The organism is Halodesulfovibrio spirochaetisodalis, from assembly GCF_001672295.1.
GTDB classification, from domain to species: domain Bacteria; phylum Desulfobacterota; class Desulfovibrionia; order Desulfovibrionales; family Desulfovibrionaceae; genus Halodesulfovibrio; species Halodesulfovibrio spirochaetisodalis.
In genome coordinates this window covers 1-57,671 of sequence record NZ_JXMS01000011.1, presented here as the reverse complement: position 1 = coordinate 57,671, position 57,671 = coordinate 1, and the positions used below count along the sequence as shown (strand labels likewise).

The following is a 57,671-nucleotide window of genomic DNA, read 5'->3' as shown; positions in this document are numbered from 1 at the left end:
TTTTCTACTATTGGGGTGAAACTGGATTCTGGCAATTGCAGGCATTGCTGTTTGCTGAAGGCGGCAGCTTTATGGATTCTGGTGAAAAAAACGTTCTGCTCACCTCACCCAAAGGCAAACAGGCATTCGCTCGACTGCGTGAAATGGTAACCAAAGGTAATATGCGCAAGGACTATGACTGGAGTTCTGCAAAGATGGACTTCTACTCCGGCAAGCTTGGCCTTCTCATCGCTTCTTCATCTATCCTTAACAATGCCCAAGATGCAATTGGCGACCGGTTTACTATCAAAACAAGCTTTTTCCCGCAGCTCCACAAAGGCAGCAAACTTCCTGTAGGGGGCAACGCTGCTGTTATGCTGACCAAAGACCCTGAAAAGCAAAAAGCAGTCTGGAAGTTCTTGAAATTCTGGTGCGGCATTGAAGGAGCAAAAGTAGTTGCCACAAACACGGGCTATATGGCTCCAAACAAATTGGCTGTTGCTGCCCTCCGCGACCAGTTTGAGAAAAACCCCAATGCTCTTACAGTTTACAAACATCAGCCTTACATGACTGGCTGGTATGCGTTCCCGGGGAAAAACGGTCTCAAAATTACTGAAGTATTATACAGCGGCATGGAAAAGATTGTTACAACCAATGCCAACGTTGATGCAACTATTGAAGAGCTGAACAAGCGTGTCCAGCGCCTTGCTAATTAACGCGTTACACAACACGTTGCTTTCCTCTTTCAATTCATAAAAAGGGTCAACATGAATGCAACAGTAGAACAAAGCTCTTCCGCTCCGCTCATCCATCCGGAAGCCTCCATAGTAGACTGTACTCTTGGAAAGTGGACAGATATTGCAGCACGGACAAAGCTGATGGAATGTATCATTGATGACTATTCCTATGTGATGAATGACTGTGACCTCATCTACACCCGAGTAGGAAAATTCTGTTCCATAGCATCACACGTTCGAGTCAACCCCAGCAACCATCCATATTGGCGTGCTTCCCAACATCACTTCACCTATCGGGCATCGTTCTATCATATGGGAAAAAATGATGAACAACTCTTCGAATGGCGACGTGAAAATGCAGTCACCATAGGACACGATGTATGGCTAGGACACGGTGCCGTCATACTTCCAGGGAATACTGTTGGAACCGGTGCTATCGTCGGTGCAGGTGCAATCGTTACAAAAGATATACAACCGTACTCAATTGTTGTCGGCAACCCTGCAACACATCTCCGCTACCGCTTTTCACACTCAGTACAAGAAAAACTGTTTGAAATAGCATGGTGGGATTGGGATCACTTGAGACTTCAGGCTGCGTTACGAGATTTCCAGCAATTATCAGTTGAGGAATTTATTGAAAAACATTCATAGCACATACTCTATTACCATTAACGGACTTCAGGGCTGCATAGCTGCTACTGTAGTCCGTTTTTTTATAACAACACCATGAAAAAGCGTTATCCTATTAGGACATCACATATATAAACAAAAAGTAAACGTATACAAACTTAACCTTTTCTCAACCTTTTTAACTGTATATCTCGACATATCTCTCCTTAAAACTGCTTATGCAATAGGATTGGTTCAGGTGTTTTTCTTTTTATACACTATTACGGAGGTTCTATGTCTAGATTAAAAATAGTATTGTTAATTATGGTTACATTTATTTTTGCCTGCAATGCCTACGCCTCAGACGAAGAGATGTATAGGCCTCCTACTTTTTCAATTGAACCATGCATAATTGGTGAGTTTCCTTTTTTTGATCGTCAGGTAGAAGTATTCGGCATTCCCATTTTTGCAGACCCACAAGTTCCAGATGATAAATTACTCCATGCCGCAAACGTAATGGCACAATATCTGGACAACAACGAAGATGGAAAAATAGATAATCCTTTTGTTATTGAAGCAATGCATGAATCAAAAGCATTTTTATTCATGTGGAGTAATGAAGACATCATTAAAAAAACCACAACCGCTTTAGAAAAGTCGTCGGTAAAACTAAAGGCACAAGACTTAGGAAGTAACGAAACAAAGCCAGAATGGCACACAAGTGGTCATTTAGGTGAATTTGATGCTGCACTTGAAGAAATATGGCATCTAATTACAGGTGCAGGTTACTCAATAGCGTACCCTGAAGCATTTAGTGAAGGATCTGGAAGTACACTGACGAAAGCAATGGACAGAGCACGAGGCGGACATTTCACTGAAATTCCTTCTGGCTACCCAGCCAGTGCATGGTATACATATGATGATACAACATGTGACTACAATTGCATGGCTATTGAATACATATACTGGGGTATGTCATCAATTCTGGGTGCGCAAGCAAAGCGCGCTGGCGAAATTACTGCTGAATGGAAGCTTTACAAAAAAACGGATGTTCAAAAGCAAGATCCAACGCTCTTCGACCTGCTCACAACAGAGAAGTACGTGTTTCCAAAAAAATTGCCTGACGGAAATTACCGTGGATTCATTCACAAAAAATAAGTTTCCACAATCAAGCTAACCTTATCAGACATTGCATCCTAATAAGGCACCGCTTGCTCTCAGTGGCTGCAGGATAAAATCTTGCAGCCACATTTTATGTGCACTCTTTTTTTAGCACTTATGCAGGGCAACGACTTCTTATCCTATAAATATTTTATTAAATTAAAATGTTAGCACGCTAGAACTTAACCCTCCCTCTACCCAACAAGACATATCTTACGACATATATCCTCAATAGAGATACGTAAGACCAAGCTTACATATCGTTTGGCCTTATACGAATCGTTACTTTTCATAAGGGAGCTTATATGTCTCGAATCAAGATATCCATTCTACTCATCTTTTCCTTGATCGTCATCGGCAAGGCACATGCCTCAGCAGACGTCGCAAGCACGCCACCAACATTTGAGATTACACAACCTGCAGCTGATCTGTTGCCACTTTTTGATCGCCAGATAGAGGTGTTCGGCATCCCGATCTACGCTGATTCAGGCATTTCAAAAAGAAGATTGCTGCATGCAGCAAATATCTTCGCACAATACCTCGACAACGACGAAGACGGAAACGTTGACAATCCACTTATTCTCGAAGCCATGCACAAAAACGACGCGTTTCTAGTTATGTGGAGCAGTGAAGAACGGTTAGAGCAAATGATGGAAGCCCATGAACAGTCGCTACTGAAGGGGTACGGGCAAGATCTTGGGAATGATGAAACACGACCAGAATGGCACGCCCAACAACACACAGGCCGTTTTGATGCTTCCATTGAAGAAATTTGGCACCTTATTACAAGTGCCGGCTATGCAGAAGCCTATCCTGAAATATTTGGAATAGAAGATGAGAGCGCATTAACACGCGCAATGGATAAGGCACGCGGAGGTCATTTTACGTCAGTTCCTTCACGCTACCCAGACACAGCATGGTTCACGTACTACGATGACACATGTAATTATGAAGGAATGGCTGTTGAATATATTTATTGGGGTATGACCTCAATCCTTGGCGCCCAGTCCAAGCGTGCTCATGAAATTGATGATGAATGGAGACTCTACAAAAAAGAATATATAGAAAGACATGATCCCGCACTGTACAAACTGTTAACCACAAAAAAATATTCGTTACCCCAAAAATTACCTGATGGTAATTACCGAGGCTTCTTTTACAAAAAATAAATGTAGCAATTCATTCTCTACACCATAAAAAAGGAAGCTGTTTTTTCAGCTTCCTTTTCACATGTACTACTCTACTTCTGCAATTCTCGTTCTATTTCTTCAACATAACTTTTTGCAAATTGCTTTGTAACTATAAGTACATCTTTCGTTTCATCATCATCGTTCATATGCTGTATGAGATACCCAAGCATATTTTCCATCTGATGAATACAAGTTATAGCTTTGAACAGAATATTAGGTGTTGCTGCTTCTGTGTTCATATGTACCTCTTCAAGTATCATAATATAATAACTATAGAAGGACGCATTCTACTTGAATACACTACATTCACAATACATTTTTTGTACAAAGCGCAACTCGTGCACATTCTGTTCAGACTGTTTTATCCGTTCACACCACAAACTCCGCTTCAATGGCTGTAATACCCCCACTGGAGTTTATTGTATGTGTGGCTCTGGTAACGCCCCATTCGCCATCAATTCCTGATCGAAAATCTTTTAAGATAATGCGGGATTCCGCCACTAAGTCCGGAGCAAAGGGGATTGATAATGAAAGAGTTCTCTTCCCTCGTTCAAACACCTTAAGTTGTTTTTGCGCAGCTGATGACGCTTGAACGCTGTCTGAAAAAACGCCTTTAATACGGTGTACTGGTTCGCCTTTCCCAGCTGCCACCTCAACATTCATCGCTCCAGCAGTGTCCCGATATGTTGCAACAACCTGCTTAAATGCCCTGCACTGGGATATTTTAACAGAGCCGCTTGTAACCTGCTCTTTAGTAATATGGATTTTGGGCATTGCTGCCCCCGTTGTACTCTTCCCTTCACCGCGCTTAACAAACAACAGCCTGCCACCATTAGCCTTGGCTATTGCATCGTACTGTTTGGCAATGCGTGTCAGCAGGTTCATATCAGACTCGTCACTCTGATCAATGTGCGATAGCTGAACCTTTGCCAGTCCTGCATCCAATGCCGGCGCAAGGTTATGATCATTAGCAATAGTCATCACAAGGTCATATATCGTTCCTGCTGGAAAGGATCGGGACTTTTGAGATTGTAACGGCGTCATCCCGTTTTTACTTTGCTTAAATGGTGCTGCATTTGCTGAAATAGCCATGCTGTCCGGCGGGAAATTTAATGTTACTGTATCAACAATGTACTTCCCCATGAGCCGCAACTCATTCCTGTAGCCAACGTACGCCGTCAATTCTGCACCCGGCTCCGGCAAAGCAATGCCTGAATCTGCAAGAGTGAGGCTTAATTTATCAGACTTGTATCCAGCCTCATCCGTAATAGTCAGCTGAGAAACTTGTCCACGCAGCAACTCTGTAATGTCTTTCCCATTGGCTTCAATCCGGTAATCAAGTGCATACGCTACCATAAGTGTACACTCTCAACAGCTTGCGGTTTCGGCAAATCAGGAAGAGTGACAAGAACACCCATAGGCAAAACAGCACCTTGGGCTGCAAGCCCCTTATTTGCCTCAAGCACCTGTTCCAGAGCGCCGGATTGACCGTTATACTGCTTACACACAATCGCATCCAGCACATCACCTTGCTTTGTTCTGTATACTACGCTCATATCTTCTCACCGGCATATTTGAGCTCTAATGTGAATTCAATTTTCTGCGGAAATCCGCCCGGCAAAAAGTCACTGCCCTTTTCGGTAATTGCAGTAATGCACCAGAAACCGTGCAAGTCCCCGTAGCTATCAGTCAACGCTAGCGGCTTTCCGTTCCCTGCGTCCGCCCGCATGGTTACAACTTGTTCAAGCCCCCCTCTATAAGTTGGCAGCACAACTCCCTGCAGACTTAATGTGTCTGCGCCTACTCCCGTAAATTGCAGATGCGGATTACTACCAATACGCGCCTGCTCTGCCCATTTATATGAACTGGAACGACTGGAACTTGTATACGCAGCATTTTTCAACGAGAAGGTATAGTCTCCGAGCTTCATCATAGCTTTCGGTTCAGCAATAGCCGGTCTTACTTCCATGTGCCCTCCATAACATTATGCGCAATCATATAATGCTCCGCTTTCACCAGTAAAACAATCGTGCACAGCCTCTGCAACAGCCTTAGGAGCTTGCCCTTCTGCTGCATAGACATTGATCGTCACAGTGCGGTTGTCTGTTACCTGATTACTTGAGGCTTGAGACTGGGTTACCGACACAGGCAGTAGTTCTTTTCTTGGCGTACCACCTGCAATTGAAGCATTTGCCTGTAATGAGGGAGTGTACTCGCCTGGAACTGCACCAATGACTGGCTTTTTACTTTCTTCAGCTTTTTTTTCTTCTTCAGAGTCCCCTCCCATGCCAAAGAAGGTTGCTATCGCACTGCCAATGCCACCTGCGTTAAATGCTGCCTTCAACTTATCCCAGGTAGAGATTAGTCTGCCGACTGCCAATACAGCTACACTAATCGCCAACCCGATAGGGTTCGACATAAAAGCCAGCCCGACGGCTTTAATGCCGCCAATCAACGCAGGGAACACACCGGAAAGGAGCGGAGCAACAGCTTGTCCCACACCAAACAGTGTTTTCACCATCTGGTAGCCGGAATACACAAATTTCATGCCCAACACGCTTCCTACCACGGCAGCAACATTTCCAAATCCACCGAGCGCATCTGAAACACTAACCACGGTATCCAGCAATGAAAAAGCAACATCAACTACCTTCGGTAATACCTCGCCAATCATTGCTCCAAATGCTTTAATAGAATCTCTGTGTTCATTAAATAATGCACCAATTTTCGGACCAATCTCCTCTATAAACGGAGCCAGCGCGCCACCGATGAGCCCAAAGAATTCCGCAGAAGCAGAAGACACCACGCTCCCGACATTTCCCATTGCCGAAGCATACTTCACAGCTCCAGAGCGTCCTTCTTCAGACAGCACATTATATTTAGCCTGTTCGGCATAGATATCCTTCAAACCACCTTTCATCGTTCTTAAGTGCCCAAAGAAAACTGTTGCATCACCACCAAACAATTTTTTTGCTGCAGACTGGGCAACCTGCGCATCGCCAGCACCTTTAATGGCAGTTGCTATAGTTTCAAACTGCTGTTCAGGAGATAGCTTTTCCAGATCCTTAAATGATAATCCAAGCATCTTTAATGATTCAGTCATCGGCTTTACATCACCAGACTTCTTTGCTTCACCGAACTTGGTGTTCATATTCTGAATCATTTTGCTTGCAGAGTCAGACTTCAATCCAGCGTCTGCCGCCAAAGCACTCCATGCACCAAATGCCTTACCAGAAACACCCAGCGATTGAGCCAGCTTTTCCTGCTGTGCTGTCTGCGCATTCACCGCTGACATTTTTTTAGTGAAATCTACAGCCTTACCAATCCCAATGCCTAGGTAGCCTGCAAACCTTGCTGTTGTCTCAAATGCCTTGCCAATCTTTACAATGCCACCTTTGCCAGCTCGCATTTTACTCATACGAACTTCTGTTTTACCAATGGCTTTGGACAGTCTGTCCTGTTCAAGGCTACATCTTTTTGTATCGACGCCTGCTGCACGCAACGAATCCCCAAGCTCTTTTAATCTGCTGCGTTGCTGCACATATGACGATTTTGCTTCGTTTGCTGCCTTGCGGGCAGCGTGCATAGACTGCGTCATTTCCTTTGAAGGCTTAGGTACACGAGCGACAGCACGCTCCAGCTTATCCGCCTCACGTTTCAGGGTACGATACTCACGCCCCGCTTTACGCACCTGCTGAGGATCAAACTTCTCAAGCATATTTTGCTTATTTTTCAAATCTCGAAGAGAGTCGCCAATCTTAATGTACTCTTTTTCCACAGCCTGCGTTACGGCATTGAGTGCCGGGGCAATTGCCCCACCAACCTCAACCATTACTGTTTCTTTATTCTCTGCCATTCAGCCTCCCTAGCTCCTGCACCCACATGGCAAGCTCCTCACATGACATCTCCATCAACTCGCTGTATCCCCAACCTGTATGACTGGACAGATACAACACGTAGTTACGCGCCAGTTCTGGCGTTAGGATAAAAAATCGTGGTACGCACTGTGAAGCTGGCTGTAATCCGCTAACTCAAGCTCCTCGAGCACATCCGGTGTAATTTCACACAGGTTAGCAAACAGAGTCAGTTCCATCTCCTCCTTACCGGATGCCTTTTGCGCCACGATCTGATCACGCACTTTAGGGGCACGCATGGAAAGTTTTTTGTATTCATGTCCATCCACGGTAACCGGGTATTTCAATTCAATATCAACAGTACGCATTGGTAATTCCTTTTTTCTTTCTTGCTGAGCAATTCTACTCATGAAAAAAGTCAGGGCAGCACATGTATGCGTCTGCACCTGACTTTCATAGTGTGTATCCGGTTCCCGCCAACCTTGACCCAACGGGAACCGATACTTTTACCCTGCTACCGAATACATAAACTCCGGCAGCATCTATGCCGACATGCTACAGACCAAGGTTAGCGCGGTGCTGTGCAAGCTGATCTTTGCCGTTGATGATGCGCTTCATATTCAGCACATCAATCTCGTGCACAACAATGCCGTCCTGAGTGTATTTGTAGTATTCAAGATTAACTGTGTACGCTGTGGAAGATTCACCACCAGCTGTCCATGCAGTAGGTGCAATCTTGGTAATGCGACCGAACATAGTCACAACAACCGGAGTCACAGTTCCATTGTAACTTTCAAGACTAGCCTTAATTGTAAGCTGAACCCCACCTGCTTTATTCACACCGAACAAGCTCAGTGTTTCAGTACAATTTTTTGTTGTAGTGAACGTGGCCACAAGCTCTTCCATGCCCTTATCAATAGAAATAGGAGCATCCATACCGCCAACGCGGAACTGTTCAAGCTTAAGGCTCAGATCAGGAAGTTTTACTTCTTTAAGATTACCCGCAAAGCCATGACCATCCACAAACAGGTTAGCACTTTTTAAAACGTTTTCTGCAACTAACATTATTTAAAAACCTCCTGCACGTAGCCATTTGTCATACGGCTGCGGAATGTTACTCGTTCTGCGGTGTATGCCGGTGTAAAATCGAAATCAAAGTAGGTATGCCCCTGCTCAATCTCGCTGGAACTGTTGATTTCTTCATCAACCCAGCACTTACCGCCCAGAATCGCACCTTTCTGTTCCAATGTGCGCAGGAACTGATTTACTGATTCCTGCACAGCTTCAAAGTAGATACGACCAACAGGTCTATCCACTGCCCACAGGTGCGCCTGCTGGATGGATTCGTTAATCATGTCCGCGATACGACGTACAACAAGGAACGCCCAACGGGCATCACCGGAAGTTGTACGGTTACCCCAAAGTCTGTAACCATCTTCGCAAATAATGGTTGCAATCTTGTTCTCGTTCAGCACATTCGCTTCGCTTGCAGTATCGCCCATTTCAAACGGAATTGGACGCGCAACACCGGAGATGCCGAGAATCTGTTTGTTAGAAGGAGACCACCAGAATCCTTTTTCCGCATCTGTGCGGGCAATAACACCAGCAACGCGGGCAGAAGCAGGCTCGTCCACGTACGCACCCTTTCGGAACACAGTGACAAACGGATCAACAATGTAGGTTCGGGCAGAGCCGAACAGTTTTGCATCCTGCATTGCAGCTTCAGAGTTGGTGTTGCAACCGTCCTTAATGGCAATCGCGTTCAGCTTTTCAGCAATAGTTTCCAGTTCAGCAGCAACAGCATTTTTCAAGAACTGACCAGAATTATCCGGATCTTCAACACGCTGATGCGTAAAGCCCGGAGCAATCAGAATTTTAGGTTTAACAGCGCACTTGGATTTCGCACCAAGCAGAGCGTGCACACCCTTCAGGCCATCATTAGAAGTGCCGCCGACAACATTGGTCATAGTTGCAGCTTCGTTATCCCCCTCTGCAACACGCACAACCACAACCAGACCGTGGTGCTGGTCGAAAATAGCATCCATAGCATTCGGCAGTGTACCAACAGCATTACCTTTGGTATCCAGCAACGCAGCTTTACGCGGACTGCCATAGATCAATACCGGTGTATCGAGCGGAAACGCTGTCTCATCCGCGTCCGGAGCAGTACCCACAATACCGATCACTGAAGAACGCACCACCTTGACCGGACGACCGCCCTCATCAATCTCTACAAATTCCACACCATGCAAAAAATCTGTACTCATCATTTACCCTTTTTAGTATGTCTCCGACGGCTCTCCGAGGGGCAAGGGCTTTGCCCTGCACCCACAAGGGGCTTGCCCCTTGACCCGTTTAGGAGATTGGTTACTTCGTTACCTACCCTGCATTTTCAGCTACAAAGTATTCTTCCCCACCATAGTGAACGGCTAAAAAGTAGTGGACTGCCATTAATGCCCGCGCAGGCAAAAGCAGCCTGCTCTTTTTCGTGCACAGATAGATCATATTAGCGAGGAAATAGAGGTCTGCCCTCAATTTGTCCTCCCCTTCCTGATACATCCAATCATGGATATTGCAGGCTTCCGAAATATCTGCCCCTACCAAATTGTCCGGCACAATTTTGCCAATCAACCCTTCAGGCCCACAGCCATTGCAGACTCGATTCTTTAATTCCTGCGAGGCCTCAAGGTATGTTTTTGATGCAAGAAGCTTCATGTCTGTAAATACTTCCTGATATAATTTTATCGTACTATCCTGATAGTCAATTACGGCATTTTTTTACTGCCGATTATCTCTGTCGGGTATGACGCGGTTCGGGAAATATCGACCGCAAAGAACTATCAAGGTAAGACGTGTTACGTAATCTCTATAGCGTCAGCTGCAACAAGCTGTGCCTTTTAATCAAACAACAGTTAAGTTATTAGCACTCAAAACTAGCGAACCAGAACTCCGAAGCTACACCAATCAGACAGAATTCACACAACTAGCCCCACAAATCTATCCAGTTGGCATTAGTAGCTGCTCGTAAGCCACAACATTTGGTCGCTGTTTCACCAACATCGATAACTTCCGCCGATTCCAAACGCTGCACCTTGGTGGGTATTTGCGGCCTTGTTTTTCGTGCCCAAGTTCACTTGATCGTGATGTGTTGGAGTTCGGGAACGATATACCGCAAATAGCTGCCAAGGGATGACGCATGGTTTCACGCGCAAGGCGCAGGGGGAATGGAAAGGGGTATCTGCGCTAGCATATCCCGTCCCCCCGCGGGAGCGTGGCAAAATCATGCTTGGGACTTTGTACGCCCTAACAGAACAGTAAACGTTACCGGCTAACTTGCTTCCGTCTTTTCTGCAGCTTCAACAGCTTCTGGAACAGCAAAAACAACCTTAATGGCAACTACCTCTTCCGGTGTTTTGGCTGCTGTTACTCTGTCCTGCAGGGCTAGGCGCTGCCCTGTCACATTGCCTGCAATTGCAGTCCAATTCTTTGCATTGGCATCAATACGTTTTGCAAGCTCAAGCACATCCATGCCGCGTGTGGCAGCAATGGCGCGCACAAGCCGCGCGGATGCTTTTGCATCTGCAATGAGTGCCTCTGCTTCTACTCGCTGCATATCCCATGTCTGGCGTTCCATGTCGGAATATTCAGCACTACGCTCTTTTAAAAAGGCATCATGCGCTGTTGTGATCTCGCTTTGCTTGGCAAGTTTCACTTGCTCAAGTGACAAGTATTCAACATCCCACATAAGCTGGAAACCGTTTTCTGTATCGCCTTCTACACGTTCATTTGTAAGCTGCTGGTTCTTTGCATTGTACTGCGGCTGTTCTTCCGTAAGAGGGTAGATATCAAGCGTTGCTAAGTCGATGTCGTCATGCAGCAAGCCACGGCTAGTAAGCTGGAATGCTGTATATTGTGTTTCGGTGGCTGGTTCGTAGTATTGCATTATTTACTCCATTTCACAGAGGATCAACTCCCAAAAAAGACAGTCCCAAAGTTAAGGGATAAACATCCGGCATGGCACTACCCAATTCGGATTAGACCTAATGCCATAAACCAGACCGCCATCGATGGGAGGCTGTATCCAAGCACTTGCATCTCGATACTCTGAAGAGCTCCAAATACTATTTGTGCCAATCTCATTAAATTTACTACCACTTGTTTCGTCAGCGGCATCAATGACAGCTTTCTGCTCAATAATTCTGGCTAACTCATCTTTATTGGGCAGAAAGAAATCGTTACAGCCTTCAAAAACAAGATTGTCACAATACTCAGCAGCAGGAGCGCCAAAGGAACCGTATGCATCGTTCATACTGTTATATGGGCTTGAACACAGGATGGCGGTATTCTGAGCCCCAGTCCTAGGATCTTTTATTGATGCGGATGTAATGTCTGTTAGACTTGTATTCGTTCCTCTAAGTCCCCACTGTCTCTGAATACGCTTAGACGCTGGGGCAACGATGAGATAGCCTTGCTGACCATTAGCAAATGTATGAGAGATCGCTATCCCCCCGTCAAACCGTGCACCATTCCCAACGGTTTTAGTCCGAAACGCTCGTACCTCAGACCATGCAGACCAACCGCGTACAGCATCATGCACACGCACGCGCATGGTTAAGGCTGTATTCCGTTCCTGCGTTGGTAAATCTACAAACTTCTGTCCCACGTTTACAGTTTCTGTATGAATCACTTCACCGTTCTTGCTAATTTCTGCTTCAATTTTATCCTGCTGCAGCGTGCCGCCTTCCTCAATAACAGGCGTTGCAATCACAGCTTTCAAACCAGTCCACATAACCTCGCTACCTTCCTGCGGTGCAAGAATGGTAGGTGCTTCAATGAACTGAAACAGATCTGTGGTGAACACATCAATTGTTGTCCAGCCGCTCCATGTATCGCCCCATTTGGTGCGAGCATGAAGGTACAAGTGACTGCCAGTCTGCAATTTTTCAGCTGGTACTTTCCAACTGGTTACGGCACCAAGTTCACCAGACTCTACAACCACAGCTGTGCGTAACAGATCTGTACTGATGACAAACTCTGTATGTTCATGATGCTTGGTTGTGTCGTCAGAAGACCCTGCGGTAATAGTCAGCGTTGGAGTTTCACCAATTCCGGTCGCATGGTTAGCCGGAGAAGTGAATGCTGGTGCATCTACGGGCACATCCACCACGGTAAACTCAACTGGTGCACTCCACAGGCTAGCTAAGCCGCCGTGCTGCCAGGTCTGGAAACGAGCACTGAATACAGAATCAGCAGGAACCTGCGGTGCAGTGAGGGTAACGGATTCTTTTGTCACCTGCGGTGCAAAATCACTGGTTACATCCTCTTTTGCAGCATTGAGAATCTGCAATTTTACCTCTGTTTCCCACAGGGTATTTTCCGGCACACCGGTAACTTTAAATCCGATTGCTTCGCCCTCGTTTACACGATCTACATAGCCATTAGGTAACTTGAGAGAAGGCGCAGCCACACGCATGTCTGGATGCGGATCTGCCGCATGTTTATGCGCACTTAATTCAGTATCTAAATCTTTTTTTGACGCACTCACAAAGCGATCTTCAATCTCAACAACCACCTCTGCACCTGTGCCTGCTTTTACAATCACGCGCAGAGGCATCTCGACAGGAGCGTCGCTTGCTGGCGGCAGATAACTTGCCAGTTCCGGCGGTACAAAGTCTGCCATGTACAGCAGTTCACCATTTTCAGGATGACGGGCAGTTACACCCATTTCTGTCATCATAAAGCCTTCGGTCAGGCCGGTGTTTGAAAGCACACCGTTGAGTACTACTGCTCCGCCCTGCTTTTCGTACTCTGTAATTGCCACTGCACGTTTAGATGTTTTCAACGCCGCAGGTGGTGTGCCTGTACGCTCTTCCTCGCTCCACATGCCGTTACCCACGTGGATGCTTAACAGTTCGAGAGGCTGTCCCTCGTGCACCATGCGAAGCAGATCCACACCTGCATCCGTCAATCTCATGCGTTTGAATAAACTCATTAATTACCCTCTACTCTTGCTATTACCGGTACATACATTTGCGTAATGCCACCGGAGTGATATGTAGTCTCTGTCTCAACCTCTGCCGCACAATACGGGCGCACATAGCATGGCACGCTTATTTGGCCGACCCCGATCTCTGCAATGGTGTGGTCAGCATCGTATTTTTGAAATGTCGGCAGGAATCCGTTAACAGAGGTGCATGACATACCCATGCCCCCCACTGGGACAATGGCCGTATCCACTGCCAAATCATTCGGGAGCCCACCGGATGCGCTCAACCCAAGCTGCGCTACGGCTGCAATACCGACTTCCCCTTCAACATCCTGCGGAACTGAAATGGCGGTTAAATGCGAGCGGGTATTTTTTGCGGAGTTCACAACAGTAAGGATTTCTTGAAAAGCCTCGCTGCTCCCAAGCGCACCTTTAACTTCCAGCGAATAGGTTCCCGCCTGCTTTTTGGGTGTTTCTTCCCACCATTCGCGGGCTGTTACTTCAACCCCAAGCGCCCCTAAAGCATCCTCAACCGCACCGCGAGTACCCTTTTTTTTATGCACGGCAATGGAACGTGCCACCGTCTGCCTTTTTTGCTCTTCGCTCCACTCTTCATTCCACTCATCAACTGACCATTCGTATGCAAGCCAAGGCAACGTCTGCATAGGACATTCAGCCGGATTCCTGAGCGTGTTAATGAGCACAGGAAGTGAAAAAGAACGTGCACAGGTCTTCTCTAACGCCCGTTCATATTTTGTGGCATTTGAGGGAAGCAGCGTCATTCACTTCCCCCTTGTGTCAACGTAATATTGGTGCAGTATGCAGCTTCGCTCTGCTGTGTAAGAATGTCCTGAGCCGGAGAGGTAATCTCCACACGGGACACACCTGCAATATGCAACGCCGCGTTAATGCCTGAACGTGCGATGCAGGTTCCCAGCTTATGGCTGTCTGCAACATACTTTTCCAAATTGGTACGCGCTTCGCGCAAAACATTTTCCGATGACGGCCCCGGCAGGATATGTACAGCTGCCTCAACTTCGTACTCTTTAATAACTGCGGGCAGCACTTCCAGATAGTCCGTAAACGGTCTGGTATCCTTAGAAAACACAGCTTTTACTGCATCAAGAACAGCCTTTTCCGGAACGCCAGTACCTGCCTTGCCGAGTACGTACAGCTGCACGTGCACTGGTTCTGTTGAAGATGGGTACGCATCCTTCACTCCTACAACAGATAGTGCATGAAAAATGTACGCTCCCTCTGGCCCTGCAGTACTGAAACCTTCCGGTGCCATCACAATGCGTTTTCGAAAGTCATCGCATTCCTCATACACTGGCGGTCTTGGTGGATATGCATCCGGATCGCCTGCGTCGAGAAGCTTTCTTTCCAGCGGAATTGATGCCGCTAAGTGATCAAGATCTGCACCTGTGGCATAGGCCACAAGCACTGCTTTTACTGCTTCATTAATACGCTGTCGCAGCAACAGCTCCCTGTACGCGTTTGCTTCAAAAATCTTGTATGCTGGGTCAGAAGGAACCGGCGCTGTAAAATCCGGATCAATTTCCTTGTGATATGCAATAAGTTCCTGAAGAATTTGCTCTACGCTTAAAGATTCAATAATCTCAGGTGGCACGAGACGTGAAAGATCAATTGCATTGAACGCGCTCATGTTACCTCCACTCCTTCAAGTGTGATCTGCTTACCGTCCGGCAGGTATTCACCTGTCAGATTCAGAGCCAGCACACCGTCTGTTAATGATGCAATGCGAACATTTTTCAACGTAAACCTCGGCTCCCAACGATGCAGGGCTTCCGCTGTCGCTGCATAAAACTCCAAAGAAGTGTCTGCATTAACCGGCGCATCAATGAGACTTGGCAATCGCGAACCGTACTCTCGATTCAACACCCGTGTACCAATTCGGGTTGAAAGAATGTCAGCAATGGACTGCCGTAAATGCGCTATGCCGGAGAGTCTCTCTCCGGTGTGTTTATTAATACCGTTCATGAGTGCAAATTAGCAGTGTGCGACAAACTATTCCAATGCAGTTTGTGACTATTGCGTAAAATATGTATTTTTTTCTTTAAGCGTAGCATCCTCGTAACATACATAAACTATCAAATAAGGTATCGATACATGACATAACGATGAATGTAACGACACCTTTTCCCACAACACAAAACAAGTTACATAAAAACAAACAATACATACGATAGATCATGTGTCGGGTTCAAATCACAAACCTCACGAGGAACTGTTCGCTATGAGGGTGAACCTGTTCCGCCTTCTTTGCACGAATGGGTATGGCTGTTCAGCGAAACCCCAGCAACAACATCAGCATCAGTTGAGATGGTTTCTGACGCATGCAGGCTTCCTTTAAAGCTCGCATTCCCTCCACCGGAGCCGCCACCTTGTGTAAGTGCACCGTTTATTGAGGTCACACCATTAAGAGATATCTGAGGAGCTTCAATTGTTGCAGAGGAACCTGCTGTGATAGAAACAGCACCTGCAGCTTTGACTGTTACATCCGCCTCAGCCTGAGCAAGGATGTTGCCTCCGGCTTTGCAGGATATATTGCTACCTGCATCTACTGACACGGCACCTTCTGCCTTAACCGTAACATCGCCTTTGATATCTGCAGTCAAAACATGGCTGCTCCTGTCGTACATGATGACGGAGCCATCTTTATAGATTGTTTTTTGAATATCAGGACTATGTTCCGGTGCGGGATATGCTGTCTGGTTCAATGTCCCCACAATCACCCCCAACGCATGACCAGCTGGAGTAATCACCAGCACCTGCTCGCCCACCTCAAGGGCATCGTACGTACGATTCCCCGCTGCCCTTGCAGCAATCCACGGCAGATAGTCTGTAACCACGGTTCCAAACTCCACACGCGCACAATTTTTTTCGTAATCAACAGAATGTACTGTGCCTATGCGAACCATGGTATGAAACTGCCGTTGCAGTTCAGCCAATTGAAAATTCATTATGCACTCCTCACCCTAACAACTTGTATTTATCGATATGTGCCAACCCAACCTCCGGTGCCATGGACACGTATGCCTTCTCCGGCATTGTGAAATCATCCCCTTCTTCTGTCCCGAGATAGACCGAAAGTGTAAACTCAATCAGCCACGGACAAAGATGATGCAGCGCTGGCAATGTGGTATCAGCCTTCGCACGAACAAACTCTGCCCCACGCATTGGTAAGCCAAATCTATTTCCTTCGATGCATTGCGCTAACGCTCCAGCCAGCTGCCTTGTTTTTCGATCTGCTCCTTCACCACTATATGCGCCAACAATTCTCAACTCGAAATGCAGGTCAACAGGCAGCAAGTCAGCGCATTCACGCTTCTTGCTCTCAAACAGCGGCATAGAAACAATGCAGGCAGGAGCCGCATAAGGTAGTTTCCCCATAGCATCACCCGTATCTGTGACAAGGGGTGCATCTTCTGCAACTGTTTTAAAAAGTGGAAAAGCTTTTGCAACCGTATCAAGTACTGCTTGATGGATGTTCTCAATGGTTACTGTATGGGAACTCTCCGTCCCTGCACCTGCCGACTGTAATTCTGTATCTGCCATAGTAACTCCACACTTATTGCTGTAAGATCTGTGCATTGTATCCAGACCGCATTCCATCTACTCCTGACTCTTCACCCAACGGCTATAGACCATCTTCACTGCTGATATCCCCATGCCCAAGGCATCCGCTATTTCCTGATACCGCAGTCCCTGCTGCCGCATCCGAATTATGCGTGAATTACGCTCAAGCTTTGTAAAGCTTGAGCAGCGCGGAATTGTTAAAGGCTCACCTGCATACTCCTGTGCCAGTTCCAGTGCAGCGTCTTCTCCGATAGTTTTTACAAGCCAGTGCGATGAATGCATTCGTGCCGGACTCGGCACATAAAGGCTGCGGCTTTTTTCTTTCTGTTTACCGCGCACAAGCTGCAGTGTTTTTTCCACACCAATGACACTGGCAATTTCCTGAGCAGTGGGTGGTAGCTGTACAATTTCAGACTGCATCGCTGCTACCTCCTTTGCTTCAACTGCACAGGAGTACTTCCATCGGAAGCAACTGTTGCAAAACACACTGGATGCTTTTCAAGGGAAGCAGGTGTTCCTGACCCTCCAGAACTATTTCCTGAATCATCTGCCACTCTGTGAACCTGAGTCATTCGACGAAGAAACTCATCCAACCCGGGAACATTATGTCCGGCAGACTCAAGTCTGAGGGCAGATTCATACGCTTTAACCCCAAGTCGCAATCCTGCTGAAACCAGATCTACTGTTTCCTGAACATGCACCTTCATTCTAGCAATCTCCTTCACTCTGTGGACGCTGCTGAAGAAAATGCATAAAAGTAGTAACAATGAACGCATTAACCCTAAAAATGCATAAATGATTCTTCATACATCCTCGCACCTATATTTTAAAAACAAAAAAGCACATGCATAAAAGCATGTGCTCACAGTACGAGGTTTATAAAAAGTGTTATGTGTATACACTTGGATACACATAATTTTAATTTTTTATATTAAATCAGACAATTTTTCCTTTGTAATATACTCTAATCCATTTTGCATAGAAGATAAAAACACCTCTACTGAGACAGCTTTGTTTCCACATTGCTTGCAAACACGCTGCCGAACAACATACTCTTCATCTGCTACATTAGATCTTGGGACATGTGTTTTGCCACCGCACTTTGGACATAACATTCTATTCTCCTAGCATAATTTACTGAAATTCACTGCTACCTGAAGTAGACATCCAAACGAACAGATACCATGCGGTTACTCTTTACCGCAATAAAAAGTTGACACAAGGTAACTTTGTGACACATAGTTCCTGCATGACAACACATACCACAGAAAATGCTCAGGCATGGGCAGTAATTATGGATAGAATCCGGCAAGAATATGCCGCAGGGCAAACCCAACTCTCTATTGCCCAAAAAATGGGGGTAACTAAAGTTGCGGTAAGCCGCTGGCTCAGCGAAGAACGAGGAGGTGACCGCACAACGTTTGGCGATATGATACGCTATGCAAAAGCACTAAACATCCCGTTCGAAAAGCTTGTCAACCTGCCAGTCACGCAACCTGCCAACCCACTTACGGAATTTGACAAAGCACTAGGCCGCGTTCTTAAAGAATGCGCTCACGAAGCCGAACTTTCGATACAAAATCTTGTTGATCAAATCGGCATATCGCAAGCACACATTGAAGCAATTCTTGCTGGCACAGCACCACTCACCGGAGAGTTGCTACACCGCTTTTGCAATACAGTTGAGGTAGGAGCTACCGTGCTGTTTAAAAAAGCTGAAAAACAAGCAGCACAGCACAGATAACCTGTTGCTTTTATAAAAAGTTACTTACTAGTCAGAAAAATCTAGGATCTGAAAAACTCTTCTCAACGGCAAAGATACTCATATTTCACATATTTTTTCATGCTGGGTCCAGTAATACGTTTTTCGCAGTGCATGTATCCCTTTTCTTCCAGATAGTCTGTAACCCAAAAGTTAAACACAACCGATGACACTAATCCAACGCTGAAAAAGATGACAAACACACGGGTTATAACGTTATGAAATGCCACAGAGCACTCCTGTCGAGTGACTACATACCACAACGATCCAGCAGCTATCGGAGCACACATAAAAGCAACCACAGCCCAAAGGCACGTTGCAAGGTTATAAGTGACAACCTCCTGTTCGGTATAGATAGCGTACACATCTGCCAAAGCATTATATGAAACCAAAGTTGTAATGGGAAAAACAACAAACAAGTTTAATAAACATCCACATAGTTCAGGCTTAACTAACTTGAAACCTGCCACAGGTATCACCCCTTATTTTTTTAAAACAGCCCATCTATTAACCGCTCTAAAAAACAAGCAAAAATTGCACCACCGCAGCATAAAAAAACGTCTCTGACACCCTAAGAAATCAGAGACGCTTTACGAATTTTATTACTACATCAGGCTAACGCCCTAAGAAAATCAGCTATTCCCAACCTTCTTTTGCGCCTGCCAGAATAGCATCACCTGCCTCATGTGTAGGCACTATTTCTCTAATGTCGTTGTAAAAATAAGGCCAGAAGCGCGCGCACAATTGAATCACTTCATTTTTAGATTTTGCTTCAAGTAGCGCATACCCTTCCGTATTGCTGATCCAGCCGGTAAATTTAACAGGCCCTTCGCCCTCAACCAGCATATCAGCATCCTTAACCATACTTCTCCAAACCCTGATCTGATCCTCATGTTCTACAGGCCACATCGCGGGGTTACAGGTAAAGTGACAAATATACATAGTCATTGATAGCCCTCCTTAAGTACAATCAGGAAGCGATAAGGCTCCCAAACTGGTTCTGCTCATAGTAGCATCATCACTCAATTCTGCAATCAGCAGGTGGACTACTAACGGCCACATCAAGTATTGATCTAAAAAAAAGCCCGCAACGACAGAAGGTAATCTTTCAAAAAAATATAAAAGCAAGTTGAAAGCAGCCTTTCCCCAATTCTCCACAGCTCATTTCGAACTCTCAAATTTTAATCAGCAACGCTAAAAACACTTCAGCAAGTAAGTTAGGAATCCTGGGGTCCTCCTTATGTTTCGACCACACAAAGACGTTGACCTACTGATTACGAACAACACTCTCTCTGCCGCTTCCCTCTTAGTCATGAAAGTTTCTACAGGCTATCAAATAGACCTGAACAAATGTGACGTGGTATTCTTGCGCAACACATGTAGAGAAAGGAGCATTTCATGGCTAACCAAGATTATCCCGGCGTATGCATGTCCTGCACTACCAGCGAATGCCAAGTAGTTGCACCCGATATAGAAGCAGTTCGTGAACGCGTTAAACATGACCCGATCACAGGGTATACGCAAAATATCGTAAACAACCTGACAACTGCGATGAGTGACAAGTTTGCTGATGAATACGAAGCGTATCTTGCTTTCGATGTTGTAAAAGCAGCAATTGTTATGGGATTGAAAAACGGCCAGACAATTGATCTGGGCGGACTTGGCAAGTTTAAGGTCGATACTGTAAACGGCAAGCGTACTGTAACATTCCATGCAGCGCCAAGTTTAGAGGCAGCGATCGACGAATAATGTCCATTGCACGAAAAAGGCGGTATCAAACTGATACCGCCTTTTTACATATAGAATAGGTCACATTATTTTAATCAACGAGTTATAGCAAAGAGATGCGCGACATATGCTCTTACAATAACAACTGGGCACTCCATCATTCTTCGCCATTATGCCCACATTGTTTGCAAGAGTATAAACTAACATTACGGTTTTCCCACTTACGCCACATGGGGTTCCACATACCAAGTTACTGCACGCACAAGATGCAAACTATTCTATCAGAAATCAAACAAATCGCTGTTAAGCATTGCCTGTAGGTATTCTTCACCTTTAGAGGTGATTGTATATCGCATTGTGCCATGTTCGTCTGTTTCTGACGATACATCACACTGCTCAAAATCTGGATACTCTACGTACTCCAGCTCTCGTAGCCGCTTTAAATGCTCTAAAAACTCATGCCCCAACGTCTCAGGACGTTTGGTAGCAATAATTTCTCGGGCTGCATCTACCTGCACCCCATTCTCAGGATACGTTTTCGCACAAGCCAAAATTCGGCAATCAAGCTTGCGATCAATAAACATTCACAATTCCTTATCAGTATTTTCGATATCAACTGTATACTGACCAGCTCGGGAGTATTGCATCAGCAACCGAAACTTTCAGCGTTCCCTATAAAACACTTGCAAACAGTTCCGCTGACACAATGTTCTAGTAGCAGAAAGAGTGCCAACTCAAATACAAACGCACACACAATGAGCAGAGAATTAGATTTAAAATTGTTTTTTCAAATAGATAGCACTAAAAAAAACATCCTCATAATCTTCAACACCTCCACCCCGCCTAAAAACAAGAGAAATCCTTTACCCCAAAAGCGCCCACGTTAGGGGCACTCAAAAAGCTACTCGCCCACGTTAGAGGCATGTCACACCTTTCGTTCAGCCCTGCAGCATCAAACCATGATGAATGTAATAATAAACGAACCAACCTGAAAACCTATGTAGTATTAACCCAACACCCAACTGCCCTTGTAAAAGAGGTTCCCATGAAGAATCGAGGCTCTGTCATAAGTTATGTTGCCATTATCATTATTGCACTTGCACTTATCGTTCGCCTGATTTTTCCAGACATTAACTGGTGGGCACTCATTCTGATTATCCCGATAGCTTTGCTTATCTGGAAATCCTTTAGTGCCTGGGCTTCTCAACGCCGTACCGCACTTCTCCTCATACAAGCCACACTCATTTTAATAACCATCTTTATCGCCTTCTTTTACAAACCATTATGGGGCGTCATCTACATTCCCATCCTCCTGATTATAGGACTTACCGGACTACTTGCAGCCATTTCCAACAAGTAACGAGTTCATTCATGAAGGACTTTCATGCCTAAACGTATTGTCGTCTTTTGCGAAAACACCATTTCTCATCAAAATATTGCAAAAATTTTCCCGAATCATCTACGCCAGTTCATTCTCAACCCTCCTGCCACACAAGGAGATGTGTGGCGACATATACGGGAGGACGTGAAAGCAATCATTTTAGTGGATTGTACTGAAAATGCAGAGGAGAACCTCTGGTACAGAGAAATCACTGATGCCCTTAAAGTGCACATCAAAGTAATCGGCACAGGAAAAATTGGATCATTGCTCGCAAGAGAACTTCGACACAAGGGGATGGAAGGCGTTGGAGAATATTACAACAGTATTGCTGATACAAACGCTCAAGCTGACTCTGCAAACTCGTTACCTGCTGAAGTAGCACGGCGTGATGCGATTACAGCAATAAAATATGCAATCACAGCCTTAACGACACTTGAGCACTCCATATGCGGAACATTTGCAAGCAGTCTGGAGGAACAAGGATGGCGCAAGAATGCACTCAATTTACGGCCATGTATTATTGAACAAGAAATCGTGTATGGCGCAGAGATTCTGCATCACTTTCTCCAATTCACGTCCCCGGATGCTCTGGCTGAAATAGCCACCAAAATGCATGCAACATTCTACACTCTGGAATGGGCGCGGCAAACCCATACCATCTGTCCGCATGAAATACGCACAGCTATTTTTGAAAGGGAGAGAGAGCGGCTACATGATATACGCTGGCTCTTGAGTAACGGCCTTATGCAATGTGAATATGCTTCGCTTTTAGAACAAGAGGCACTGCTCCACTACCTGAGTAGTTCCCCGTGGCACACCTATGTAGAAGCATGGGCAAAGAAAGCTGGAATAATTAAGCCGTCATCTGCTCATTCCATGTCCATGTATGAATGGGTTATCACAAAGAATCCGGCCTTTTTGGGATATGTATGGAAATCCGAAGTGGGGTTATGGGATTGGCTGCAGCGTAACAAACGTGTTGCTGATATTACCCGAGACATTATTTCTCTTCGTTCTTAGCTTACAAGCTCAAACAACAATTTTTCCATCTCGCTGCCACAAGGGTAATAAAAAATCGAATATTCCTTTCAGAACATTCGATTCCTTATTTACTCAAGCCCTACTTCTTTTTCACATAAGGCAAGCGGGGTAATTTTTGACACTCGTTTTTCATACGCAGTCTTTGAATTGTATATATGCCTGTGGGCAAGATCATTCAACACATCCAAGTCCTTCTTTCGTAAGGCATCTATAAACTCAAGATGTTCCTTACCAGACTGAATAATGTTTTCTCTTTTATCCCATGCTGCAAAACGGGTGATGTACAACTTAATGTGCAGATCGTTAATAATTTCAAGCAACGGAATATTGTCTGCGCGCTTATAGATAATATTGTGGAATTCTGTGTTAAGCTTGCTTAATTCCTCAATACTTGCCGTATCTACACTATCAAGAAACTTATGCGCAATTCTTTCCAAGTCGGCAAAGTCTTCTTCACGCATATTGGTCAAAGCAAGGTTATATGCAAACCGTTCCAAATTAATGCGAATGTCAAACACGTCGCTAATCTCTTTAACGGAGAGGCTTACAACACGGGCACCTTTGTAACGCTTGATTTCAAGAAGCCCTTTGCCCTCAAGAATCTTAAATGCATCACGAATTACATGGCGCTTAACACAAAAACGCTCTGCCATGTCTGTTTCGCCAAGGCGTTCCCTTGGTAACAGCTGGCCGGATAAAATAAGATCTTCCAAGTGATCTGCCACCTGCTGGCAAGGTGGAAATTCCTTCATACCAAATTCCTACTATCACTGACTTATTGATAACTACCTCGAAAGGCGGTCTGGATAATACGCAAGTTTCCACAAAAGGGAAGCCGCTGAGTAAAATATCTATCCTTCTATGTCCAGTATTGAAAACATGATGGGTGACAAGTCATACAACAAAATTGTTGACAATCTTGTCAAGCGCTGACACATACTTCTTACCAATTGATGTTTAAAATTTTATTGCGACAAGGAGTGTGATCGTGCGTAGACTTTGTTCCCTCATCGTTATTGCTGCATTACTGACCATGAGCTTCCCTGCCATGGCACAAGATAACAAGCGACTTATTATTGCCACTGCTACTACAGGGGGAACATACTACCCTGTTGGCGTTGGAATCGGCACACTGGTAAGCCTGAAGCTTGCTAAAAAAGATGGTATTACAGCGACAGCCATTAACTCAGCTGGTTCCGGCGAAAACATTGAGATGCTCAAAAACAAAGAAGCGCACTTTGCGATTCTCCAGTCACTGTTCGGCCTTCAGGCATCCCGCGGGATGGGATTCTATGAAGGAAAACCTGTAGATTCCTTCCGCTCCATTACCATGCTGTGGCCTAACGTCGAGCACTTCGCCATCATGAGTAAGTATGCAAAGACTGGCACCGTAGCAGATATTGGTGCACTCTCTGACCGTTTTTCCATTGGTAAACGTGGCAGCGGTACAGAAGGCTCCGGCCGTGCTTTGCTGAAGGCGCTCAATATCAACGCAAACGATCTCAAACTCGAGTTTCTCGGATACACACCATCCACACAGGCCATGCTCGACAACAGAATTGCCGGCGCAAACATCCCTGCCGGTGTACCTGCTGCAGCCATTACACAACTGTTTGCTATGAGCCACGGCAAAGCCACTGTTCTCGACTTTTCTGATGAGCAGCTTACTACTATCCAAAAAAACTTCCCAATCTGGTACCGCTACGTAATTCCTGCGAACACCTACCCGGGACAAGCCAAAGATATCCGTACAATTGCACAGCCTAACTTTCTTGCAGTACGTGCAGACATGCCTGAGGACGTAGTCTACAAGGTTACCAAAACTATCTACGAAAATCTCAACTTCCTAGGCACAATCCACTCTGCAACAAAGAATATGAGTCTTGACTCAGCGCTTTCCGGTCTACCTGTTGCGCTGCATCCGGGCGCAGCCAAGTACTACCGCGAAGTGGGCATTGAAATCCCAGAACGCCTTATTGCAAAATAGTTAGACTCCGCCGGAGGCTCTGCCTCCGGCGAGACCATCCAATAGTAACTGCAACTTTATGAATTTTCTTAAAAAAGCAGTGCTGTCTTAACTGCCACAAACAGCCGCTTCAGGCGCAACGCTCCAGAGATGACTCTTGAGAATAGCGCGCTGAGGCTTGTTCTTTTCATTTTCCGGTGATGCTATCGGGAAATATACTAAGAAACTTTGAATAATTACATAGGGTTCACATATGGGTTTGTTCACTAAGAAACCAGTGGAAGCAACGGAAGATTCAGGCGAAGTAATGGTCAGCACACGTGAGCTTACCGGTCGCACTGCCACAGTATTCTACTGTTTATGCATTGCTGCGAGCGTATTTCACGTACTGACAAACACTGTCTGGCTTATGCCGGAAATCCAACGCAACGCTCTTCACTACGCTTTTTTTGTGCCTCTGGCATTTATGATTTATCCATTCAATGCAAAAAGTCTGGATAAAAAACCATACGTTGACTGGTTTCTTGCGACACTGAGCGTTGTATGCGGATTATATTTAGTATTTTTTGAAGATGCGCTGCATGCCCGTAACGAGCAAATGGTGCCTCTTGATATGGTATTTGCAGGGATAACCTTGCTGCTTATGTTGGAGATTGCGCGTCGCGCAGCCGGTAAAATTATTCCTTTGCTTGCCGTCTTCTTCCTAAGCTACGCCCTGTACTGGGGACAGTTCCTTTCTGGCAACTGGAACTTCCCCGGAGTTACCATTACACGCGTTCTTTACCGCATGTATTTTGCACCGGATGGAATTTTCGGAAGCATTGCTACTATTTCAGCATCATATGTATTCCTGTTTGTACTATTTGGATCTTTTCTTGTTAAATCCGGTGCTGGTGATTTTATCATTAAGCTCGCAATATCTATCGTTGGCAGAAGTGTCGGTGGCCCAGCAAAAATGGCTGTCTTCTCCAGCGGTCTTATGGGGTCTGTCTCCGGCAGTGCCGTAGCAAACACCGTAAGCACCGGCTCTATTACCATTCCAATGATGAAAAGAACCGGATTCAGCCCCAAATTTGCTGCAGCGGTTGAAGCTGCCGCAAGTACCGGTGGTCAGATCATGCCGCCAATTATGGGTGCAGGCGCTTTTGTTATGGCGCAGTGGACACAGATTTCTTACCTCCACATTGTTGCCATTTCGTTTATTCCCGCCATCCTTTACTTCATCGGCGTAATCTTTTTTGTTCATTCACGCGCCCGTAGTGAAGGTCTGCAACCGACAGCGGAAGAAGATATCCCTCGCTTTTTTGATGTCCTCAAAGAAGGATGGCCATTCTTTATCCCAATCGGTGTACTGATCACACTTATGAGCATCGGCTACACACCGACCTATGCAGCATGCTGGGCTATTGGTGCCATTGTCGGTGCCAGCTGGCTGACAAAAAATCACCGCATGGGACTTATGGATATTGTTGATGCTCTGGCTCTTGGCGGAAAAAACATGGTAGCCACGGCCATCATCCTTCTTTGTTCAGGAGTCGTTATCGGTATTGTTCTGCTGGTAAGTCTCGGGGTTAAGTTTTCCATGCTTATTTCCACGGTTGCAGGCTCCAGCCTGCTTGTAACAATCGGGCTGGTGGGAGTCGCATCGCTTATTTTAGGTATGGGTCTGCCAGTAACGGCATCCTACATCATCCTTGCAACGCTGAGTGCACCGTTTCTGGTTAACCTGATTAAGCTGCGGTATGTAATGGCAGTAAATCCGGGCTTCATTGAGTCTATGGGAATGAGTCTGGATATGATTACAGACCCCACCGCAGCTGGAGCCCTGTTTGCGATAATAAACACGCAAGTTCCGCCGGAACATGCCACAGTATTTCTGCTCGCAGCACATTTGCTTATCTTCTGGTACTCACAGTCTGCCAACGTAACACCACCTGTCTGCCTTGCGGCATATACAGCTGCCGGCATTGCGAAATCCGACCCGTTCCAGACAGGAATCCATGCATTCAAGCTGGCGAGCGGACTGTTCATTATCCCGATTATGTTTGTATATGAACCTGCGATTCTGTTCCTTGGGCCTTTATGGCAGACGATCCTGACTATAGCCGTTATCCTTCTGGCACTTTTCTGTACTGCAGTCTCGCTGGAAGGTGTCTATATCCGCAGGCTACATCCGCTACTTCGTATTCTGTTCGGATGTAACGCAGTACTCCTGTATGCACTGCCAGAACTGCAGTGCTGGATAGGAGCAGGCATTTTTGCTATCCTCACCGTAATACTCAAATATACAAGTGCATTTGATCTTGAAAAAGAGGCAGAAGAAGCAGCACTGACTGAAGCAGCATAGCAGGACAATAATGACATACCCTACTTTCTACGACGTTGAGCAAACTTTTGAGACGTCCCGAATTGATAATATAGCAAAGGCCGTGGACACGGCCTTTGCCTCTTTTGACAGTAGCACAGTAAAACCTGAAGCCACTGTAGGCATCACTGTCGGCTCACGCGGAATCGATCGTATTGTTCCGTTGCTGCATGCTGTTGTACGAAACTTGAAGTCTATCGGACTGCGTCCTTTCATTATCCCGTCAATGGGATCTCATGGAGGCTCCACGGCTGAAGGTCAAACCGCTATTCTTGCCAAACTAGGCATCACAGAAGAGTCAGCAGGCTGCCCTATCGTATCCTCTGTTGAAACAGTCAGCCTCGGCCTTCTTGATGAAGGCGCTGAAGTGTTTGTAGCAAAAGACGCTCTGGAAGCAGACTACGTCTTTGTGATGAATCGTGTAAAACCGCATACACTGTTCCACGGAGAGGTAGAGTCCGGTCTATGTAAAATGCTTGCCATAGGTCTTGGGAAACCTCGAGGAGCTGATAATCTCCACAACTTCCCCCTTGAGAAGGTCATTAAACCAGCAGCGCTGCGTATTCTTGAACATATCAATTTACTCGCCGGTCTTGCTGTTGTGGAAAATGCTGTTGAAAAACTCCACACACTAAAATTATGCACCAGCAACGAGGTCGTCAGTACGGACTCTTCCCTGCTTTCTATTTCAGCAGCTATTTTACCTCGAATTCCAGTAGAGACTCTTGATCTGCTCATTATTGATGAAATGGGAAAAAATATCAGTGGGACGGGCATGGATACGAATGTCATCGGTGCATGGCGCCGTATGGCTGGAGAACGTAAGCCCGAGTACAAAACACTTGTTGTTCTCAACCTGACACCGCAGTCTCAAGGAAATGCTCACGGCATAGGCATGGCCGATCTTATTCCCAAACGCCTTGCAGACAGCATTGACCCTGCCGCAACCTATGCGAACTCTCTGACTACAGGAGTATGGGCCAGCGGCCGTATGCCTATAACACTCGCTACTGACAAAGCGGTTATTGATGCCGCTCTTGCCAAAGCGCCAACCACACTCCGAGCAGTACGCATCACAAACACACTGTCCTTACAACATTTCTGGGCAACTGAGGCTGTTTTTTCTGATTTGAAAACTGCTGGAGCCACAGTACATCCCGACAAAACAAACACGCTCACATTTGATAGCACAGGCACCCTCATGCCTTTCGAAACGTGTTAATAATTCGGTCTTAACTTAGCTAGTCCAATGCTACTTTTTAGAAATGTCAAAGCCGGCAAGGCAAAATATAGTCTTGCTGCTTTGACATTTTTTAGTGCCGCACAATTCATTAGATAATCCTCCCCGCTAGATAGCCAGCCTGACTGGCACATAAGTATTCTACCACCTGCCTGTTCCCCTCATTCCAGCAGGGTAATAATACTCAAATCAAGCCAATGCCCTCTGCTATTATCCTTCTAGACACACATAGCAGCAGCGCTTTTACGCACTTTTCGCCGCATTCCGGCAGCGCTGCCAAGGAGACACGCATGGCAAAGAGATTGATATTACTGGTCGGTTGTACCATTGCGCTTGCCTACCTGACAGGCTGCACTGCAACCGTTTCTGGAGGGTATGGATATAACTACGGGTATGACTACGGATACACTAACTATTACAACGTAACCTATGCCCCATACTGGTATAATTCGCCCAACTGGAGTCGAAGACATTACCACAACCATTATAACCACCGACGCTACAATCGCCCACCATATTATAGAGGGAAACGGCCTCCGTATTACAGAGGCAAACGCCCACCTGCCTACAGAGCCCCGCGCCGCGCAACATATTATCGTGGTGGACGTCCTCCGGGCTACAACGCCCCGCGTAGAGCATCCTATCGGAGTGGTAGACGCAACTACAACAACCGAAGCTACTCTCGCAATGTGAGCCGCAGCAGAGGAACACCGCGCATGCGTATTCCAAGAGGCGGCGGAAGCAGAGGAGGCAGAGGTGGCCGTGCAGGTGGCAGACGTTAGCCAGCCCCTGTATAATCTCAGACAACATACAGTTCACCATTAACGACTAGCAATGTTCTCAACAAGAACTGTACTGCCCCCAGCGTACAATGCCCTCCACAATTCATTTTGTGGAGGGCATTCCTCGTTTTTCTACAACCGAATATTTATTTAATTACAAAACTCAAAGCGCAATAATACACCTTTACCTTTTGAAAACCATCAACTTGGCAAAATACATACTGTTACCATTACGCTGTGCTTTGTACTCATTCATTCCACGCAAGCACATATATTTTTTTAATAGAGAGCATCCGCAAAAGACTTATCTACGTAAACACTGCTAACTATCGAGCACAACTTGAATATTTCTTCACAGCTTTACAATAAAAAAACACTCTCCAGCGATATCTTGCTTTGCACAAATTCGTATTTATTTTTTGTATACACTGCTTTTGTAACTATTCTATATAATACATACATATTCAATAATTCACTGTCACACGCAGCATTATCAGTAAGCACCGTCGTTGTTTTAAATATAGGTGTGTTCTCTGCTGTCACCTTATTTTCAAAATTCAGCTATGTAATTTTTCCTGTTATCAATATTGCGTGTGCTGCTGCACAGTATTTTTATTGTACATTTAACATTCCGCTACGTTACAAAAGTATCAGCTGGGTTCTTGAAGCCAGTGAAGCAGAAATCACAAGCTACATTTCAACAAAATTCATGTTGTTTCTCTTTGCAGGCGCCTTGCTGGGAGTAGTCCATGCGTACCTTGCCCGCCCTTTGCTTCAAGCTCCATACGGCAGGAGAGCCAGAGTTGTTCTCTGTCTTCTGTTACTCAGCATTGGCATATACCAATTCAACGCAGCTATTTTTAAAGCTTTTAATCAAAACCAGCTTACTGCCACAATCTCTATGTCAAAGTGTGCTCCGACATCTGTCATCAAAGGATTACAGATGTATGTTAAAGAAGAAAATAAATCCCGAAAACTTAATTCATTACCTCAAGCGGACACACTTTCATCTACGCTCCTCTTTCCCCAAAATGAAAAGCCAGTCATTGTCTTCATTATTGGTGAAAGCACCCGTGCAGATCATCTTTCGCTTAACGGATACCCCCGCACTACCACACCGCGGCTTGAAATAACGAATGGACTGATCAACTTCGGCACTGCACAATCGTTTGCTACGTCCACCCGAGTATCACTTGTAGGCATGCTTACAAACGCTACACGCTCTTCACGCACTCCTACCGTCGGTTCCTTTGTATCCTTTTTTAAAAAACACGGATACAGAACCTACTTTTACTCATTGCAAAACAAACTGGGGCGCAGTGGTCACTTAACCGACACTCTTATTTCCATGTCAGACACTGTCGTATACCACAAAGGGCAAGACCCGTACCTGCTTTCCCTGTTAAAGGACACAGTCGCTCTTACCGCAGAAAATAAACTTATCTTGTTGCACACTACCGGTTCGCACTTTTCATACAATAAAAACTATACAGAAGAATTCCGTTTCTTCATGCCTGATCAATATGAAAACGAAGACCACAAAACAGACATAACCCCATTTATCAACGCATACGACAATACTGTCCGCAAAGTAGACTGGATGATTGCCGAGACCATTGACCTTCTCAAAAATACGAATGCGGTAGTAATCTACACGTCAGATCATGGAGAAAGTCTTGGAGAAAACGGAGTCATGTTCCACGGAGGAACTTCACCGGAGCAAAGTCAGGTTCCATTTATGATCTGGCTAAGTGATACCTACCGCAAAAAACATCCGGAAATTACTACTGCACTACACGCTGTTCCTGCCAATACAGTCTCGCATGACAACCTCTTCCACACGATTATCTCCTTAGGAGGAATCAGCTCTCCCGTTATTGAACCTTCACTAAATCTGGCTCACACTAAGTAATATAAAAGCTGCATCGAAGCATACGCTTCATGCAGCTTTTTTTGTTCCATTCTCTACACAACTTATACTTTCTTCACATCAAAAGTATTTTACTGTACTTATTAGATAAAAATTTATTAATAACCGTAGAGAGGAATATATGCCCCTTCATAATCATAAAGCGAATCTAGATGATCTGTTTACTGTAGAATCCATGACTAAGCCACTGAATGTGCATCGCATATCCCGTAAAGAGCGAAACCCTGAAGCGGTCTATCAGATGATTCATGATGAACTGTTACTGGATGGCAACTCCCGTCAAAACATGGCAACTTTCTGCTCTACTTGGCTTGAACGGGAAGTTCAGGACTTAATGCAAGAGTGCATGGATAAAAACATGATCGACAAGGATGAATATCCTCAAACAGCAGAAATTGAAGCACGCTGTGTATCCATGCTCGCAAATTTATGGAATGCCAAAGAATGCCCCGGTTCTGAAAATGGCACTTGCAAGCCTGCTATAGGTTGCTCTACCACCGGCTCCAGCGAAGCTGCCATGCTTGGTGGAATGGCACTCAAATGGAACTGGCGGGCACGCCAAAAAGCAGCAGGTAAGCCATCTGACAAGCCAAACCTTGTCTGCGGCCCTGTGCAAGTATGCTGGCATAAGTTTGCGCGTTACTGGGACATAGAGCTTCGTGAATTACCTATGCACGAAGGCAACTACATGTCCTCACCTGAAGATGTTATTGCACATTGCGATGAAAACACTATTGGAGTTGTCCAGACTCTCGGTACAACATTTACCGGCCACTACGAACCTATTGAAGAAGTACATGCTGCTCTTGATAAACTGCAGCAGGAAACCGGCCTGAACATTCCTATGCATATTGATGCTGCGAGCGGTGGATTTGTTGCACCGTTCATGCAGCCTGAAATAAAATGGGACTTCCGTTTACCCCGTGTAAAATCCATTAACTCATCCGGTCATAAATTCGGCCTTGCTCCGCTGGGGTGCGGCTGGGTTGTCTGGGCTACAGAAGATGACCTCCCTGAAGATCTTATCTTCCGCGTCAATTACCTTGGCGGCCAAATGCCAACATTTGCTTTAAACTTCTCCCGCCCGGGTGGTGAAGTTATCGCCCAGTATTACAACCTCCTCCGTCTGGGACACGAAGGATATGTGAAGGTTCAGGAAGCCTGTTTTGCAGCTGCAGAATACTTTGCAGCAGGACTTGATCAGTTCGGGCTCTTTGAGTTTCTCAATAACAGTTCGAAAGGGTTGCCGTTGGTCTGCTGGAAGTTCAAGGACGATAGCAAGCCTCCCTTCAGCCTCTACCAGCTCTCTGATGCGTTACGTGAGCGTGGATGGCTTATCCCAACCTACACACTTCCTCCAAACTGTGAAGAAATCCCTGTGCAGCGCATTGTTGTACGGCACGGAACAAGTGTAGACCTGCTCTACCTGCTGCTGAAAGACTTTAAGGAAGTCATTGAAGAACTGACTCAAACACCGCCATGTGGAAAAGATAAGCAGCGCGCGTCGTTTAACCACTCCTAAATTTGATCGTCAGGCAGCTGGGTTAAAAGCTGTTACATATACAATTTCACCATAAAAAAACGCCGGAGTTTCCTCCGGCGTTTTATACTCTCTATTTCAATCAGAATTACACTTTTGCTTCCTGAAGCTCTTCAGCAGTAAAGTCCCACTTAACGTTATGTGGTGGCAGTGCTTCTTCAGTGAACCAACGTGGAAGCTGGTCGTCTTTTTCAGTGAAGCCTGCGCGACGGTTAAAGTCGAGCTCGTCTTTAAGTGCACCCACACCAAGGTTTACAACGTCATCTACGCTGTACTCAGAACCAAGGAGACCGGATACGAGTTTAGCCATACATGGCACACCACGCTCGTCATCGAGAACAGCAAAGGCTACGAAGAGACAAAGACCAAGGGAGTCTACAGCTGCTGTTGCAATCTGAAGGTTCTTGGAAACTTCAATGTTGCCGTCTTTACCGTGACCATCAACGTCACCGCCACATTTCAGAACGTTCTGACATACGCCGTAACCAGCAGTATGGTCAGCACCCATAGGAGTTGTTGCGTAGGTAACACCAACGCCTTTTACAGCACGAGGGTCATACGCTGGCAATGCCTGGTTTTTCACAGTCGGGATACGGTCTACGCCGAATGCTGCTGCAGTAAAGCCTGCACCGTTACCAAGAATACGGCCTACAGGATCGCCAGTACCTACTTTTCTGAGGTACTCAAGTGCAGCCGGAGCATCGCCCCAAGCAATAAGGCCGCCTTCCATTGCCATTGCAAGAGAGCTTGCCATTTCAATGGTATCCATGCCGATTTCGTCACAGGTGCGGTCCATGGTAGCAATGATATCAAGATCATCGATAAGAAGATGTGCACCAAAGCCCCAGATAGTTTCATATTCAAAACCGGTTGTGAGCATTTTGCCGTTTTTATCGTTGTACACCTGAGAGCACTGGATAATACAACCGGTATGACAACCGTGAGATACTTTACCGTCACGCTTGGTGATGGTGTCTGCAAGAGTTTCACCGGAAATTTTCTCTGCATTGTCAAAACGGCCATTACGGAAGTTCTGAGTCGGCAATGCGCCTGCTTCGTTAATGATGTTAACGAGAACTGCAGTACCGAACGCTGGAAGACCTTCACTGGTTACCGGATGACCGCGCAGAATATCTGTCCACTCTTTACGAGCAGCTTTAAAGCCTTCTTCATCACCCATCACAACTTTCCCTTTTACTTCAGGGTCAAGAATGACGGACTTAACTTTTTTGGAACCAAGAACCGCACCCATGCCTCCACGACCAGCTGAACGTGTAGGGAGACCTTCAGGGTCGGAGAACTGGATAGTTGCAGCCTGCATGCAATGTTCGCCAGCAGGGCCACAGAGACAGGTTACTGCTTTTTTACCAAACTTTTCCTGCAGTTTTTCCTGTGCAGGGTAGTTGTGCATACCAACAATTTCGTCAGCAGCAGAAAACGTTACCGTGTCTTTGGAAATGAAAATATTAGTGAAGCCAGCTTCATCTTCCGGCTTATCCTCAAGGATGATAGCCTGAAGATCCATTTTACCCATCTGGTTAGCAAACTGACCACCGGAGTTACTTTCTTTAATACCACCGGTGAGTGGAGATTTAGCACCTACAGATACGCGACCAGAGTTAGCAGCGTTTGTGCAAGCAAGAACGCCGGATGCAAAAACAAGTTTGTTTTCTGCAGAAAGCGCGTGACAGTCAGCCGGTACTTCTTTGTTAACAACGCGGGATGTTAAAGCGCGTCCGCCAAGTCCTGCATATTCGCCAAGCTCTTCGAATGCATATTCCTGAGTACGAGTATTAATTCTAAGAATTCTCATTAAATAACTCCTTGTATTGCTCCGGATAACACCGGTGTATAAATCCTTATAGGAGTTCCTGTATACGCCGTACACATAGTTCCCTCAATCAGGGAAAAGTAGAAAACAACTAAGGCATTCCCTTAACGTGCTAAAATAGCTAGACATTGATTGAGCGTTTAAACAGTCGTCAATCCACAACGAATTGCATACTTTGTGAGCTCTGCCACACTTGTGTATTTTGTTTTCTGCATAATCTGCCTGCGGTGCGTCTCAACAGTTTTGACGCTAATGCACAACTGCTCTGCCACTTCTTTCGTGCTGAGTCCTTCTGCAATCAGCTTAAGCACCTCGCTTTCCCGCGCAGAGAGCGCAACTTCTTCATCCTGCGGATTCCGCAAGGTACCTATATAGTCCAGCACCACAGAATCTCTGAGAGGTTGACTCAGACAAATTTCTCCATTCATTGCAGAGCGCACAGCATGCGCCAACTCATCGAAACAACAATCTTTAAGAAGAAAACCATACGCATTTGTCTTAAGAATTTCCCGCACGAACTGAGTATCCTTGTGCATGGACAATGCAATGATTCGCGTATCAGGGAATTCCTGAGTAATCTTCTGTGCAGCGGTGATACCGTTCATATCCGGCATGCTGATGTCTGAGATAACAACATCAGGACGCAACTCTTCGACCAGTTCAAGCAGCTCTACTCCGTTTGCAGCCTTACCTATTACCTCGATATCTTCTTCATCTTTTACAAGCGAGCAAAGCCCTTCTAAAAAAACCTTATGGTCATCTGCAATAACTACGCGGATAGTGTTATCCATTGAACGTTCCTGTGGCTGCACCTATCGGTTCCCCGAGAGACGGTGCGGTCTGTTTGAAAGGAATAAAAATACGAACATACCCGCCGACACCATCTGATGTATAGTGCACATCACCTCCCAGATGCCGTACAGACTCCTGAATCGTCAACAGCCCGAACCCCTTTCTGAACCCAGTCCGGTCTGTTCCTTCTGGAAAGCCCTTGCCATTGTCATGTACCGTAACAACGAGACCTTCCATCCGGCTGAAAAATGCAATGGCACAAGCTGATGCATCAGCATGCTTTACAACGTTTGCCATAAGCTCTCGAACTATACGGAACAGCATGATCTTGAAATCGCTGTCCCATATACAGCATTGCATTTCGTCTTCCACTGTAAACTCTATGTCATGCTCTCCAGCGTACTTTTCACCAAGCCACTCAACAGCAGAAACAAGCCCGAGTGCATACAATGTTGGCGGGCTTAATTCCCATACGAGTGTCCGTGTCAGCTCAATACCGCTTCCAAGCTGTTCCATGCTGGCATCAAGCAACGCAAGTTCATCACCATCACGCAGACAACGGCGCAGCAAATTAAGACGCATTTTGACAATAGCCAAAATCTGTCCGAGGCTATCATGCAACTCGACTGCAATTTTACGACGCTGCTGTTCTTCCGACAGGGCCAGCTGCGTAGACAAAAGCCGTACAGCTTCTCTATTGCGTTTTTCTTCAGTAATATCCCGTGCAATCCAAACGACCTGGCGTGCACCGCATCCATTCTGCGGCAATGCAAGAGCGCGCCCTTCAAGCCAGTATTCTTTTCCTTCATGTTCGACACGGTATTCAATAACTTGCAGCCGCTTGCAATCAAGGCTTTTCAACAAAGATCGCTGGACAACTTTGGCTACATCCGCATCAAAAAGTTCATTCAGTTTCTTACCGCACGGCTCTGCTACATGGCACAACTCAAGCAAGTCTTCTCTGGATGTTATGACATTCCTGCACACACAAAACTCATCGAACACATAGTACATATTTTGTGATGCGTGAAAAATCGATTGCATCAACGCTTTATTTCGCTGCAATTTATGTAAAGCTAACTTAGTATCAGCCAGTTCAAGCAGCACGCTTCTATTTTGAGCTGAAACCGATTCGCGCCATCTCCGGTGCAGTACACAAACAAAACCGAGAACAACGACTGGCACAACCAACTGCAAAAATCGAATCCATCCTTGAGCAAAAGGTGCAGGCATACTTCCGGCTACAGCAAGCCCTATGCAAGCTGCTATGCCGACAAAGCAGCAAATTTCAACTGATGCGGAACGGTTATTATCAATACGCTTCAAACTATGCTCCCTTACGCAGTGGACAGTGCACGCAGGGAATGCAGACACTGTGTATAATGCATATCCCGAATCAAAGACAAAAAAAAGAGCAGATACTCACCGGCAGCAACAGCATGGCACACTGTCACAATCCAGTAAAATAACTGCTCTCTTCCCCTTCAATATCTCGATCTGTACGAAGTCTATGCTTCGTCATCTGGCTATCTCTTACTCACAACCTGCTATGGAAGAATTGCAGGCATGGTAAAGACATAATCCTTTTTTTCCAACGGAGCATGACACGCTACACACTCCTGTACGGTGGCACCAAAATTTTCTGGAAGCTTACGCTTCTCTTTTTTCCAGATAGAAAATCCCCAACCCAGCGTATCCGCATACTGTTCCTTATTCTTATACATCATGCCGATAGCAAGGAGGTCAGCCGGAACCCATGCTTCAGGCCATTCCGGAAGTCTGCGCTGACGCCAGGCAACTTTCACAAGGATAGTTCCTTCCGGCCAGGGAGGAAAATATTTATTCCGTGCGGCAAGCATTGCAACATCGTTTCCCATAATGGCATGCAATGTCTGCGTATCCTCACGGTAGGATATACTGAATAAATTCCAATCTCTATAGCTATCAGGAAATGGCATTTTGTTTGGAGCCTGCTTCGGCTCATGCCAAACCTGTCTTGCACTGTCCCACTCTTTAAATGCTTTTTCCCACTCTTCCTGCGTTGCAGTGCACTCTCCTTCAAACGTTACGGAACGCACCGGAGATGCCAGAAAAAAAGCTACACACGTCAGTGTCAGAATAAACCGAATCCTCTGCATGGACTCCCCCTATATATCCCCTGACGACAACATACCGCCAGCATTGAACATATAGAGTATCGTCCCGTAAGCACTTGTCGTTCAAGTATATAGAAAGATATACCGGTTACTCTGCTGATTTATTACATCATTCTACAATGATGTTACTTACTACAGTTATGTTTTTTCATAAGCTCATAAAGATGGCCACGTGAGACTCCGGCAAGTATGTGTGCCTGCTTAATATCACCCTGTGTATAGGCAAGCAGTCCTTCAATATATTCTTTTTCTTTTGTAAGCCTATGCTCTTTCAATGACTGCGGAAGAAAAACATTCGGTTCTGTTAGGGAAACAGCAGAATTTATGGTTGGGGTCGAAGCTATATACGCTGTTTCTTGGGCAACAGGATCAACCAGACTTTGCCCCAGTTGCTCTCCTGTAGCCGCTCTGGCAACGCTCACACGTAACTCCACAGGTAAATGCGTGCTGTATAATACGGACTCCTGCCCCACGGTCGTGCAAGCTCTATCCATACTATGAATAAATTCACGGACATTACCCGGCCAATCATAGGCCATGATGGTTTCCATAAAATCGTCCGACACCACTTTTGATCGCAGGTCATGTGATTCGCACCGTTTCTTCAACCACCATGTTACCAGTTCCGGCAAATCTTCTTTACGCTCCCGCAACGGCGGCAAGATAATGGACAATCCACGCAAGCGGTACAGTAGATCTTCACGGAACAGACCTAACCGAACCATCTCGCGCAAATCTTTATTTGTCGCTGCAACCAGCCTAAAATCGCTGGTTATTTCTTTCGTCGAGCCAATAGGTCGAAAACGCTTAGTTTCAAGCACACGTAAAAAAGCACTTTGCTGCTGCATTGGCAACTCGCCTATTTCATCAAGAAACAGTGTGCCACCATCTGCGGCCTGCAATACACCTTCGCGGTCTGCTGTTGCCCCTGTAAACGCACCCTTTTTATGCCCGAACAAATGGCTTTCCAGCAGCGTCTCTGTAAACGAAGCACAGTCCAGCGCCACAAACGGCTTATTTGAACGGCTGCTGTTGTCATGGATAGCGCGACTGAACAGCTCTTTGCCTGTACCGGTTTTTCCCTGCACCAACGTATTTACCGAGGTAGACGCTGCCTGCGCCACAAGGTCAAGAGCCTGCATCAGTGCAGGACTGCTCCCGACAATATCATCCCTCTTCAAAGCAGACTTCATCTGCTGACGCTTTTGCTCCCGAAACGCGATCACACGAGTAAGAGAACGGACAATATGCTCAACAGTAAAAGGTTTATGGAGATACTCCCATACACCGTGGCGTACCGCCATTTCAGCGTCATCTGGAGTTGCATGCCCTGTCATGACAATCAGTTCGGGACAGGAAGATACCTGTCTGATCTCATTAATAGACTCCAGACCATTACCGTCTGGCAGCAGCACATCTAAGTAGATAACATCAAAACAGATTTCTTTTGCAGCAGCTAACCCCTGTGTAAGGTTCTCTTTTGCAATGACTTCATGTCCCAACGAGGTAATAACCTCTGACAGCATAGTGCGAATCAGCAGTTCATCATCAACAACAAGGATTTTAGCCACGTGCTGTCTCCTCTATAACTTTGGTAATCGCATTACGGGTATGCACCAGTACAACACTAAGTTCTTCCACATCGGCAGCAATCCTCCCACAGATTACAGGCTCAGCAGCGTACTGCTCGCTACTTCCCTCTACAGAGTCAATGGAAGCTCCATGTGTTTCAACAATCTTTCTACAGTCGGCTTCAATCCGTGTAGCACTGGCCTGCAACGCTGTTGCACACAGCAGTCCCGCAGAATTTTTTAATGCGTGTGCCGCGACCATAGCAGCCTGCCAATCCTGCTCTGCTACCGCGCGCTGTAAGCTACCTTCTTTTTCAGCAGATTCCTGCAAAAAACTGGAACACAATATACCGAACAAATTTGCATTACCTGCCATGGCTTCCATTGCTTTTTTGACATCTAAAAACACCATAGCATTCTCCTCAATCTGTAAGCTGACCGCTGTTGCATCTACTTCTTCTGCCCCATATAGCATTGACTTTTCTGCATCGCACGGAAGAACGTCATATCCCTCACCATTCTGCGCCTCATCATTCCCCTGAGGCGCATCCTCAACAGACGCTGGTGGTGCACCAAGTACACTCACCAGTACGTCCAAAATATCCTGCGCCTGCAACGGCTTGCTCACATAGTGGCTCATACCGGCCTGCAAGAAACGCTCACGATCACCGTCAACAGTAAACGCTGTAATGGCAATAATAGGAACATCCGCCGCAACAGCAAGATCACCACGGCCGCGTATCTGCTTCGTGGCTTCAATACCGTTCATTACCGGCATCTGCACATCCATAAAGATTATGTCTACGCATCGTGTTTGCAGCACTGAAAGGGCTTTTTCACCATCTTCTGCAAGCAGTACTGTATGCCCATGCGCCTCCAGTGTTTTCTGGATGTACACCCGATTTAACGGATTATCATCCACAGCGAGAATGGTGTGCCCAGTCATAGTACCTGACGCTTCCACACTGGAAACGCACACCTTTCCGTCATCTGGAATACGGTCAGCTTCTGCAGGTAACTCCAACGGTATTTCAAATGCGAATGTGGAGCCTGCACCAAACTTACTTTTTACCCATATTCGTCCCTTCATCATTGAAGTCAGGTGACGGGTAATGGAAAGCCCGAGCCCTGTGCCCATACGCCCATCTTCAAGAGCAGCTTCTCCCTGAGAAAAACTGTCAAAAATAGTAGCCAGATGGGATTGCCTGATTCCTATTCCGGTATCACGCACGGAAAAACGCAACGTACAAACACCATTTACTATTCCTTCATTACGAATTGTAAGCGTAATGGAACCCTTTTGAGTAAACTTCACGCTGTTACCCAGCAAGTTTCCGAGCATCTGCCTGATACGGAACTCATCCCCGATAAACTGATCAGGAACATCGTCCTGTATCACGCTTTCCAGCACTATATTTTTACGGGAACAGGCAAAGCGCACCATATCCAGACTTTGCTGAACAAGACTGTCCAGAACAAACGGACGCTCTTTTAGCTCCATCCTCCCTGACTCAATTCGGGAAAAGTCTGTAATGTCGTTTACTATTTCCAGAAGATTACTGGCAGAAAGCTGAAGAAGAGAAGCATATTCTTCCTGTTCATGAGGTTCTGGTTTGATGCGCAACAATTCGGACATTCCAATGATACCAGTAAGCGGCGTCCGCATATCATGGCTCATATTCGCCAAAAACATGGATTTTATTCGACTTGCAGTTTCAGCCTCGTCGCGCTTACGGATAATTTGAACAGCACTGTACCCGAAGCCAACAAAGCCGATTATCCCTACCACGAGGAAAACCAGTCCCATCCTGTCCAGATTAGCATCAGCAAGCAGCAATAACGGATGAGCAGCTATCGAGACACTGATACCACCACGAATGTCACCACGGATAGAAGAACCAGGTTCCTGATGGCATTGAACACAGGATGCTGTCGCATACAACGGAGCCATATACCGGTACGTGGCATTTTCTGTACCTTGATTGATAAATTCAAACCGTTCCGACTCACCTTTTTCAAAAGCACGTAGCGAATTCTTTTCCCATTCATCAGCAGAGTTCCCTTCGCGCTTAGGATCAAGACTGGTTATATGGAAAGATACACCGGAACTTATGGATAAAATTTCTGAAAGCTGGCGGGTCATGTAGGCAGGGTTGATCTTTGTGAACATTTTCCCATCCACGGTTATGATATCCCTGTCCTCAGTTTCCAGATACGGGTTCGGCTTAACCGTATTGGTCACTTCAACATACACTCCGCCATGCATGGCATTCCACTCTCTTGCAGTCACCACCTGACTGAAAAAAGCTTTCGCCTGCCGCAGAGCAATCTGTTCTATATGCTGCTGTTCGCCCATAACAAACCAACTGAACAAGGCCACAATCAGCCCTGTCCAGAGCAGCAGAACTACCCCCGGAAAAAAGAGAATTTTTGTTTTCACCGCACCACCCGCTTCAGAAAAATATGACAAAACTTTCAGATTTTCCTGAATTATTGTCAGATTTTTCTGACAAGTTCAATAGGAGCAACCACTTTCTTTTATTCGTAAAATCATAACATAATAAAATATAACACCATTTTCTTACGTTCTCTTCTTCACAAGAGCTGGCACGTTTTTTGGATTTATATCACTAACAACATGACTCAGAAACCTGAGGGTAGCGTGCAAATTGTACGCTCAAATTCTCTTCGGAGAACCCCTCTCTACTAACTGTTAAGGGGGTGATTTAATGCCTGAGAAGGCAGATGTAAGAAAAAAATCGAAACGCTCCATATGGCTCAGCGGAGCTGTGATGGGTGTTTTGCTGACAGTCGTCAGTGTGCTTGCATCTGGCTACATGGTTGAAGCAACCAATACAGATACGTTCTGTGTGAGCTGCCACGTTATGAAGCCGTTCCAGACATCGTGGAAGGAATCAAAACACGGCGGAATGAACTCCAAAGGGTTTCAGGCGCAATGCGTCGACTGTCACCTGCCGCATGGCTCCTTTGTGGAATATCTCACAGCAAAAGCAGTCACCGGTGTATCTGACGTAGTCAACAACATGCTTATTGATCCGTACACATATGATTGGGCAGGTGCTGCCGATCGTAACCGTACCAAGTTCACGTATGATAATGCGTGCCGCAAATGCCACGTTAACTTGTTGCCAAAGGAAATCTCAAAAGGCGGGCTTATTGCTCACAGAGACTACTTACGCGGCGACAGCGGTAAAAAGTGTGCAAGCTGCCACGAGCATGTAGGTCACAAAAACATGCGAATTCACACTAAAGAGTACTTTGCTACCAAAAAGTAACAACGCATTACACTGATTATTCTATTTCTTAAGGAGGAACGTGTGAGGACATTTCTGCATAAAATTACGCTGTTAAGCATTTTTGTAGTAGGTGGAGTTATCATGACTGCACTTGCTGCCAATGCAGGCGTAGTTGGCGAAAAGAAACTTGTAATCAAACGCGGCTACACCAAAGAAGCTGCGTCTTGTATCGAGTGTCACTCTGTGAAGACACCGGGCATCATCGAAAGCTGGAAAAACGGACGTATGGGAAGTGCTGCTATTTCCTGTTATGACTGTCATGCTGTAGAGAAAGATTCTCCGATGGCCAGCCAGTGTGAAGGTCTGAAAGGCACAAATACATATATTTCCCCGATGGTTTCCGCAAAAACATGTGCGCGTTGTCACCCGCACGAAGCAGAAGAATTTTCTAAATCTGCTCACGCAAAACTTGCCGGTAAACCGCTTATCGAATCAGAAAAATTCAAAAAACTTATTGCAATTGAAGGTGCTAACTTCCTCGGTGAAAAAGAAGGCACCATGGTTAACCGTGCATCAGGCGCTGGCGGCTGTCAGGCATGTCACGGTACCCAAGTCGAACTCGGCCCTGACAACAAGCCTGTAAACATGACATGGCCGGGCGGCGTTGGTACACGCTACCCTGACGGCGGCATCGGCAACTGCACAGTTTGCCATACCCGTCACCAGTTCTCTGTTGCAGAGGCTCGTAAGCCAGAAGCTTGTGCTTCATGTCACCTTGGCCCTGACCATCCGCACATTGAGATTTACGAAGAATCCAAGCACGGTCAGATCTTTAATGCGCATGGCGAAGAATGGAACTGGGAAGCAGCTTCCGGCGCATGGCAACCGGGCGACTATACTGCTCCTACCTGTGCTGTTTGTCACATGAGCGGAATCGGTACGCTTGAGTCTACTCATAACGTAACCTCCCGTCTCAAGTGGGACCTCGTACACAAACGCTCTGAAATCCGTACCGGCGAACGCGGTGACGGCATTGAAGGCGACAAGAAAATGCGTCAGGTTTGTGCAAGCTGTCACGGCGAAACACACATTCAGGTACAACGCCAGCTTCTCGACAGCACTGTTGCTCTGTACAACAAGTACTGGGACGGCGCTGTAAAAATGAAGAAAGAGCTTGCTGCAAAAGGCCTGCTCAAGAAAGACAAGTGGAAAGATCCATATCAGGAACTTATGTACTACCTGTGGCACCATTGTGGTCGTCGCGCCCGTCATGGTGCAGCTATGAACGGTCCTGACTACGCACACTGGCATGGATTCTTCCAGGTATTCCAGGTCTACAAAGATATGGAAGATCTCTACAACTGGCGTATCAAAAACAATAAAATTGAAGAGCTGAGCCCAGTAATGAGCACAGGTCCAATTTAATAGAAACCTCTTACGCGGGCACCTTCGGGTGCCCCGTACTTAACTATAGAAAACCCCACATGCACACAGCTAGGTAAGCTTCCTTACCATCATAAGTAACAGCGTTAAGCTCCCTTTTACCCAGACAAAGACAAAAAACAACAAGCAGTTACCTTCACACAGCATGCCTCTATAGTTAAGATCAGTGAAAAGCAGGTATCCTCCCACAGGATACCTGCTTTTTTACTGTCACTACATTCCCTTCATTCCGGCATGCATTGTAGAGTGTTTACGACCCACAATCCACATCCATGCCCCCAATCCGCCAAAAACCAAATTCATCAACGCAGTAAACAACACCTTCTGTTCGCTGGCATGCTCGAAAATGCTTCCGGCACGTTGGAATTGAATACTCAACAACCATACTGCGAAATCGACAATCACGCTTGCTACTACCACAGAGACTGTAAGCACCAGAACGAGCTTAACAGTAACCCACAGGCCATAGTACTTTCTGTACATGTTCAGCATGGGAAATGTGAGCAGGCTTGCCAGCATAAAGGCCATAACTCCTCCCGGTGTCACGCCGTTCCACCAAAGGACAGCCCCAAGAGCCACATTACCGATTGAACATCCGAATGTAAGCACTGCAATGGCAGTTCCCACCAAGGCATTCCATCCCCACACAAGCGGATTTGAGCCATATCCGAGCAGAAAAACATCCTGCCACCATGCTGCTGGCACAACAACTCCAAGCGTTGCTGCTACAAATAAGCCGATGCCAATATCACGTTGCGTCATGGAGATATCATTATAAAAGAACGTACAAGACTGTTCCCAGAAACCCATTTCCATACCGTCGTCTTCTTCAGCGCTCTGCTCTTGTGATTCCGGTGCAGGAAGCCTGAAGAGCATGGCGAAATAAAATGCTGTTGCAGCCAGTACCAATCCTGTTGTCACCTCCAAAGCGAGTAACTCTCCACCAAGGAAACCATAGATAGCCACCAGCATTGTTATGCCTATGTTTGAACTGCACAGCATGTACACGAGCGTGTTAGACCAGCTTGCCCCTTTTAGTCGCAAAGAATGACCGACTCCCGCTGTCGCGTAATTACAGACTGAAGAAACAACACCGAAGAGTGCGGACAATATTGCGCTCCACAACGTATTCTTTCCTATATGCCTAACAACTACTTCAGAAGGCACCCATGATCGCACTATGGATGAAAGAATGAAACCGAATGCAATTGGCCACAGCATACTCCAGACTAGTAAGGCAAAAGCCCACAGCACTTTAAGAATAATCACATTACTGCTCCGCGATTATGAGTCACCAATGGCTGTACGTAATCTGTCTTCATCTTCATGCGATAGTGAAGTCTGCATTACATGACCACCGCTGCCTTTTAGTTTTTCCAGCACACGGTCTGAAGTAAGCTTTGAACTCAGTACAAATAATGCGGATGTTCCCGGTGTAAGCTTGCTTCCAAGCTCTTTCATAAAAGAATCACTGATGCCTACATCACTTAATGCACCAGCTGCTGCACCGGCTCCAGCTCCGATAACCAATCCAAGCAATGGTTGCAGGACCAATAACCCGATAAGCACGCCCCAGAAACTTCCGCCGATGGCTCCTGCTGCTGCAAGATTATGAACCTGACGCAGTTTCACTTTTCCATCCTGCTTATGGATCGCAATTGCTGCATCTTCAATATCAACAAGATATTCACCAGCCATCTTCAATAATTCAGTGCGCACCTCTTCTGCTTTTTGCTCTGAATCGTAAGCAATTACCACTAAGTCAGCCATGCTGAACCCTCCAATGTAATGTTAGTAACCTCCTCAGAATACCGTGCTGGCTGCCCGCCCGTTATGATAACTCATCATCCGCAGCCTCAACCCTGTTCATCAATCATCACAATCAATATATACTGAGTGCAGTTTGCTAGTTTTTTCTAGATAAGATTCAGCACACATCATGGGTACCTGCAGACGAAACGCACCATGATTATTCGTACCAACCTGTTATTCCCCTTTTCTTGAACAAGGTATTAGGGTAACAGAACATAAGGATAACCACATAAATTAACGCACCTTTTCCGGAGGAGAACACTCATGAAGTTAGCTTACGTGACGCTGTATGTTGACGATATCCAAGCGGCTATCAAGTTCTATCAAAACGTGCTTGGCCTTGAACTGCGGTTCCTGCATGAAAGCGGCATGTACGCGGAAATGGAAACAGGAGACACCGTCCTGTCATTCTCACACCACGAGCTAGCTACCCAGCTTGTTCCGCAAGGCTACCAGAAGGCGCATCCGGACAACGAAGCTCTGGGAATGCAAATAGGCTTTGATGTTGAAAACGTAACAGAGACCTATAAAAAAGCGCTTGAGCATGGTGCGAGCACCATTTCAAAACCTGAAATTAAACCATGGAATTTTGAAGCAGCTATGGTGAAGGACCCGACTGGACATCTTGTGGAATTTTCCAAAGAACTGCACCCCGTCAACCCTTCCTAATCGCTGAACAGCCAATAACAAAGCCCATGCAAGACCTTATTGCATGGGCTTATTGTATGCGGACACCACCATGAACATGAAGGAATTCTCTCTGACTACCGGACTTACATCTCACACTGTCCGGTACTACGAAAAAATAGGCTTGCTCAAAAACATTGAGCGAACCAAGAGCGGGCATCGTATCTTTTCCCATGCTGATGTCATCTGGGTAGAGTTTATCACACGGTTGAAAGATACGGGCATGCCACTAAAACAAATTCAACAGTATGCCGAGCTGCGCGAACAAGGTGACCACACTGCTACTGACCGGATGCTCTTACTTGAAGACCACGCAGCCACATTAGAGGCGCGACTTGCACTCGAAACACAGCACCTTAAAAAATTGCATGACAAAATAGCGTATTACAAAACACTCATCTCTTCATAAAAGAATTGACTTAGAGTGGACTCTAACTTGTACGCTTGTGTCTTACCCAAACTATATCGACACAAGGAGAGTTCCATGAAAAGCCAACGCTATACTGATGGTCTCAAAAAACTGCATGAAATTGACGGGGAAGCAGGACAGAAGGTCATTGAAAGCCTTCAATCAATCGCTCCGGATCTCGCAAAATACACAATAGAATTCCCTTTCGGTGACATCTATCAACGTGACGGTCTGACGCTGCAACAACGTGAGCTTGTAACAGTTGCGGCGCTCACTGCACTTGGACACAGCCAGCCTCAATTACGAGTACATACACATGGAGCACTAAATGTTGGGTGCAAGCCTGAAGAGATAGTTGAAACAGTCATACAGTTGGCAGTGTATGCGGGGTTCCCTGCAGCATTAAACGCCATGTTCACTGTGAAAGACGTTTTTATTGAACGAGGCATCATCACAGTTGAGTAAATAACTCTACCGTAACCAGAAAAGGCATAAGTAAGGCTGAATTCTGATAATTCGTCTTATTTATGCCTTTGTTGTTTACCGCACAGCCATACAGCGTACCAACATATCATTTTCACACTTTTTACACTCCACAGCACAACTTAATCTTTCATTAACCTTTTAATCTGTACAAGGAGTTCGCTCAAGAAAAACTTATTTATATATTTTCAGGATTCAACAATGAATTTCATTCAAAGAAATTATTTTGTTCTTCTTCTTTCGACATTACTCACATTGATGATGTACAAGCCAATTATGGAATTATCATTTCCATATTTTATAATTTCAATAGCATATCTCTTTTTATTTCATTACAGTATATTTTCTCTTTCTTTGTATCTTAAAAAGATTACGATAGTTTTTCTCCCTTTTCTAATCTTTATTTGTACGATTTGTGCTTATCTTTTCAACTTCCTTAACATCAAAATCAGCGACAATTTACTCTTTTTACTTCTTGAAACAACGCAAGGTGAATCTGGAGAAGCGCTTACATCAAAATTTATTGCTTCAATTTTTCTTGCTTGCATCTTTGCTCTTCTGACATACATAGGTATACGTAAAAGCACACCTCAACGCCCTCTCATCCCGATACTGTTACTGGTACTCCTTATTCCCGTTAATGTTGCACTTGCCAAATGGGACAAGCACCCTATTGCACGAGAGCTTCGACCTGCAATTGCCACAAAGTATGCGTTCCCCTTCTGTGTCATAGACTCTCTTGCAAACTTTTCCATACGCTGGGTACAATATAAAACCCGTCCAGAGCCAAAAAGCTCTGCCCTGCTTGCATCTGAACAAATTTCTCCTCAAAACAATGAGCCTCTTACCCTCGTTTTTGTCATCGGCGAATCTGCACGGGCAGACCATTTTCAACTAAACGGATACACACGGGAAACTACTCCCCGCCTTATGCGTGAACCCAACGTAATTTCATTTGGGGCAATCCGTTCTTTTGCTGCGCTCACACGCATTTCAGTTCCTGTCATGCTCACACCTGCAACTTCTGATGAACCTGAGATCGTCACAAACTCTTTTATCGACCTGTTTGTAAAACACGGGTTCTCGACAGCATGGATATCTGCAAATAGCAAAGTGGCATACAGCAGTGACATGCCGACAACCCGGATTATGGGAAATGCCCAGCGCACGTTCTTTAGAAACGATTTCACAACCGCAGACTATTCAACGTTTAAAGATGAAATGATGCTTCCGGTACTGCAAGAGGTACTCTCCACCTCTTGTGGTAACAGGGTGATCATCATCCACACCCGCGGAAGCCATTTCAACTACTCTACCAAGTACGCTAAAAAATATAGAAAATTCACACCAGACAACTGTAACGAGTTTGATAATCTGGAAAAAATTGTGAATGCCTATGACAACAGCATTCTTGCCACAGATGGATTTCTTGCTGACATCATCGCCATGCTTAAAGAACAAAACGCGCTTGTGATATATTCATCAGATCACGGTGAATCTCTGGGTGAAGAAGGTATCTTTATGCACGGAAATGCAAAGCGTCCTGAACAGCGCAATGTACCGTTCATCATCTGGTACTCAGACAAATACAAAGAGAACTCGCCTAACGCCATCGCAGCCCTCGAAAAGCACGTCGGCAGCGAACTTTCACATGACGTGTTATTCCCTTGGACAATAAATCTTGGCGGAATTATTTTACCAGATTCTGACTTACCAGCTCTGCTCGAAAAATAGTTCTTCTTTTTTGTCTCCGACGGGCAGGGGGAAATAATTCCCCCTGCACCCCCTATTAGCGAGAACTCTCTGAAGCACATTGCCATTCACGACTTACCTCACAAAATATAAAGCTCAGCCCTGATATCAGGACTGAGCTTTTTTGCTGTACGTAGTAACGCATACGGGGAGTACAATCTCGCAGTCGAGAGGGCGTCCCTCTCGCAGGGATGCAAGGGGCTGCCTCCTTGCCCGCCGGAGGCAACAACACTCACAACATATGTCTAACAAGCTAATTACTCAGGAGTAACACCTGCCATCATCAGACCGATTGCGTCTACTTTTTTGGTATCTGATTTCGGGAATTGATCGATGATACGTCCGCGGTACATGACGGCTATACGGTCAGCCAATTGCAGTGCTTCGTTCAACTCAGATGTGATAAGCAGGATACCGGCACGGTTACGTACTTCGAGAAGACGCTGCCATACTTCCTCCGTTGCAGAAATATCAAGCCCCTGTGTAGGGTTTTCCGCAACAATAATATCCGGCTGACGATAAAACTCACGACCGATAACAAGTTTTTGCAGGTTGCCACCGGAGAGAGAGCGGGCATCTGCGTCTATATGTCCCGGCTGCACGTTGAACTGCTCCACAATATCCACGGTGGTATCAACGGCTTTACTACGGTTCAAAAACGGTCCCGTGGTAAAAGAATGCCGTGTCGTAAGCAAAAAGTTATCTACGAGATCGACGAATTTACAGGTTGCCAATCCCTGACGATCTTCTGGAATGTAGGCGAGAGAACGTCCTTTTCTTGGAGGACGCGGATAAAAATCATGCCACTCCAGACCGAGAATGGATACGTCACCCTTGATCGGCTTACGCAAACCACAGATAACCTCCACCAACTCTTTTTGGCCGTTACCTGCGACACCGGCGATAGCGACGATTTCACCCTTTCTTACAGAAAGCATGATTTCTTCAAGTCCGTCGCCATCCAGTCCCTGCACATCCAGAACTGTTGCACCCGGCTCTACAGGCTGTGCGTCGAGAGAAAGTTCCACATCACGCCCAACCATACGGTTGGCAAGCACGGTTTCGTTTGGAACATCTGACTCTTTAAATTCGTCTACGATTTCCCCTTTTCGAAGAATGGCAACCTCGTCCGCAACTGCCATAACCTCTTTAAGTTTATGGGAAATAAACACCAAAGATTTACCCTGATCAGCCATACGCCACATGGCCTCAAAAAGCTGCTCTGTCTCAGTTGGAGTCAATACAGCTGTCGGTTCATCAAGGATAAGTACACGGCTGTCACGATACAACAGTTTGAGAATCTCTACGCGCTGCTTTTCCCCCATGGAGAGAGAAGACACAGTTGCTGCCGGATCAATAGGCAACCCATATTGTTCTGCCAACGCAGCAACCTCTTTTTCCTGCTCTTTCGGGCTGACTAAAAAGGCTTTTTCCTGCCCAAGAAGAACATTCTGGGCAACGGTCATGGATTCTACAAGCATGAAATGCTGGTACACCATACCGATACCTGCTTTGATGGCATCTTTTGGAGAGGCAAACGATGTAAGATTACCGTCTACATAAATATCACCGGAAGTCTGCTGAAACCTTCCAGAAAGAATGGACATGAGCGTTGATTTGCCTGCGCCGTTTTCCCCGAGTAAGGCTTTGATCATCCCGGGGCGGATATCGAGATTAATTTCGTGGTTAGCCCGCACTTTGCCAAAGTGCTTGCTGATACCCTGCAACCGGACAAACGGAGTCTGTCCCGCAAATGCACCACGGTTCGTTCGCTTATTTACATATTCTGCCACGGCTATTCTCCCGGCTCAATATTCACACCGAGCGCCGCAGGAGCCTGACGCCCCTTGCCTCGAGCTGATGAAAAGAGAAGAACGATAATTGTAAGTGCATACGGCAACATAAGCAGCAAGGAAGAAGGAAGCGTTGCGCCTACTGCCTGAAGGCGAAGTTGAAACGCCATAATACCACCAAAAAGATATGCACCGAACATTGCGCGCCCCGGACGCCAGAATGCAAAAATAACAAGTGCAACAGCAATCCAACCACGACCGGCCGTCATATTGTTCGTCCATAAATGGGTGTACGCAAGTGAAAGATACGCTCCCCCAAGACCACACAAAACGCCACCGAAGAAGATTCCTGCCCAGCGTAATTTCACTGGGTTAAGACCTGCGGCAAAACATGCTGCTGGGTTTTCTCCTGCTGCACCAACTGCCAGCCCCCACTTGGTGCGGTTCATAAAGAACCAGAACAGAAACGGCAAAAAGTAGGAGAGATATACCAGCGCGTCCTGTTTAAAGAAGATGTCACCCAGTACAGGTAATGAAGATAGCAGCGGGACGGAGAACGGAGAGAATCCGTCAGCAGACAGACCTACATACGGGGTGCCTAAAAAGTCTGCCAGACCAACTCCAAGAATAGTCAAAGCAAGGCCGGAAACTACCTGGTTCCCTTGAAAAACAAGACAAACAACAGCATGTGCAAGGCCGAAGAGTCCTGCAAGAATTCCAGCACAGGCAAAAGCAAGCCATGGGCTGCCTGTGTAATGGGACACTAGAAAAGCGAAAAACGCGCCGAAGATCATCATGCCTTCAACACCGAGGTTCAATACACCGGAACGTTCTGTAAGCATCTCACCAAGAGTTGCATACAAAATAGGCGTGCCGGACTGAATTGTCGCAGCCAGAATAGGAATAATAAGTTCTAAGCCCACGATTATCCTCGCTTGCTTCTCTGGAATGAGTACCAGTTAAAAAACTGACCAGCCAACACGCTTAACAGGATAAGTCCCTGCATAATTCCGGTAAATGAAGCAGGAACCTGCAATTCAAGCTGCAAGTTTTCTACACCAACGCGCAGACCTGCAAGCAGAATGGAGTACCCTGCAATTGATGTAATGCGCAGCCGTGCAAGCCATGCAACAACAATCGCAGTAAAACCGTACCCCACAACAACTGTAGGCTGCAGGCGGTTAAGTGTTGCGGATGTTTCAATAAGCCCTGCCCAGCCAGCAAGCGCACCACAAACGCCCATAACAAGAACAACAAGGGCACTGTACGGCATTCGTGCATAACGGGCTGCGCGAGGGTTTTCACCACTCACCATGATTTCAAAACCAAGGCGGGTGTGCTTTAAAAATATTGTCAGGGCAATGCCTGCACCTGCACAGACAAGAATTCCCCAATGGATACGACCAAACAATTCACCGATAACAGCTGTGTCCGGGAACATTATGGTCATCGGAAAGCCAAAGCTTGCCGGGTCTTTCCACGCACCGTACACAAGAAATTCTAAAAAAAGAATGCCGATGTAGTTCAGCATAAGCGTAGAAATAATTTCGTTGAGTCCCATTTTCTCACGCAGCAACGCAGGAATAATCGCCCAGATTGCACCAAATGCAGCAGCCGCAACAAACATGAGCGGCATAATCACCCATACCGGTGCTTCCGGCATGCTCAGCACAACCCATGTGGCACCCACTGCCCCCAGTGCATACTGCCCTTCTGCACCAATATTCCAGATCTGCATTCTGAAACAAACGGCAACTCCCAGAGAACAGAGGAAAATCGGAATAGCTTTGAGGATGGTATCCTCAAGCGCCCAATCATGCGCAAACGCTCCGTCCCATAAAAGATACATGGCTTCAAAAGGTGGTTTCCCCTGAATAGCTAACAGCAACGCACTTACGCCGAGGGAAAAGACCAACGCAACCAGAAAGATAAAAAAGGAGCCCCACTTGAGGGGCTCCTGACGTTTTTCAATAGTAAAACCTAGCATAAGCTAAGATACTCCAGATGAGCCCTAAGGCTACTGGTTAGAGCCCTCAACACCTTCAACAAACCAGTCCATGCCTGTAAGCATTTTGTCAGAAGCAACTTCGCCTTTTTTAATGCGAACCTTGCCGGACTGATCTTTGATAGGGCCTGCAAACACCTTGAAGGTACCGTTTTTGATCTCTGCTTTACGAGCATTAACCATGTCCTGAACCTTCTTTGGAACCATGTCGCCAAATGGTGCAAGATCAACTACGCCTTCGGAGAGTCCCCACCAGTAGTTGTCTGCTTTCCATTCGCCTTTCTTCACTTTTTCAATCACAACCGGATAAAATGCGCTCCAGTTCCAGATTGCAGAAGTAAGGTGTGCTTTAGGAGCAAACGCAGACATATCAGAGTTGTAGCCGATAGAGTATACACCAGCTTCCTGCGCTGCTTCCTGTGGACCAGGAGAATCCTGATGCTGTGCAATTACGTCTGCACCGATATCGATGAGAGACTTAGCAGCTTCTTTTTCTGTTGCTGGGTCATACCATGTTTTTGTCCATACAACGTGTACTTTTGCTTTAGGATTTACAGCACGTACACCAAGAGTAAATGCGTTAATACCACGCTTTACTTCCGGAATCGGGAACGCACCAGCGTATCCGATGATGTTGGACTTGGTCATAGAACCTGCAACAAGGCCTGCGAGGTAGCGAGCCTGATACATACGACCGAAGTATGCAGACATGTTCGGTGCTGTTTTGTAACCGGAACAATGCATAAAGGTAGTATTAGGAAATTTCTTTGCCACTTTGAGCATTGGGTCCATGTAACCGAAGCTGGTACCAAAGATTACATCGTCCCCTTTACGAGCCATGTTATTAACAACACGGGTTGCGTCAGCACCTTCCGGCACAGATTCAACATAAAAAGTTTTTACACCGTCCATCTTGGCAACAGACTGACGACCAAGATCATGTGCGTATGAGTATCCGGCATCTCCAATTGGAGATACGTATACGAAGCCAACTTTTAAATCTTTTGCCTGAGCTACCGTTGTGCCGAAACCAGCAACAGCTACCATTGCTGCGAGCAGTGCAATACCTACCAATTTACGCATTGTTTCCTCCCATGAAACACAAATGCCGAACATAAACAGGAGCCACTAAAAACAGTAGCCTCCAAGTACATACAAACTAGCTGTCACTTACCCTCTTCGCGAGAGGCTCTGTGAACTGCACCTCAGAATCCCACGGAAACAAGATCCATGTATCCTGAGAGTATTCTCTGATAAATGTGTCCACCAGCGGTCTGCCCTCAGGCTTTGCATACAGCGTTGCAAAATGTGCCTTAGGCAGCATTTCACGAACCACCCGTGCAGTTCCGCCAGTGTCAACCAAATCGTCTACAATCAACCAGCCTTCGCCGTCCCCTTCTGCTTCCTTCAAGACATTCATCTCACCCTGATTTTTCCAGCTGTAGCTGTTCAGGCAGATAGTCTCTATCTGGTAGATCTCCATTTCCCTTGCGAGAATTGCAGCAGGAACAAGCCCTCCACGCGTGATCGCGTAAATGCCTTTCCATGTACCTTTGTTAAGCAAGTCCCAAGCAAGCTGCTTGGCATCTCGTTGCAACAACTCCCATGAGACAGGAGTAACTTTTGAATAGCGGTTGGAGTCAGCCACGGTATTTGTCCAATATGTATTTAAAGTGGAAGTAGTACGGTAACGTCAGTATATTCAGATGGTGAGAGGCTGCAGCCCCTCACCACCCAAAAGAAAAGTCAGCTACAATCAGTCCTGCTTGCCGGATTTTTTAGAACCGGAGTACAGCTGGTAACCGAGCAGCTTACATTCAATTTTAGCACTGAAGAAAGTAAGTCGCTTAAAGGTTCGCAGACCAACCTGTTTTGCCAAATCCAAGTTACCGGTAAAAATAAACCCGTTATACCCTTGGCACTTCTGCTTAAAGAAATCACCAATGGCCTGATACACTTCGCCAAGGTAACGTACATCACCCAGTCGTTCGCCGTATTCAGGGTTCATAATCACTATACCGCCGCCTTCAGGAACTTCCGTGTCACGGAAATCACACACATCAAATTCGATGTAGCGATCAACACCCGCAGCAGCAGCGTTCTTTTTAGCAGCTTCAACAGCTTCAGCACTTTTGTCTGTAGCAATAATTCTGAAATCAAGTTCACCGTTCTCAGATGCTTCAGCTTCATCAAGGAGACTATCCCATCGAGCCTGTTCAAAATCTGGAAGGTGCATAAAGCCGTAGTTATCACGCATCAGCCCAGGAGCACTGTTCAAGCCGATCAATGCAGCTTCAATGGCAAGAGTACCACTGCCGCACATCGGGTTTACAACATTACTTTTTCCATCCCACCCACTGGCAAGCAATGAAGCTGCGCCAAGCGGCTCGGACATAGGTGCCTTCCAAGGAAGTTTACGGTATCCACGACGGTTGAGAGGTTCGCCGGAAGTATCAAGATATAATTTGCAACGGTTATTCACCCAGTGCAGAAACAGAACAATGCCTGTTTGCTCAGGGCCTGAATCCGGTCTGCGACCATGCTTATCACGCATAAAGTCACAAATTGCATCTTTAACGCGAACGTTGGCATAACGGGAGTCACGAATAGACTCGTTCTGCACAAAAGAAGAGATAGAAAGGTAGCCGTCAGGACGAATAATTTCGTCCCAGTCGATATATTCCCGAACGTACTTGTACACATCGTCGGCATTATATGCCCTGAATGATGCTAACTGGAACTGCACACGGTGCGCGGTGCGCAAGTGCAGGTTCAGCCGCATGCAGCCAGCCATAGTGGTAAATGTTTCTACAGCGGCAATACGCTCATGTTTTACTGGGAAATTACGTTGTCTGATTTCTTCAGCCAAGACAGGTGCTGCACCGCGCGGGCATGTAATCAGCACCTCTGACTTACGATTAAAAATACTCATGATTCTCCTGCACGCTTCGTGCAGCTACAAATAAAAAATCCGGCTAGATTACACGTTCCGTCCGCATAACATTGCCAGATACAAAACAAGGCATCTGCCCTGTACCCTTTCACTAACTCCGCAGCAAAACTCAGCAGATTTCCACCTGCTCGAATACTGTTTTACGGAGCGAATCTTATCCATTGATTTTCCTAGATCTTTTTATAAAAAACCCGTGTCAGCTGTTAAGATGAACACGATATATATGACTCCGAATTAAGATGCAAATAGCAGCAAGCTGAGACACATTTCACGTCTCAACCTGTATCAATCATCTCAATAACTGTATCACGGATCTTTCCAAATAAGATCTCGCCGATCTCGTTACAGCACTTTCACGCTGACAGTTGCCTGTTTTCTCAGATACGTTTACTAGTTCAGAACACTTTTTCAACAATCAGGAATCTGTTTGGCGTATGTCATATCAAAACAGCCTGCTAAACTGGGTACCCAAACAGTATCATTATATACGACCTGACTCGAGGACTTGATTAAGTCCAAGCAACCTTCAATTCAATACACCGCAGAATGCATACTATGACATCAAAAACTCTCTCTATTCTCATTTCATGCACAGGAAGTGCAGAAGCAGCCGCATTGTCTCTCGCCTCATGCGTCAACCTGCCTCACAATATTGAATGCGAGATCATTATCGCAGCATCCGGTGAAGTACTGCCTGCGGTCTCAGCGTCCATTAAAAAAGCAAAACAGCTTCCAGCTTCTCCCAAACTTGTTGAACTTACAGCACCAATCAACACAGCACAATCTTTCAACTGTGCTGCTGACGCTGCTGACAGTGAATTTTTGTTCTTTCTCGAAGCTGGCGCTCAACTGACTGCGGAAACTATTACACCGCTTCTTACCCATCTTGCTGAAACACCATCAGCAGGCATTGCCGCGCCGCTGATCATCTGCCCTGAATCCGGTCGAGTACAAAGCTGTGGCACCACCTTCACGCCTGCATTACAGGCTCAGCCGCTTTTTGCATCTTTTCCTTCAACACACCCTGCTGTTTTAAAACAACGTTCATTGCAAGCTGTGCCTGCAAACGGAATGCTTATGCGCGCTGAAACCTTTGAGTGCGCCGATCAGCTCGATACCAAATATAAAACAGGCATGGAGATACTCGATCTATGCTGCTCTGTCCGCAACGACGAAAAGACTATTGAGCTTATACCACAAGCTACACTGCTCGCTCCCGACACCAGCAAGCCGGTTACTGAAGACGATCTCAGCATTGACACCATGCGTCTCAACGACCGCTGCAAAGGCTGCTTCGGGCCGGACAAACATCTCTTCGCCACTGAGGAAGGATATCAGTTTACCATCTCCCCTTGGCTCGAAAGCTATATGACCTTAACCGCAGAACGCGAACAGGAACTGAATGAGCGAATGATGCAGTCGCCCGACCCGTCAACCTGTCTTGCTCTCATCCTTGAAGAGCCACTCTGGCAAACCGGTTATGTACAATTAGCCGCATATCTGGAGTCCACAGGTAAATTTGACGAAGCATGCGGCATTCGCCTGCTACAAACATTTTTCTTCCCGATGTTACCGCGTTACCGCAAACTTGCCGCCGTAGCCGAAGCAGCGAATAACGCAAACCTGCTGCAAATGGCTAATGACAAGCTTGAACATATTAACACGCAGCTGGAAGATATCAGCGCGCTGACTAAAAAAGCAGCAGGACTGGCAAACTGGGCAAGAAAAGCAAAAGAACACCAGCTTCAAGCACTCTATGAAGGCTGGCTTACTGATCTGGGCTTACTGTAACAAGCTCGTTTTTTCAGCCTGACTAAAGCATTCCATCTCACGTTTTTTTATCTACCTACTTGAATAAAAAAAGGGCTGTCCTGCA

Annotated in this window: 58 protein-coding genes (1 of these 58 running past the window's edge); 21 read left to right on the top strand and 37 right to left on the bottom strand. The window is 46.1% G+C overall.

All coding sequences use genetic code 11. The annotated features are described in order from the left end of the window. The 4 genes from SP90_RS08040 to SP90_RS08025 form a co-directional block, all read left to right on the top strand. Nucleotides 1-695, top strand: partial view of an ABC transporter substrate-binding protein gene (locus tag SP90_RS08040; RefSeq protein WP_066854385.1) — the 3' portion only. Its footprint begins 568 nt before the window's first position; only the last 695 of its 1,263 coding nucleotides appear in the window; the start codon falls outside the window, past its left edge; it ends in the stop codon at nt 693-695. Between the two features lie 51 nt (nt 696-746). Then, on the top strand, nt 747-1,367 hold the full coding sequence (locus SP90_RS08035) for an LbetaH domain-containing protein (RefSeq protein WP_066854383.1): 621 nt from the start codon (nt 747-749) through the stop codon (nt 1,365-1,367). A gap of 252 nt (nt 1,368-1,619) precedes the next feature. Beyond that, nucleotides 1,620-2,483 carry a hypothetical protein gene (locus SP90_RS08030; RefSeq protein WP_157471225.1) on the top strand — a complete coding sequence of 288 codons (864 nt, stop codon included), beginning with the start codon at nt 1,620-1,622 and terminating at the stop codon, nt 2,481-2,483. Nucleotides 2,484-2,791: 308 nt separating this feature from the next. Continuing rightward, nucleotides 2,792-3,655, top strand: a complete 864-nt coding sequence (locus SP90_RS08025) for a hypothetical protein (protein ID WP_066854379.1) — start codon at nt 2,792-2,794, stop codon at nt 3,653-3,655. Between the two features lie 71 nt (nt 3,656-3,726). Here SP90_RS08025 and SP90_RS08020 read toward each other — a convergent pair whose 3' ends face one another. The 19 genes from SP90_RS08020 to SP90_RS07930 all read right to left on the bottom strand — a co-directional run bounded on the left by SP90_RS08020 (nt 3,727) and on the right by SP90_RS07930 (nt 18,231). Then, nucleotides 3,727-3,915, bottom strand: coding sequence for a hypothetical protein (locus tag SP90_RS08020; protein WP_066854377.1), 189 nt, complete (start codon nt 3,913-3,915; stop codon nt 3,727-3,729). 130 nt (nt 3,916-4,045) lie between these two features. Then, a complete protein-coding gene (locus SP90_RS08015; RefSeq protein WP_066854375.1) occupies nt 4,046-5,032 on the bottom strand; it encodes a contractile injection system protein, VgrG/Pvc8 family in 987 nt (328 codons plus the stop codon). After that, nucleotides 5,026-5,232 (bottom strand): tail protein X, encoded by a 207-nt coding sequence (locus SP90_RS08010; protein WP_066854373.1) that lies wholly within the window; start codon nt 5,230-5,232, stop codon nt 5,026-5,028. The genes SP90_RS08015 and SP90_RS08010 overlap by 7 nt, the downstream gene beginning before the upstream one ends. Next, complete coding sequence (locus tag SP90_RS08005; protein ID WP_082936352.1) at nt 5,229-5,645, bottom strand: phage tail protein; 417 nt, start codon at nt 5,643-5,645, stop codon at nt 5,229-5,231. The genes SP90_RS08010 and SP90_RS08005 overlap by 4 nt, the downstream gene beginning before the upstream one ends. Before the next feature lie 15 nt (nt 5,646-5,660). Further along, complete coding sequence (locus tag SP90_RS08000) at nt 5,661-7,532, bottom strand: phage tail tape measure protein (RefSeq protein WP_066854371.1); 1,872 nt, start codon at nt 7,530-7,532, stop codon at nt 5,661-5,663. Between the two features lie 123 nt (nt 7,533-7,655). Continuing rightward, a complete protein-coding gene (locus SP90_RS07995) occupies nt 7,656-7,898 on the bottom strand; it encodes a phage tail assembly protein (protein ID WP_066854370.1) in 243 nt (80 codons plus the stop codon). Between the two features lie 187 nt (nt 7,899-8,085). Then, nucleotides 8,086-8,595 carry a phage major tail tube protein gene (locus tag SP90_RS07990; RefSeq protein WP_066854368.1) on the bottom strand — a complete coding sequence of 170 codons (510 nt, stop codon included), beginning with the start codon at nt 8,593-8,595 and terminating at the stop codon, nt 8,086-8,088. Next, nucleotides 8,595-9,797, bottom strand: coding sequence for a phage tail sheath subtilisin-like domain-containing protein (locus SP90_RS07985; RefSeq protein ID WP_066854476.1), 1,203 nt, complete (start codon nt 9,795-9,797; stop codon nt 8,595-8,597). Before SP90_RS07985 ends, SP90_RS07990 begins: the two co-directional genes overlap by 1 nt. 112 nt (nt 9,798-9,909) lie before the next feature. Next, entirely contained in the window at nt 9,910-10,245 is a 336-nt protein-coding gene (locus tag SP90_RS07980; RefSeq protein WP_066854366.1) for a hypothetical protein, read from the bottom strand. 613 nt (nt 10,246-10,858) lie between these two features. Further along, nucleotides 10,859-11,473 (bottom strand): hypothetical protein, encoded by a 615-nt coding sequence (locus tag SP90_RS07975; RefSeq protein WP_066854364.1) that lies wholly within the window; start codon nt 11,471-11,473, stop codon nt 10,859-10,861. Nucleotides 11,474-11,524: 51 nt separating this feature from the next. Beyond that, complete coding sequence (locus tag SP90_RS07970; protein WP_066854362.1) at nt 11,525-13,522, bottom strand: DUF1566 domain-containing protein; 1,998 nt, start codon at nt 13,520-13,522, stop codon at nt 11,525-11,527. Beyond that, on the bottom strand, nt 13,522-14,298 hold the full coding sequence (locus SP90_RS07965) for a phage tail protein I (RefSeq protein WP_066854360.1): 777 nt from the start codon (nt 14,296-14,298) through the stop codon (nt 13,522-13,524). The genes SP90_RS07970 and SP90_RS07965 overlap by 1 nt, the downstream gene beginning before the upstream one ends. Continuing rightward, entirely contained in the window at nt 14,295-15,182 is an 888-nt protein-coding gene (locus SP90_RS07960; protein WP_066854358.1) for a baseplate assembly protein, read from the bottom strand. Before SP90_RS07960 ends, SP90_RS07965 begins: the two co-directional genes overlap by 4 nt. After that, the gene (locus tag SP90_RS07955) at nt 15,179-15,517 is read right to left on the bottom strand and encodes a GPW/gp25 family protein (protein WP_066854356.1); all 339 of its coding nucleotides are present in this window, start codon (nt 15,515-15,517) and stop codon (nt 15,179-15,181) included. The genes SP90_RS07960 and SP90_RS07955 overlap by 4 nt, the downstream gene beginning before the upstream one ends. Before the next feature lie 254 nt (nt 15,518-15,771). Next, nucleotides 15,772-16,500 (bottom strand): phage baseplate assembly protein V, encoded by a 729-nt coding sequence (locus SP90_RS07950; protein WP_066854354.1) that lies wholly within the window; start codon nt 16,498-16,500, stop codon nt 15,772-15,774. Nucleotides 16,501-16,510: 10 nt separating this feature from the next. After that, nucleotides 16,511-17,095, bottom strand: a complete 585-nt coding sequence (locus SP90_RS07945; RefSeq protein WP_157471223.1) for a hypothetical protein — start codon at nt 17,093-17,095, stop codon at nt 16,511-16,513. A gap of 57 nt (nt 17,096-17,152) precedes the next feature. Continuing rightward, nucleotides 17,153-17,536, bottom strand: a complete 384-nt coding sequence (locus SP90_RS07940; protein ID WP_066854351.1) for a helix-turn-helix domain-containing protein — start codon at nt 17,534-17,536, stop codon at nt 17,153-17,155. 5 nt (nt 17,537-17,541) lie between these two features. After that, nucleotides 17,542-17,823, bottom strand: a complete 282-nt coding sequence (locus SP90_RS07935; protein ID WP_066854349.1) for a hypothetical protein — start codon at nt 17,821-17,823, stop codon at nt 17,542-17,544. Nucleotides 17,824-18,042: 219 nt separating this feature from the next. Beyond that, complete coding sequence (locus SP90_RS07930; protein ID WP_066854347.1) at nt 18,043-18,231, bottom strand: NrdR family transcriptional regulator; 189 nt, start codon at nt 18,229-18,231, stop codon at nt 18,043-18,045. 116 nt (nt 18,232-18,347) lie between these two features. Here SP90_RS07930 and SP90_RS07925 point away from each other — a divergent pair, with 116 nt between their 5' ends. Continuing rightward, nucleotides 18,348-18,860, top strand: a complete 513-nt coding sequence (locus SP90_RS07925) for a helix-turn-helix transcriptional regulator (RefSeq protein ID WP_157471222.1) — start codon at nt 18,348-18,350, stop codon at nt 18,858-18,860. A gap of 62 nt (nt 18,861-18,922) precedes the next feature. Here the strand turns inward: SP90_RS07925 and SP90_RS16955 are convergent, their stop codons facing one another. Then, complete coding sequence (locus tag SP90_RS16955; protein WP_407920035.1) at nt 18,923-19,168, bottom strand: DUF1240 domain-containing protein; 246 nt, start codon at nt 19,166-19,168, stop codon at nt 18,923-18,925. A 346-nt stretch (nt 19,169-19,514) separates the two neighbouring features. Then, a complete protein-coding gene (locus tag SP90_RS07915) occupies nt 19,515-19,826 on the bottom strand; it encodes a hypothetical protein (RefSeq protein ID WP_157471221.1) in 312 nt (103 codons plus the stop codon). A 450-nt stretch (nt 19,827-20,276) separates the two neighbouring features. Between SP90_RS07915 and SP90_RS07910 the strand changes: the two genes are divergently transcribed. After that, a complete protein-coding gene (locus tag SP90_RS07910) occupies nt 20,277-20,627 on the top strand; it encodes an HU family DNA-binding protein (protein WP_066854338.1) in 351 nt (116 codons plus the stop codon). Nucleotides 20,628-20,887: 260 nt separating this feature from the next. On the opposite strand, the gene SP90_RS07905 is transcribed toward SP90_RS07910, so the two are convergent. Next, nucleotides 20,888-21,190, bottom strand: coding sequence for a hypothetical protein (locus tag SP90_RS07905; RefSeq protein ID WP_066854336.1), 303 nt, complete (start codon nt 21,188-21,190; stop codon nt 20,888-20,890). Between the two features lie 461 nt (nt 21,191-21,651). Here SP90_RS07905 and SP90_RS07900 point away from each other — a divergent pair, with 461 nt between their 5' ends. Further along, a complete protein-coding gene (locus tag SP90_RS07900) occupies nt 21,652-21,966 on the top strand; it encodes a hypothetical protein (RefSeq protein ID WP_157471220.1) in 315 nt (104 codons plus the stop codon). A 24-nt stretch (nt 21,967-21,990) separates the two neighbouring features. Continuing rightward, nucleotides 21,991-23,007, top strand: coding sequence for a TfuA-like protein (locus SP90_RS07895; protein WP_066854332.1), 1,017 nt, complete (start codon nt 21,991-21,993; stop codon nt 23,005-23,007). Nucleotides 23,008-23,096: 89 nt separating this feature from the next. Here SP90_RS07895 and SP90_RS07890 read toward each other — a convergent pair whose 3' ends face one another. Next, complete coding sequence (locus tag SP90_RS07890) at nt 23,097-23,780, bottom strand: GntR family transcriptional regulator (protein ID WP_066854330.1); 684 nt, start codon at nt 23,778-23,780, stop codon at nt 23,097-23,099. A gap of 236 nt (nt 23,781-24,016) precedes the next feature. On the opposite strand from SP90_RS07890, the gene SP90_RS07885 reads away from it, so the two are divergent. From SP90_RS07885 to SP90_RS07860, 6 genes are all read left to right on the top strand, one after another. Next, nucleotides 24,017-25,015 carry a TAXI family TRAP transporter solute-binding subunit gene (locus tag SP90_RS07885; RefSeq protein WP_066854328.1) on the top strand — a complete coding sequence of 333 codons (999 nt, stop codon included), beginning with the start codon at nt 24,017-24,019 and terminating at the stop codon, nt 25,013-25,015. A 232-nt stretch (nt 25,016-25,247) separates the two neighbouring features. Continuing rightward, complete coding sequence (locus SP90_RS07880; protein WP_066854326.1) at nt 25,248-27,341, top strand: TRAP transporter permease; 2,094 nt, start codon at nt 25,248-25,250, stop codon at nt 27,339-27,341. A gap of 10 nt (nt 27,342-27,351) precedes the next feature. Further along, a complete protein-coding gene (locus tag SP90_RS07875; RefSeq protein ID WP_066854325.1) occupies nt 27,352-28,581 on the top strand; it encodes a nickel pincer cofactor-dependent isomerase, group 22 in 1,230 nt (409 codons plus the stop codon). Nucleotides 28,582-28,889: 308 nt separating this feature from the next. Beyond that, a complete protein-coding gene (locus SP90_RS16480) occupies nt 28,890-29,381 on the top strand; it encodes a hypothetical protein (RefSeq protein WP_082936350.1) in 492 nt (163 codons plus the stop codon). 340 nt (nt 29,382-29,721) lie between these two features. Then, nucleotides 29,722-31,293: a phosphoethanolamine transferase gene (locus tag SP90_RS07865; RefSeq protein WP_082936349.1), complete on the top strand. Its 1,572-nt coding sequence runs from the start codon at nt 29,722-29,724 to the stop codon at nt 31,291-31,293. Nucleotides 31,294-31,432: 139 nt separating this feature from the next. After that, nucleotides 31,433-32,833 carry a glutamate decarboxylase gene (locus SP90_RS07860; protein WP_066854320.1) on the top strand — a complete coding sequence of 467 codons (1,401 nt, stop codon included), beginning with the start codon at nt 31,433-31,435 and terminating at the stop codon, nt 32,831-32,833. Between the two features lie 106 nt (nt 32,834-32,939). On the opposite strand, the gene SP90_RS07855 is transcribed toward SP90_RS07860, so the two are convergent. From SP90_RS07855 to SP90_RS07830, 6 genes are all read right to left on the bottom strand, one after another. After that, a complete protein-coding gene (locus tag SP90_RS07855) occupies nt 32,940-34,664 on the bottom strand; it encodes an aldehyde ferredoxin oxidoreductase family protein (RefSeq protein WP_066854318.1) in 1,725 nt (574 codons plus the stop codon). Between the two features lie 158 nt (nt 34,665-34,822). Continuing rightward, nucleotides 34,823-35,473, bottom strand: a complete 651-nt coding sequence (locus tag SP90_RS07850; RefSeq protein ID WP_066854316.1) for a response regulator — start codon at nt 35,471-35,473, stop codon at nt 34,823-34,825. After that, nucleotides 35,466-36,800, bottom strand: a complete 1,335-nt coding sequence (locus SP90_RS07845) for a sensor histidine kinase (protein WP_066854314.1) — start codon at nt 36,798-36,800, stop codon at nt 35,466-35,468. Before SP90_RS07845 ends, SP90_RS07850 begins: the two co-directional genes overlap by 8 nt. A 221-nt stretch (nt 36,801-37,021) precedes the next feature. Further along, nucleotides 37,022-37,612, bottom strand: a complete 591-nt coding sequence (locus tag SP90_RS07840) for a cytochrome P460 family protein (protein ID WP_082936348.1) — start codon at nt 37,610-37,612, stop codon at nt 37,022-37,024. A 143-nt stretch (nt 37,613-37,755) separates the two neighbouring features. Beyond that, a complete protein-coding gene (locus SP90_RS07835; RefSeq protein WP_066854311.1) occupies nt 37,756-39,201 on the bottom strand; it encodes a sigma-54-dependent transcriptional regulator in 1,446 nt (481 codons plus the stop codon). Next, nucleotides 39,194-41,641 (bottom strand): response regulator, encoded by a 2,448-nt coding sequence (locus SP90_RS07830; protein WP_157471219.1) that lies wholly within the window; start codon nt 41,639-41,641, stop codon nt 39,194-39,196. Before SP90_RS07830 ends, SP90_RS07835 begins: the two co-directional genes overlap by 8 nt. A gap of 289 nt (nt 41,642-41,930) precedes the next feature. Here SP90_RS07830 and SP90_RS07825 point away from each other — a divergent pair, with 289 nt between their 5' ends. Next, nucleotides 41,931-42,497 carry a cytochrome c3 family protein gene (locus SP90_RS07825; RefSeq protein WP_066854307.1) on the top strand — a complete coding sequence of 189 codons (567 nt, stop codon included), beginning with the start codon at nt 41,931-41,933 and terminating at the stop codon, nt 42,495-42,497. A gap of 42 nt (nt 42,498-42,539) precedes the next feature. Further along, entirely contained in the window at nt 42,540-43,883 is a 1,344-nt protein-coding gene (locus SP90_RS07820) for a multiheme c-type cytochrome (RefSeq protein ID WP_231895546.1), read from the top strand. Nucleotides 43,884-44,114: 231 nt separating this feature from the next. Here the strand turns inward: SP90_RS07820 and SP90_RS07815 are convergent, their stop codons facing one another. Both SP90_RS07815 and SP90_RS07810 read right to left on the bottom strand, forming a co-directional pair. Further along, on the bottom strand, nt 44,115-45,170 hold the full coding sequence (locus SP90_RS07815; protein WP_082936347.1) for a permease: 1,056 nt from the start codon (nt 45,168-45,170) through the stop codon (nt 44,115-44,117). 15 nt (nt 45,171-45,185) lie between these two features. Continuing rightward, complete coding sequence (locus tag SP90_RS07810; protein ID WP_066854304.1) at nt 45,186-45,671, bottom strand: DUF1269 domain-containing protein; 486 nt, start codon at nt 45,669-45,671, stop codon at nt 45,186-45,188. Between the two features lie 306 nt (nt 45,672-45,977). Here SP90_RS07810 and SP90_RS07805 point away from each other — a divergent pair, with 306 nt between their 5' ends. From SP90_RS07805 to SP90_RS07790, 4 genes are all read left to right on the top strand, one after another. Further along, complete coding sequence (locus tag SP90_RS07805; protein WP_066854300.1) at nt 45,978-46,382, top strand: VOC family protein; 405 nt, start codon at nt 45,978-45,980, stop codon at nt 46,380-46,382. A 70-nt stretch (nt 46,383-46,452) separates the two neighbouring features. After that, nucleotides 46,453-46,809, top strand: coding sequence for a MerR family transcriptional regulator (locus tag SP90_RS07800; RefSeq protein WP_066854299.1), 357 nt, complete (start codon nt 46,453-46,455; stop codon nt 46,807-46,809). A 75-nt stretch (nt 46,810-46,884) separates the two neighbouring features. Beyond that, entirely contained in the window at nt 46,885-47,274 is a 390-nt protein-coding gene (locus SP90_RS07795) for a carboxymuconolactone decarboxylase family protein (RefSeq protein ID WP_066854297.1), read from the top strand. A 219-nt stretch (nt 47,275-47,493) separates the two neighbouring features. Continuing rightward, nucleotides 47,494-49,026, top strand: coding sequence for a phosphoethanolamine transferase (locus SP90_RS07790; protein WP_066854295.1), 1,533 nt, complete (start codon nt 47,494-47,496; stop codon nt 49,024-49,026). Nucleotides 49,027-49,301: 275 nt separating this feature from the next. On the opposite strand, the gene SP90_RS07785 is transcribed toward SP90_RS07790, so the two are convergent. The 6 genes from SP90_RS07785 to SP90_RS07760 all read right to left on the bottom strand — a co-directional run bounded on the left by SP90_RS07785 (nt 49,302) and on the right by SP90_RS07760 (nt 55,774). Further along, a complete protein-coding gene (locus SP90_RS07785) occupies nt 49,302-50,837 on the bottom strand; it encodes an ABC transporter ATP-binding protein (RefSeq protein ID WP_066854293.1) in 1,536 nt (511 codons plus the stop codon). Nucleotides 50,838-50,839: 2 nt separating this feature from the next. Further along, a complete protein-coding gene (locus tag SP90_RS07780; protein ID WP_066854290.1) occupies nt 50,840-51,760 on the bottom strand; it encodes an ABC transporter permease in 921 nt (306 codons plus the stop codon). A gap of 2 nt (nt 51,761-51,762) precedes the next feature. Continuing rightward, nucleotides 51,763-52,824: an ABC transporter permease gene (locus SP90_RS07775; protein ID WP_066854288.1), complete on the bottom strand. Its 1,062-nt coding sequence runs from the start codon at nt 52,822-52,824 to the stop codon at nt 51,763-51,765. 30 nt (nt 52,825-52,854) lie between these two features. Beyond that, a complete protein-coding gene (locus tag SP90_RS07770; RefSeq protein ID WP_066854470.1) occupies nt 52,855-53,925 on the bottom strand; it encodes a BMP family ABC transporter substrate-binding protein in 1,071 nt (356 codons plus the stop codon). 76 nt (nt 53,926-54,001) lie between these two features. Further along, the gene (gene gpt, locus SP90_RS07765) at nt 54,002-54,490 is read right to left on the bottom strand and encodes a xanthine phosphoribosyltransferase (RefSeq protein ID WP_066854286.1); all 489 of its coding nucleotides are present in this window, start codon (nt 54,488-54,490) and stop codon (nt 54,002-54,004) included. Between the two features lie 108 nt (nt 54,491-54,598). Beyond that, nucleotides 54,599-55,774 (bottom strand): THUMP domain-containing class I SAM-dependent RNA methyltransferase, encoded by a 1,176-nt coding sequence (locus SP90_RS07760; RefSeq protein ID WP_066854284.1) that lies wholly within the window; start codon nt 55,772-55,774, stop codon nt 54,599-54,601. A gap of 576 nt (nt 55,775-56,350) precedes the next feature. Here SP90_RS07760 and SP90_RS07755 point away from each other — a divergent pair. Continuing rightward, the gene (locus tag SP90_RS07755; protein WP_066854282.1) at nt 56,351-57,586 is read left to right on the top strand and encodes a hypothetical protein; all 1,236 of its coding nucleotides are present in this window, start codon (nt 56,351-56,353) and stop codon (nt 57,584-57,586) included. The last annotated feature ends 85 nt before the right edge of the window (nt 57,587-57,671 follow it).

What these genes read in the sequence shown, in the direction of transcription:
- SP90_RS07790 (WP_066854295.1), top strand. Translation starts at nt 47,494, where the DNA reads ATGAATTTCATTCAAAGAAATTATTTTGTTCTTCTTCTTTCGACATTA.
- SP90_RS07985 (WP_066854476.1), bottom strand. Translation starts at nt 9,797, where the DNA reads ATGAGTACAGATTTTTTGCATGGTGTGGAATTTGTAGAGATTGATGAG.
- SP90_RS16955 (WP_407920035.1), bottom strand. Translation starts at nt 19,168, where the DNA reads ATGTGTGCTCCGATAGCTGCTGGATCGTTGTGGTATGTAGTCACTCGA.
- SP90_RS07840 (WP_082936348.1), bottom strand. Translation starts at nt 37,612, where the DNA reads ATGCAGAGGATTCGGTTTATTCTGACACTGACGTGTGTAGCTTTTTTT.
- SP90_RS07875 (WP_066854325.1), top strand. Translation starts at nt 27,352, where the DNA reads ATGACATACCCTACTTTCTACGACGTTGAGCAAACTTTTGAGACGTCC.
- SP90_RS07775 (WP_066854288.1), bottom strand. Translation starts at nt 52,824, where the DNA reads ATGCTAGGTTTTACTATTGAAAAACGTCAGGAGCCCCTCAAGTGGGGC.
- SP90_RS07905 (WP_066854336.1), bottom strand. Translation starts at nt 21,190, where the DNA reads ATGTTTATTGATCGCAAGCTTGATTGCCGAATTTTGGCTTGTGCGAAA.
- SP90_RS08010 (WP_066854373.1), bottom strand. Translation starts at nt 5,232, where the DNA reads ATGAGCGTAGTATACAGAACAAAGCAAGGTGATGTGCTGGATGCGATT.
- SP90_RS07850 (WP_066854316.1), bottom strand. Translation starts at nt 35,473, where the DNA reads ATGGATAACACTATCCGCGTAGTTATTGCAGATGACCATAAGGTTTTT.
- SP90_RS07995 (WP_066854370.1), bottom strand. Translation starts at nt 7,898, where the DNA reads ATGCGTACTGTTGATATTGAATTGAAATACCCGGTTACCGTGGATGGA.
- SP90_RS07825 (WP_066854307.1), top strand. Translation starts at nt 41,931, where the DNA reads ATGCCTGAGAAGGCAGATGTAAGAAAAAAATCGAAACGCTCCATATGG.
- SP90_RS07980 (WP_066854366.1), bottom strand. Translation starts at nt 10,245, where the DNA reads ATGAAGCTTCTTGCATCAAAAACATACCTTGAGGCCTCGCAGGAATTA.
- SP90_RS08000 (WP_066854371.1), bottom strand. Translation starts at nt 7,532, where the DNA reads ATGGCAGAGAATAAAGAAACAGTAATGGTTGAGGTTGGTGGGGCAATT.
- SP90_RS08015 (WP_066854375.1), bottom strand. Translation starts at nt 5,032, where the DNA reads ATGGTAGCGTATGCACTTGATTACCGGATTGAAGCCAATGGGAAAGAC.
- SP90_RS07810 (WP_066854304.1), bottom strand. Translation starts at nt 45,671, where the DNA reads ATGGCTGACTTAGTGGTAATTGCTTACGATTCAGAGCAAAAAGCAGAA.
- SP90_RS07895 (WP_066854332.1), top strand. Translation starts at nt 21,991, where the DNA reads ATGCCTAAACGTATTGTCGTCTTTTGCGAAAACACCATTTCTCATCAA.
- SP90_RS07900 (WP_157471220.1), top strand. Translation starts at nt 21,652, where the DNA reads ATGAAGAATCGAGGCTCTGTCATAAGTTATGTTGCCATTATCATTATT.
- SP90_RS08030 (WP_157471225.1), top strand. Translation starts at nt 1,620, where the DNA reads ATGTCTAGATTAAAAATAGTATTGTTAATTATGGTTACATTTATTTTT.
- SP90_RS07800 (WP_066854299.1), top strand. Translation starts at nt 46,453, where the DNA reads ATGAACATGAAGGAATTCTCTCTGACTACCGGACTTACATCTCACACT.
- SP90_RS07910 (WP_066854338.1), top strand. Translation starts at nt 20,277, where the DNA reads ATGGCTAACCAAGATTATCCCGGCGTATGCATGTCCTGCACTACCAGC.
- SP90_RS08005 (WP_082936352.1), bottom strand. Translation starts at nt 5,645, where the DNA reads ATGGAAGTAAGACCGGCTATTGCTGAACCGAAAGCTATGATGAAGCTC.
- SP90_RS07755 (WP_066854282.1), top strand. Translation starts at nt 56,351, where the DNA reads ATGACATCAAAAACTCTCTCTATTCTCATTTCATGCACAGGAAGTGCA.
- SP90_RS07950 (WP_066854354.1), bottom strand. Translation starts at nt 16,500, where the DNA reads ATGAATTTTCAATTGGCTGAACTGCAACGGCAGTTTCATACCATGGTT.
- SP90_RS07955 (WP_066854356.1), bottom strand. Translation starts at nt 15,517, where the DNA reads ATGAACGGTATTAATAAACACACCGGAGAGAGACTCTCCGGCATAGCG.
- SP90_RS07855 (WP_066854318.1), bottom strand. Translation starts at nt 34,664, where the DNA reads ATGAGAATTCTTAGAATTAATACTCGTACTCAGGAATATGCATTCGAA.
- SP90_RS07930 (WP_066854347.1), bottom strand. Translation starts at nt 18,231, where the DNA reads ATGTTATGTCCAAAGTGCGGTGGCAAAACACATGTCCCAAGATCTAAT.
- SP90_RS07760 (WP_066854284.1), bottom strand. Translation starts at nt 55,774, where the DNA reads ATGAGTATTTTTAATCGTAAGTCAGAGGTGCTGATTACATGCCCGCGC.
- SP90_RS07960 (WP_066854358.1), bottom strand. Translation starts at nt 15,182, where the DNA reads ATGAGCGCGTTCAATGCAATTGATCTTTCACGTCTCGTGCCACCTGAG.
- SP90_RS07795 (WP_066854297.1), top strand. Translation starts at nt 46,885, where the DNA reads ATGAAAAGCCAACGCTATACTGATGGTCTCAAAAAACTGCATGAAATT.
- SP90_RS07965 (WP_066854360.1), bottom strand. Translation starts at nt 14,298, where the DNA reads ATGACGCTGCTTCCCTCAAATGCCACAAAATATGAACGGGCGTTAGAG.
- SP90_RS07860 (WP_066854320.1), top strand. Translation starts at nt 31,433, where the DNA reads ATGCCCCTTCATAATCATAAAGCGAATCTAGATGATCTGTTTACTGTA.
- SP90_RS07970 (WP_066854362.1), bottom strand. Translation starts at nt 13,522, where the DNA reads ATGAGTTTATTCAAACGCATGAGATTGACGGATGCAGGTGTGGATCTG.
- SP90_RS07945 (WP_157471223.1), bottom strand. Translation starts at nt 17,095, where the DNA reads ATGGCAGATACAGAATTACAGTCGGCAGGTGCAGGGACGGAGAGTTCC.
- SP90_RS07935 (WP_066854349.1), bottom strand. Translation starts at nt 17,823, where the DNA reads ATGAAGGTGCATGTTCAGGAAACAGTAGATCTGGTTTCAGCAGGATTG.
- SP90_RS08020 (WP_066854377.1), bottom strand. Translation starts at nt 3,915, where the DNA reads ATGAACACAGAAGCAGCAACACCTAATATTCTGTTCAAAGCTATAACT.
- SP90_RS07890 (WP_066854330.1), bottom strand. Translation starts at nt 23,780, where the DNA reads ATGAAGGAATTTCCACCTTGCCAGCAGGTGGCAGATCACTTGGAAGAT.
- SP90_RS08025 (WP_066854379.1), top strand. Translation starts at nt 2,792, where the DNA reads ATGTCTCGAATCAAGATATCCATTCTACTCATCTTTTCCTTGATCGTC.
- SP90_RS07990 (WP_066854368.1), bottom strand. Translation starts at nt 8,595, where the DNA reads ATGTTAGTTGCAGAAAACGTTTTAAAAAGTGCTAACCTGTTTGTGGAT.
- SP90_RS07975 (WP_066854364.1), bottom strand. Translation starts at nt 11,473, where the DNA reads ATGCAATACTACGAACCAGCCACCGAAACACAATATACAGCATTCCAG.
- SP90_RS07940 (WP_066854351.1), bottom strand. Translation starts at nt 17,536, where the DNA reads ATGCAGTCTGAAATTGTACAGCTACCACCCACTGCTCAGGAAATTGCC.
- SP90_RS07770 (WP_066854470.1), bottom strand. Translation starts at nt 53,925, where the DNA reads ATGCGTAAATTGGTAGGTATTGCACTGCTCGCAGCAATGGTAGCTGTT.
- SP90_RS07880 (WP_066854326.1), top strand. Translation starts at nt 25,248, where the DNA reads ATGGGTTTGTTCACTAAGAAACCAGTGGAAGCAACGGAAGATTCAGGC.
- SP90_RS08035 (WP_066854383.1), top strand. Translation starts at nt 747, where the DNA reads ATGAATGCAACAGTAGAACAAAGCTCTTCCGCTCCGCTCATCCATCCG.
- SP90_RS16480 (WP_082936350.1), top strand. Translation starts at nt 28,890, where the DNA reads ATGGCAAAGAGATTGATATTACTGGTCGGTTGTACCATTGCGCTTGCC.
- SP90_RS07915 (WP_157471221.1), bottom strand. Translation starts at nt 19,826, where the DNA reads ATGACTATGTATATTTGTCACTTTACCTGTAACCCCGCGATGTGGCCT.
- SP90_RS07805 (WP_066854300.1), top strand. Translation starts at nt 45,978, where the DNA reads ATGAAGTTAGCTTACGTGACGCTGTATGTTGACGATATCCAAGCGGCT.